This window comes from Adhaeribacter pallidiroseus, from assembly GCF_003340495.1.
Lineage (GTDB): Bacteria > Bacteroidota > Bacteroidia > Cytophagales > Hymenobacteraceae > Adhaeribacter > Adhaeribacter pallidiroseus.
Genome location: NZ_QASA01000001.1, coordinates 2,306,856 through 2,362,485 on the forward strand (window position 1 = coordinate 2,306,856; position 55,630 = coordinate 2,362,485).

The 55,630-nt window shown below is 42.9% G+C and carries 64 protein-coding genes and 1 tRNA gene (2 of these 65 only partly in view); 18 read left to right on the forward strand and 47 right to left on the reverse strand.

All coding sequences use genetic code 11. The features are described 5' to 3' along the window. Window positions 1–229: the 5' portion of a HigA family addiction module antitoxin gene (locus AHMF7616_RS09085; RefSeq protein ID WP_115372604.1), read on the reverse strand. Its footprint begins 95 nt before the window's first position; only the first 229 of its 324 coding nucleotides appear in the window; the start codon lies at window positions 227–229; the stop codon falls past the left edge of the window. A gap of 95 nt (window positions 230–324) precedes the next feature. Next, a complete protein-coding gene (locus AHMF7616_RS09090) occupies window positions 325–1,122 on the reverse strand; it encodes a hypothetical protein (protein ID WP_147275642.1) in 798 nt (265 codons plus the stop codon). 2 nt (window positions 1,123–1,124) lie between these two features. On the opposite strand from AHMF7616_RS09090, the gene AHMF7616_RS26350 reads away from it, so the two are divergent. After that, complete coding sequence (locus AHMF7616_RS26350; RefSeq protein WP_158546124.1) at window positions 1,125–1,283, forward strand: hypothetical protein; 159 nt, start codon at window positions 1,125–1,127, stop codon at window positions 1,281–1,283. Between the two features lie 15 nt (window positions 1,284–1,298). Here the strand turns inward: AHMF7616_RS26350 and AHMF7616_RS09095 are convergent, their stop codons facing one another. The 22 genes from AHMF7616_RS09095 to AHMF7616_RS09195 all read right to left on the reverse strand — a co-directional run bounded on the left by AHMF7616_RS09095 (window position 1,299) and on the right by AHMF7616_RS09195 (window position 22,587). Continuing rightward, a complete protein-coding gene (locus AHMF7616_RS09095) occupies window positions 1,299–1,793 on the reverse strand; it encodes a hypothetical protein (protein WP_115372606.1) in 495 nt (164 codons plus the stop codon). After that, window positions 1,790–2,770 carry a DUF6712 family protein gene (locus tag AHMF7616_RS09100; RefSeq protein WP_115372607.1) on the reverse strand — a complete coding sequence of 327 codons (981 nt, stop codon included), beginning with the start codon at window positions 2,768–2,770 and terminating at the stop codon, window positions 1,790–1,792. The genes AHMF7616_RS09095 and AHMF7616_RS09100 overlap by 4 nt, the downstream gene beginning before the upstream one ends. A 1-nt stretch (window position 2,771) precedes the next feature. Continuing rightward, window positions 2,772–4,064 carry a hypothetical protein gene (locus AHMF7616_RS09105; protein ID WP_115372608.1) on the reverse strand — a complete coding sequence of 431 codons (1,293 nt, stop codon included), beginning with the start codon at window positions 4,062–4,064 and terminating at the stop codon, window positions 2,772–2,774. Continuing rightward, entirely contained in the window at window positions 4,064–4,378 is a 315-nt protein-coding gene (locus AHMF7616_RS09110; RefSeq protein WP_147275643.1) for a hypothetical protein, read from the reverse strand. Before AHMF7616_RS09110 ends, AHMF7616_RS09105 begins: the two co-directional genes overlap by 1 nt. Before the next feature lie 344 nt (window positions 4,379–4,722). Then, window positions 4,723–6,198: a hypothetical protein gene (locus AHMF7616_RS09115; RefSeq protein ID WP_115372610.1), complete on the reverse strand. Its 1,476-nt coding sequence runs from the start codon at window positions 6,196–6,198 to the stop codon at window positions 4,723–4,725. After that, window positions 6,182–6,715, reverse strand: coding sequence for a hypothetical protein (locus AHMF7616_RS09120; RefSeq protein WP_115372611.1), 534 nt, complete (start codon window positions 6,713–6,715; stop codon window positions 6,182–6,184). The genes AHMF7616_RS09115 and AHMF7616_RS09120 overlap by 17 nt, the downstream gene beginning before the upstream one ends. Before the next feature lie 151 nt (window positions 6,716–6,866). Next, complete coding sequence (locus AHMF7616_RS09125) at window positions 6,867–7,181, reverse strand: hypothetical protein (RefSeq protein WP_115372612.1); 315 nt, start codon at window positions 7,179–7,181, stop codon at window positions 6,867–6,869. After that, a complete protein-coding gene (locus AHMF7616_RS09130; protein ID WP_115372613.1) occupies window positions 7,181–7,969 on the reverse strand; it encodes a hypothetical protein in 789 nt (262 codons plus the stop codon). The genes AHMF7616_RS09125 and AHMF7616_RS09130 overlap by 1 nt, the downstream gene beginning before the upstream one ends. Before the next feature lie 212 nt (window positions 7,970–8,181). Further along, the gene (locus AHMF7616_RS09135) at window positions 8,182–8,853 is read right to left on the reverse strand and encodes a hypothetical protein (protein ID WP_115372614.1); all 672 of its coding nucleotides are present in this window, start codon (window positions 8,851–8,853) and stop codon (window positions 8,182–8,184) included. Window positions 8,854–8,944: 91 nt separating this feature from the next. After that, the gene (locus AHMF7616_RS09140) at window positions 8,945–9,901 is read right to left on the reverse strand and encodes a hypothetical protein (protein ID WP_115372615.1); all 957 of its coding nucleotides are present in this window, start codon (window positions 9,899–9,901) and stop codon (window positions 8,945–8,947) included. Window positions 9,902–9,971: 70 nt separating this feature from the next. Further along, entirely contained in the window at window positions 9,972–11,327 is a 1,356-nt protein-coding gene (locus tag AHMF7616_RS09145; protein WP_147275644.1) for a S49 family peptidase, read from the reverse strand. Between the two features lie 91 nt (window positions 11,328–11,418). After that, entirely contained in the window at window positions 11,419–11,889 is a 471-nt protein-coding gene (locus AHMF7616_RS09150) for a YiiX/YebB-like N1pC/P60 family cysteine hydrolase (RefSeq protein ID WP_115372617.1), read from the reverse strand. Then, window positions 11,865–12,575, reverse strand: a complete 711-nt coding sequence (locus AHMF7616_RS09155; RefSeq protein ID WP_115372618.1) for a hypothetical protein — start codon at window positions 12,573–12,575, stop codon at window positions 11,865–11,867. The genes AHMF7616_RS09150 and AHMF7616_RS09155 overlap by 25 nt, the downstream gene beginning before the upstream one ends. A 6-nt stretch (window positions 12,576–12,581) precedes the next feature. Further along, complete coding sequence (locus AHMF7616_RS09160; protein ID WP_115372619.1) at window positions 12,582–14,966, reverse strand: hypothetical protein; 2,385 nt, start codon at window positions 14,964–14,966, stop codon at window positions 12,582–12,584. Beyond that, entirely contained in the window at window positions 14,963–16,498 is a 1,536-nt protein-coding gene (locus tag AHMF7616_RS09165; RefSeq protein WP_115372620.1) for a hypothetical protein, read from the reverse strand. The genes AHMF7616_RS09160 and AHMF7616_RS09165 overlap by 4 nt, the downstream gene beginning before the upstream one ends. Then, a complete protein-coding gene (locus AHMF7616_RS09170) occupies window positions 16,498–17,124 on the reverse strand; it encodes a hypothetical protein (protein ID WP_115372621.1) in 627 nt (208 codons plus the stop codon). The genes AHMF7616_RS09165 and AHMF7616_RS09170 overlap by 1 nt, the downstream gene beginning before the upstream one ends. Continuing rightward, window positions 17,124–17,717 (reverse strand): N-acetylmuramidase family protein, encoded by a 594-nt coding sequence (locus AHMF7616_RS09175; RefSeq protein ID WP_115372622.1) that lies wholly within the window; start codon window positions 17,715–17,717, stop codon window positions 17,124–17,126. The genes AHMF7616_RS09170 and AHMF7616_RS09175 overlap by 1 nt, the downstream gene beginning before the upstream one ends. A 284-nt stretch (window positions 17,718–18,001) precedes the next feature. Next, on the reverse strand, window positions 18,002–19,729 hold the full coding sequence (locus AHMF7616_RS09180; protein ID WP_115372623.1) for a hypothetical protein: 1,728 nt from the start codon (window positions 19,727–19,729) through the stop codon (window positions 18,002–18,004). Window positions 19,730–19,753: 24 nt separating this feature from the next. Beyond that, on the reverse strand, window positions 19,754–21,535 hold the full coding sequence (locus AHMF7616_RS09185) for a hypothetical protein (protein ID WP_115372624.1): 1,782 nt from the start codon (window positions 21,533–21,535) through the stop codon (window positions 19,754–19,756). Then, a complete protein-coding gene (locus tag AHMF7616_RS09190; RefSeq protein WP_115372625.1) occupies window positions 21,535–21,852 on the reverse strand; it encodes a hypothetical protein in 318 nt (105 codons plus the stop codon). Before AHMF7616_RS09190 ends, AHMF7616_RS09185 begins: the two co-directional genes overlap by 1 nt. Continuing rightward, the gene (locus tag AHMF7616_RS26355) at window positions 21,849–22,010 is read right to left on the reverse strand and encodes a hypothetical protein (RefSeq protein ID WP_158546125.1); all 162 of its coding nucleotides are present in this window, start codon (window positions 22,008–22,010) and stop codon (window positions 21,849–21,851) included. The genes AHMF7616_RS09190 and AHMF7616_RS26355 overlap by 4 nt, the downstream gene beginning before the upstream one ends. Before the next feature lie 67 nt (window positions 22,011–22,077). Continuing rightward, window positions 22,078–22,587 (reverse strand): hypothetical protein, encoded by a 510-nt coding sequence (locus tag AHMF7616_RS09195; protein WP_147275645.1) that lies wholly within the window; start codon window positions 22,585–22,587, stop codon window positions 22,078–22,080. Window positions 22,588–22,893: 306 nt separating this feature from the next. Here AHMF7616_RS09195 and AHMF7616_RS09200 point away from each other — a divergent pair, with 306 nt between their 5' ends. Beyond that, window positions 22,894–23,466, forward strand: coding sequence for a recombinase family protein (locus tag AHMF7616_RS09200; protein WP_115372627.1), 573 nt, complete (start codon window positions 22,894–22,896; stop codon window positions 23,464–23,466). Here the strand turns inward: AHMF7616_RS09200 and AHMF7616_RS09205 are convergent. From AHMF7616_RS09205 to AHMF7616_RS09260, 12 genes are all read right to left on the reverse strand, one after another. Next, a complete protein-coding gene (locus AHMF7616_RS09205; protein WP_115372628.1) occupies window positions 23,458–23,688 on the reverse strand; it encodes a hypothetical protein in 231 nt (76 codons plus the stop codon). The two genes, AHMF7616_RS09200 and AHMF7616_RS09205, sit on opposite strands and share 9 nt — an antisense overlap. A 181-nt stretch (window positions 23,689–23,869) precedes the next feature. Beyond that, a complete protein-coding gene (locus AHMF7616_RS09210) occupies window positions 23,870–24,097 on the reverse strand; it encodes a hypothetical protein (RefSeq protein WP_115372629.1) in 228 nt (75 codons plus the stop codon). Between the two features lie 20 nt (window positions 24,098–24,117). Then, complete coding sequence (locus tag AHMF7616_RS09215; RefSeq protein WP_115372630.1) at window positions 24,118–24,543, reverse strand: hypothetical protein; 426 nt, start codon at window positions 24,541–24,543, stop codon at window positions 24,118–24,120. 9 nt (window positions 24,544–24,552) lie between these two features. Continuing rightward, window positions 24,553–24,750 carry a hypothetical protein gene (locus AHMF7616_RS09220; protein ID WP_115372631.1) on the reverse strand — a complete coding sequence of 66 codons (198 nt, stop codon included), beginning with the start codon at window positions 24,748–24,750 and terminating at the stop codon, window positions 24,553–24,555. Beyond that, on the reverse strand, window positions 24,750–24,992 hold the full coding sequence (locus AHMF7616_RS09225) for a hypothetical protein (protein ID WP_147275646.1): 243 nt from the start codon (window positions 24,990–24,992) through the stop codon (window positions 24,750–24,752). Before AHMF7616_RS09225 ends, AHMF7616_RS09220 begins: the two co-directional genes overlap by 1 nt. Before the next feature lie 113 nt (window positions 24,993–25,105). Then, on the reverse strand, window positions 25,106–25,519 hold the full coding sequence (locus AHMF7616_RS09230) for a hypothetical protein (RefSeq protein ID WP_115372633.1): 414 nt from the start codon (window positions 25,517–25,519) through the stop codon (window positions 25,106–25,108). Beyond that, window positions 25,516–25,809: a hypothetical protein gene (locus tag AHMF7616_RS09235; RefSeq protein WP_115372634.1), complete on the reverse strand. Its 294-nt coding sequence runs from the start codon at window positions 25,807–25,809 to the stop codon at window positions 25,516–25,518. The genes AHMF7616_RS09230 and AHMF7616_RS09235 overlap by 4 nt, the downstream gene beginning before the upstream one ends. A gap of 3 nt (window positions 25,810–25,812) precedes the next feature. Continuing rightward, window positions 25,813–27,177, reverse strand: a complete 1,365-nt coding sequence (locus AHMF7616_RS09240; protein ID WP_147275647.1) for a hypothetical protein — start codon at window positions 27,175–27,177, stop codon at window positions 25,813–25,815. A 178-nt stretch (window positions 27,178–27,355) separates the two neighbouring features. After that, window positions 27,356–27,586, reverse strand: a complete 231-nt coding sequence (locus tag AHMF7616_RS09245) for a hypothetical protein (RefSeq protein WP_115372636.1) — start codon at window positions 27,584–27,586, stop codon at window positions 27,356–27,358. Further along, window positions 27,583–27,858 (reverse strand): hypothetical protein, encoded by a 276-nt coding sequence (locus AHMF7616_RS09250; RefSeq protein ID WP_115372637.1) that lies wholly within the window; start codon window positions 27,856–27,858, stop codon window positions 27,583–27,585. The genes AHMF7616_RS09245 and AHMF7616_RS09250 overlap by 4 nt, the downstream gene beginning before the upstream one ends. After that, window positions 27,858–28,223 carry a MerR family transcriptional regulator gene (locus AHMF7616_RS09255; RefSeq protein WP_115372638.1) on the reverse strand — a complete coding sequence of 122 codons (366 nt, stop codon included), beginning with the start codon at window positions 28,221–28,223 and terminating at the stop codon, window positions 27,858–27,860. The genes AHMF7616_RS09250 and AHMF7616_RS09255 overlap by 1 nt, the downstream gene beginning before the upstream one ends. Window positions 28,224–28,303: 80 nt before the next feature. Then, window positions 28,304–28,633 carry a hypothetical protein gene (locus AHMF7616_RS09260; protein WP_115372639.1) on the reverse strand — a complete coding sequence of 110 codons (330 nt, stop codon included), beginning with the start codon at window positions 28,631–28,633 and terminating at the stop codon, window positions 28,304–28,306. 121 nt (window positions 28,634–28,754) lie between these two features. Between AHMF7616_RS09260 and AHMF7616_RS09265 the strand changes: the two genes are divergently transcribed. The 11 genes from AHMF7616_RS09265 to AHMF7616_RS09305 all read left to right on the forward strand — a co-directional run bounded on the left by AHMF7616_RS09265 (window position 28,755) and on the right by AHMF7616_RS09305 (window position 36,393). After that, window positions 28,755–29,210, forward strand: coding sequence for a helix-turn-helix transcriptional regulator (locus AHMF7616_RS09265; protein WP_147275648.1), 456 nt, complete (start codon window positions 28,755–28,757; stop codon window positions 29,208–29,210). A gap of 146 nt (window positions 29,211–29,356) precedes the next feature. Continuing rightward, window positions 29,357–30,520, forward strand: a complete 1,164-nt coding sequence (locus AHMF7616_RS09270; RefSeq protein WP_115372641.1) for a hypothetical protein — start codon at window positions 29,357–29,359, stop codon at window positions 30,518–30,520. A gap of 88 nt (window positions 30,521–30,608) precedes the next feature. After that, entirely contained in the window at window positions 30,609–32,222 is a 1,614-nt protein-coding gene (locus tag AHMF7616_RS09275) for a DUF4435 domain-containing protein (protein ID WP_115372642.1), read from the forward strand. Window positions 32,223–32,308: 86 nt separating this feature from the next. Next, entirely contained in the window at window positions 32,309–32,527 is a 219-nt protein-coding gene (locus tag AHMF7616_RS09280) for a hypothetical protein (protein WP_115372643.1), read from the forward strand. 70 nt (window positions 32,528–32,597) lie between these two features. Beyond that, a complete protein-coding gene (locus AHMF7616_RS09285) occupies window positions 32,598–33,524 on the forward strand; it encodes an RNA helicase (RefSeq protein WP_115372644.1) in 927 nt (308 codons plus the stop codon). Window positions 33,525–33,539: 15 nt separating this feature from the next. Next, the gene (locus AHMF7616_RS27460; protein WP_262511716.1) at window positions 33,540–33,671 is read left to right on the forward strand and encodes a hypothetical protein; all 132 of its coding nucleotides are present in this window, start codon (window positions 33,540–33,542) and stop codon (window positions 33,669–33,671) included. Beyond that, window positions 33,658–33,792 (forward strand): hypothetical protein, encoded by a 135-nt coding sequence (locus AHMF7616_RS27465; protein WP_262511717.1) that lies wholly within the window; start codon window positions 33,658–33,660, stop codon window positions 33,790–33,792. Before AHMF7616_RS27460 ends, AHMF7616_RS27465 begins: the two co-directional genes overlap by 14 nt. A gap of 12 nt (window positions 33,793–33,804) precedes the next feature. Continuing rightward, the gene (locus tag AHMF7616_RS09290) at window positions 33,805–34,023 is read left to right on the forward strand and encodes a hypothetical protein (protein WP_115372645.1); all 219 of its coding nucleotides are present in this window, start codon (window positions 33,805–33,807) and stop codon (window positions 34,021–34,023) included. Continuing rightward, window positions 34,024–34,359, forward strand: a complete 336-nt coding sequence (locus AHMF7616_RS09295) for a type II toxin-antitoxin system PemK/MazF family toxin (protein WP_115372646.1) — start codon at window positions 34,024–34,026, stop codon at window positions 34,357–34,359. It abuts the gene before it with no gap. A gap of 46 nt (window positions 34,360–34,405) precedes the next feature. Then, window positions 34,406–34,966, forward strand: coding sequence for a hypothetical protein (locus AHMF7616_RS09300; protein WP_115372647.1), 561 nt, complete (start codon window positions 34,406–34,408; stop codon window positions 34,964–34,966). Window positions 34,967–34,998: 32 nt separating this feature from the next. After that, complete coding sequence (locus tag AHMF7616_RS09305) at window positions 34,999–36,393, forward strand: tyrosine-type recombinase/integrase (RefSeq protein WP_115372648.1); 1,395 nt, start codon at window positions 34,999–35,001, stop codon at window positions 36,391–36,393. Window positions 36,394–36,734: 341 nt separating this feature from the next. Here the strand turns inward: AHMF7616_RS09305 and AHMF7616_RS09310 are convergent, their stop codons facing one another. The 3 genes from AHMF7616_RS09310 to AHMF7616_RS09320 form a co-directional block, all read right to left on the reverse strand. Continuing rightward, complete coding sequence (locus AHMF7616_RS09310) at window positions 36,735–37,157, reverse strand: helix-turn-helix domain-containing protein (protein ID WP_115372649.1); 423 nt, start codon at window positions 37,155–37,157, stop codon at window positions 36,735–36,737. Window positions 37,158–37,189: 32 nt separating this feature from the next. Then, window positions 37,190–37,375 (reverse strand): type II toxin-antitoxin system HicA family toxin, encoded by a 186-nt coding sequence (locus AHMF7616_RS09315; protein ID WP_115372650.1) that lies wholly within the window; start codon window positions 37,373–37,375, stop codon window positions 37,190–37,192. A gap of 263 nt (window positions 37,376–37,638) precedes the next feature. Further along, window positions 37,639–39,459, reverse strand: a complete 1,821-nt coding sequence (locus AHMF7616_RS09320; protein WP_115372651.1) for a glycoside hydrolase family 15 protein — start codon at window positions 39,457–39,459, stop codon at window positions 37,639–37,641. Window positions 39,460–39,756: 297 nt separating this feature from the next. Between AHMF7616_RS09320 and AHMF7616_RS09325 the strand changes: the two genes are divergently transcribed. After that, on the forward strand, window positions 39,757–41,448 hold the full coding sequence (locus AHMF7616_RS09325) for an arylsulfatase (protein ID WP_115375522.1): 1,692 nt from the start codon (window positions 39,757–39,759) through the stop codon (window positions 41,446–41,448). A 193-nt stretch (window positions 41,449–41,641) separates the two neighbouring features. Here the strand turns inward: AHMF7616_RS09325 and AHMF7616_RS09330 are convergent, their stop codons facing one another. Together AHMF7616_RS09330 and AHMF7616_RS09335 are read right to left on the reverse strand one after the other, a co-directional pair. Continuing rightward, entirely contained in the window at window positions 41,642–41,974 is a 333-nt protein-coding gene (locus AHMF7616_RS09330) for a hypothetical protein (RefSeq protein WP_115372652.1), read from the reverse strand. Between the two features lie 238 nt (window positions 41,975–42,212). Next, window positions 42,213–42,303 (reverse strand) — tRNA-Ser (locus AHMF7616_RS09335). Between the two features lie 635 nt (window positions 42,304–42,938). On the opposite strand from AHMF7616_RS09335, the gene AHMF7616_RS09340 reads away from it, so the two are divergent. Then, window positions 42,939–46,073, forward strand: a complete 3,135-nt coding sequence (locus AHMF7616_RS09340; RefSeq protein ID WP_115372653.1) for a choice-of-anchor tandem repeat GloVer-containing protein — start codon at window positions 42,939–42,941, stop codon at window positions 46,071–46,073. Window positions 46,074–46,296: 223 nt separating this feature from the next. On the opposite strand, the gene AHMF7616_RS09345 is transcribed toward AHMF7616_RS09340, so the two are convergent. Genes AHMF7616_RS09345 through AHMF7616_RS09370 form a run of 6 tightly spaced genes read right to left on the reverse strand, consistent with a single transcriptional unit; the run spans window position 46,297 to window position 52,574 of the window. Continuing rightward, window positions 46,297–47,367 carry an asparaginase gene (locus tag AHMF7616_RS09345; RefSeq protein ID WP_115372654.1) on the reverse strand — a complete coding sequence of 357 codons (1,071 nt, stop codon included), beginning with the start codon at window positions 47,365–47,367 and terminating at the stop codon, window positions 46,297–46,299. A gap of 1 nt (window position 47,368) precedes the next feature. After that, complete coding sequence (locus AHMF7616_RS09350) at window positions 47,369–48,139, reverse strand: TatD family hydrolase (RefSeq protein WP_115372655.1); 771 nt, start codon at window positions 48,137–48,139, stop codon at window positions 47,369–47,371. 43 nt (window positions 48,140–48,182) lie between these two features. Further along, window positions 48,183–49,277, reverse strand: coding sequence for a glycosyltransferase (locus AHMF7616_RS09355; RefSeq protein WP_115372656.1), 1,095 nt, complete (start codon window positions 49,275–49,277; stop codon window positions 48,183–48,185). Next, a complete protein-coding gene (locus tag AHMF7616_RS09360; protein ID WP_115372657.1) occupies window positions 49,274–49,903 on the reverse strand; it encodes a polysaccharide deacetylase family protein in 630 nt (209 codons plus the stop codon). The genes AHMF7616_RS09355 and AHMF7616_RS09360 overlap by 4 nt, the downstream gene beginning before the upstream one ends. A gap of 10 nt (window positions 49,904–49,913) precedes the next feature. Continuing rightward, complete coding sequence (locus tag AHMF7616_RS09365; RefSeq protein WP_115372658.1) at window positions 49,914–51,056, reverse strand: glycosyltransferase family 4 protein; 1,143 nt, start codon at window positions 51,054–51,056, stop codon at window positions 49,914–49,916. Window positions 51,057–51,077: 21 nt separating this feature from the next. Further along, on the reverse strand, window positions 51,078–52,574 hold the full coding sequence (locus tag AHMF7616_RS09370) for an oligosaccharide flippase family protein (protein WP_317047638.1): 1,497 nt from the start codon (window positions 52,572–52,574) through the stop codon (window positions 51,078–51,080). A gap of 247 nt (window positions 52,575–52,821) precedes the next feature. Here AHMF7616_RS09370 and AHMF7616_RS09375 point away from each other — a divergent pair, with 247 nt between their 5' ends. The 3 genes from AHMF7616_RS09375 to AHMF7616_RS09385 form a co-directional block, all read left to right on the forward strand. Continuing rightward, window positions 52,822–53,586 (forward strand): class I SAM-dependent methyltransferase, encoded by a 765-nt coding sequence (locus AHMF7616_RS09375; protein ID WP_115372660.1) that lies wholly within the window; start codon window positions 52,822–52,824, stop codon window positions 53,584–53,586. Between the two features lie 81 nt (window positions 53,587–53,667). After that, window positions 53,668–54,819, forward strand: a complete 1,152-nt coding sequence (locus AHMF7616_RS09380; protein WP_115372661.1) for a GumC domain-containing protein — start codon at window positions 53,668–53,670, stop codon at window positions 54,817–54,819. Continuing rightward, window positions 54,816–55,630 carry the 5' portion of an O-antigen ligase family protein gene (locus AHMF7616_RS09385; protein ID WP_115372662.1) on the forward strand. The gene runs 634 nt beyond the window's last position, so 815 of the gene's 1,449 nt are visible here — the first part of the coding sequence; the start codon lies at window positions 54,816–54,818; its stop codon lies beyond the right edge, outside the window. Before AHMF7616_RS09380 ends, AHMF7616_RS09385 begins: the two co-directional genes overlap by 4 nt.

Below are 55,630 nucleotides of genomic sequence, written 5' to 3' on the forward strand. Positions count from 1 at the left end.
CGGCTTCAATGCTTAATTCTTTTTCCAACCGCAAAGCAATATTAGCCGTGATATTGCGCTTCTTTTTGGTAATCTCCAGCAAATGGGCGGGGTAAACCCCAATTCGCATGGCAAAGTTGGAAATTTTGAACCCTCGGGCATTTATTTCATCTTTCAACACTTCGCCGGGATGTACCTCTATATTTAGTTTGATCTCCTGGCCATCTGAACCAATTATCTTGTTTAGCATACCTTTTTTTTAAATTATCATACCCTAAGATACGTATTTTATTGTAATTGATTACACAAATAGTGTAATTAATTACAATAATTCTGTACTGGATTCTAACTATTTTGTTCTAATTCTTTGCGCTGGTAGAACTTCTTTCGCAAATGAAATAAGATGGTGTGCAAGGCAGTGAAGGCAGTTTTTTCCCAATCGCCAAAGGTGCCGGTTTCGGCTAAATCATCTATAACGCCAATCCACCCTAAGTTAGGACCTTGGACTGCGGCGCTACTTTTGGTTTTGGATTCTTCAAAAATTTCCCGGTAGCTGGAGTGAATCACTTTTTGGCCTTGAATGAATCGCTGCAAAACAATGATTTTGGTGAGGATATCCAGGGGGCCAAACTCCTGCGCGCGGCGTTCGGCAATTTTAGAATTGTATTTTTCGCGCCGATCGCCGTTCCACTCGGGGTCGTTCACATTTAATTTTTTGGCCTGCGGGCGGCATAAGGTGGCCACTAAAAAATTGATGGCTTGGGTATCGGGATTCTGCCGGCTGAAGGCCCGAAAATAATGGTCAGCCATGCCGTACTCGATAATGGTAAGGTTAGAAAAATCTGACTCCGGCAAAATATACTGTACCTGGTTAAAAGAAAATTCGCCAATCGCTTTTTGGTCAACTGGTTTATCCCAAACCCATAAACATTGTTCCTGGAGCCTAAATACGTCAAAGGCATCCATGCGCCGAAAAATAGCCTTCGGGATGGGAAATAAAACCTTTAACAAGGCGCTGCGCACTTCCGGATTATGGCGGTCAGCATACACAAACGGCAACAGCTCATAAACCTGCTTTTCCGTTAGCTCCTGCCACTCGGTAGGCATCTGGCAAGGTTTCCCATTCAGTTTAAAACTAAGCATTTTTGGCTGGTTCTAAAGGTGGTGGGGGTGGATTGGAATGGCCGGGAAAAGTTACCGTAATCGGAGCCTTAAAGCAGGCCAGTACCGCTACCCACAACACGAATAATACCTGGCTACCGACCAGCAACCAAACCCAAAACGGAGCCTGGCTAACGGGGTAACGTTCCGCTAAAATTTTAATTAACAGTAGGCAAAACTGGCTCACTAGCAGCCGGGTTGACGTTAAGCGCATCTTCTTTAATTTTAGAATCCAACTTTTGATTGATGGTAAAGGCTAAATCTCTATTAATCCAGCCTAACAAGCGGAAATTTTTAACGAGCGAAATCATGGTTACGGCGACCATCGGCACGAATACAATGTGCGTCAGGAGCGGCATTACGCCTCCGGCTTTGCTGAACTGGAAAGTATAAAATAGCAAAGAAGTATAGGCCAGCATGGTAAAAATAACCCGTTGGGCTTTAATTTCGCAGTAGCCTTTGGATTTGTAGGCGTACAAAATGCCCGTGCAAAAATCCAGGAGTACCAGCGACATTACCAGAAAATAAGTTTCGGCTGGACTCCAGATATGGCTATCTACAAAGCCATAAATAAGGCCGATTAGTGCCCCGATGGAGTGAATAAATACTTGGTAGTTAAGCAAGTCAAAGGTGGGGGTTGGTAGCTTTTTCATACCCAAAAAGATGCTGAATCCGTGTTATCTGGTGCCTGCCACGTTTGGTTTTTATCGGCGGGCAAGTTTTCGCCGGTTTGGTTGGTTAGATCTAACTGGCGCAATACCTCGGCCATGTAGCGGTTCGCTAGCAGTTCGGCTTTAGTAGCCAGGTTAGCAATTTGCGATTCCGAAGCGGCCAGCCGGGAACGAATACCATCGTTCTCGTTTAAGATTCTGATGCCGGTACCACTTATTACCATGGGCAAATCCGGTAGGGCTTCTTTCAAGGCAAATTGCGCCAGCGCCGGTTTAATTTTGGCGGCCAGGGTATTTAATTCCGGATTCGGAGCTGCAGACAATTGCTTTAACTCGGCTAGCAACTCGTCGCCTACTTCCGGAGCGATGTATAAAATTTCGGCTCGCTCCAGATAGGGCCGCAACGCCAGATAAGCCCGCCGGCTATTCTGAATATTAACGTACCGGTTCAACTCGGCCGTAGAAGAAATTAGCAAACTAGAAGAAATGGTATACTGCTCGGAATTTTTCCAGAAAGCAAACAGCTCGGCATCTTTTTCCAGCAATTCCAAGGCAGCATCTAAAAGCCGGTCGGCATTTTCCGCCGTGGCATTTTCGGCTTGATTGTATACCCATTGGCGAACGGGCATCATATCCTTAACATTGGCTTCCTGGGTACCCAAATTACCGGTTTGCTGGGTTAAGAAGGGTTGGGCCTCCAGCATAGTATAATAAGCCAGCGAAGCGGCTAATAATGCGTACAGCTCGGCGGTTACGCCCTCGAAAGCCACCACGCTTAAACTATCGGGAGCTGTTACCGTGATGCCGGTGGTTAGTTCGTTTAAAAATGCCGAACCAATGGCCGGTACTAAATATTTCTGCGTTGCCAGTATCACAAAGGGTTTAAGGGTGGCAAAGGTGGTATTTTTCGACAAAGTGCCGTAATACAATTTCAGGTCGGGCGTAGAATTTAATAGCATCTTATTGGTTATTATTTACGGTTTTTTGTTGGCCGGTCGGGTTCTGGTCCAGCGTAGTGAGGCTTATATCTTCAAAGCCAATAAACTGCTCGCGCGGCCACCATTTCAAAATTGGTTTGGCTACCTTGTTAAATGGTTCGAGTAAAATTTTGCGCTTATTCGGCGTGCGTAGGGCTATATGCAGTTGGTAAGAAATCCGCTTTTCGGAGCCGGAACCGCCTAACTTGCCGCCCGTATCAATTCCGGCTAGACTTGGATCGATACCATGCCCGCTTGTATGCGCTATGTTGGACTGATTATTTACATTTGTATAAGCATCGTCGGACATCTTATTTTCAATAGGCAGTATCTCCCATCCTGGTATTTGTTTGCCATTGGCATCTACCAAAAACTTGCTAACAAAGGCTTTATCCGCGTTTTCGGTGCCCGCTAACATTTCGTTCATCACTCCCATTAGCCGAGTTTCTTCTTTTTTCTTCTCGTCATTGGTTTTGAATTGGTCAAAATAATTCGCCGGTATCTTGATGTGATACTTGATGTTATAGCCGTTTTTCAGGCCGCTTTTATGGAAGTTTGGAATCAGGTTACTAACCCGCGTCCATTCCTCGGTTCCCCACCAAGGCGGTACATCGTAGTAGGGTTGGCCGGGAACTCTATCCCTGCCGTGGTACATGAAATCACCAAACTTAGTCGGGTTGATGCGGTCGAAGGCGGGCAAATTTGCTAAGTCGGATTCTTTGTAGTTGGCCCAATCCGGATGCAATAAGTACTGCTCGATGTTTTGCTGTTTGGCTAACATCTGCGCGGCCCGTACGTCCGTACAATCCCAGGATTTTAAAGTAAGGTTACTGGAAGTGTCCAGGCTAAAAGAGGTAAAAACATTGTGCGCAAACTCCAGGTTGTAGGCGGCGCTGCGCATGTAATTATCGGCATCGGTTTCCTCTAACCAATCCTCCAACTGCGGGTTAATAACCGGCTCTAAAGCAATTTCATTTTTGCCGGTAGTCGGGTTGGTTACAATTTTTCTTTCGAAGATGGATAACCGGGAACCTAGTAAAAAGTCGCGGCTGGTATAAATCAACTGCGGTTTAATGTGGTTGCCGTACACCAGGTGCAACATATTTTGGGGCTTCAGGTTATCGGCTCCCCACTTGGCTACTTTCCAGCCGCCCGAGGTGGTAATATTTTTTTCTGCGAACAGATTGTCTTTGCGGGTTCCTCCCGAAAATTCCACGACTGCTTGTGCATCGCGCAAAACATAGAAGTTTTCGCCTGCTTCAATTACTGATTCCATTAGTGTCGTATGCGTTGGCCGTTATAGTGAGTTAAAAGAGAAATTTTTAAGGCGAATGGCTGACCGGTCCTGTTATCTACCAGCATGAACAAGCCGTTATTTTTGATGTTAATGCGAAATTTGTTACCGGATTCCTTCTTGGTTCCCTCGGTCGGATGATTAGAATAATTGCCCGACTTCCGGACTCTTTCTTTAAATCCTTTTTGCCCGTTTGTTTTGATGTAGTTTAAGGAAAAGGTATGCAGCCGGCCACCGATTTCGTATTGGTCTATCTCGGCAAGTACCTGGGCCATTCTGATTCTCGTTTCTGACATTGTGTTTTTTTAGCAATGTTACTGGAAACTGGAGCTAGAGGGTAGGACGTAAGCTGCCGAAAAAGTTTTGCGGTCAAATTTTTTGTAATTGCCTTAAAATCTGCTACTTGTTTCGAAAAAGAGCTTGAAAAATGAGGTATAACGCACTGTTGACTGCGCGCCCTTTAGCGGTTTGGAAATTTCCAATCAAAAAAATCAGGGATATATGAAAGGCCCTCCCGCCGCCACCAAATAGCCCTTTGCAGCTTACTAAGGCACTTTCCATTGGAAATTTCCATTATAAAAGGAGCAACAAAAAAAGCGTGCAGGATCCTGTACGCCTTGTTATAGGGAAGTTTCTTCAGTTAGATGGTGTATACCAATCCAGCGAGGCTTGTTTGTACGCCGAACATGTGGGCATACTTGCGGTACACGATGTTATCGAAACAGTCAGCTAAGTGGGTAGCCCGTTCCTGTTCCATCAGCAATCCTTCACTCTTTTTACATTTCTTCCAATCCGGTAGAATAGGTGAGTTCTGAATGGAAATTGCCAGAAACTTGCATTTGTCCTGGTGCAGTCGGATCTTAGGTAAGCGAGAGTTGGTTTCTGCCAAGAGTTCATTGATCAGGATGTGCTTCAAGCGGTGGTCCGGATCCAGGCCTTCTACCATTAAGGTAGGTTCCCAGCCATTAGCCCTCAGGGTTTCTTGAATATGGTCATAAAAGGTTTTGTTATCACCAGCGCTTTTATTATTCCCGTTTCTATCCCCGTATATCAGCACTTCTTTACATTGGTGGCCGGCATAGTCCTCACAAAATTGTTCCGTAAGAGCTATCACGAGTGATTTATCTTCGGCTTGTTTCTTCCAAAGGGCATCCACACACCGGAACTCGCTACTGGTTTCCTGACAGACGATCATGGAAGTAAAGGCGGCATTGAAATCCCAACTGGTTTCCAGGGGCGCACTCGGTTTATAAAAGTTATTACCCATGACCCAAATGCCGGTTTCCTCATCATACTGGTAGGAATAAGTATCAAACTTCAGGTGCCGATCTTCATTAAACGCCGGATAGAAACTATTCGGGAGTTTCTTCAGGCGTTTATTCATTACCTCTACATCAAACTCGATGCTGCTCATTTCCTGTTTGAGACCGGCGAGATAGCCTGCTCCCAATACGGCCACGTTATCGTAAGCCGTACTCTCGAGAAAGAAATAATCTTCCGGATGCGATTTAGCATTCTCTTCCGTTTCAAACACCCACTGGCCACTCGGTAACCAGGGCACCGAAGTATAATCACAAAAACTTTGGTGCAGGTAGTGCGTGAATCGGTAGATGTTGCCCCGGATCATCGGGCGCAGCACCTTAAAAATCACTTCGCGCTTAAATAGGGCGCTTTCATCCACGTCGCCGCCGTCGTAATTACCACCTCTCCCACTATCCGGCCGATCCATGGAAAGTACTTCGATGGTATACCCATTGATGAAGGTAATAGCATTTTCGTACTTGCGCGGAGCTTGGTAAGGCTTCATAAAATGGGCGGGTGGGCGTTGGCAAACCACGTAATGCCCTAAACCGGTTTTCTTATCAAATTCCCGTAAGCCGCAGGCATGCCAGGCATCCATAGCGGAAGGGAGCGTTTTGGTGTAAGCCTGGTTATAAGTTAAACCAGCCAGAAAGAATTTAGCGCGGGCCAGGGCATTATAATTCAGGTAAGTGCGATGCCCGTAAACCGTAGACTTACCGGATCCTCTACCACCCACAAAACCACGTCTTTTCTGCCGGGCACTCAGAAAACGGCGCTGTTTATCATTCACGTAGACCCTACTTACCTTCTTCATCGTCTGCTTCCTGGTAATCGGTATCTATTGTTTCTTCTTTTTGATGGTCAATCAGCACTTGCGCATCGGTCGTAAAGATGATTTCGGTTGGTTTCACGAAATCTTGCGGATTCATAACCTGTTCGCTTACCGTGTACAAATCATAAATTCGAGCGGCATTTTCCTGGGCCCGGATCATGGCATTGTAATCTTTTTGCTTTTGAGCCAACTTTGCGGCCCGTATAAAGTTTTCGTAGGCGATGTAGCGCATGCCATCCTTCTCCGACTTAGTTATATCGCCGAAGAGCTCAATGGTATCGCGTACTAGGCTATAAGCATAGCCGTGCGCTACCAGGCATTCTTTGGTTAGAATGGTAATAGTGCGCAAACGGGAATAGCCATTACACAGCAGAGCATTGGCCCGGCGGTATTTGGCTAGCATTTCCGTTTGCTCCGGAGTTAATGCGGCATTGCTAAGCAGATGATCCCGGTATTTATCCAGCTTATCGCCCTTTCCTAATAGTTCTGTTTTTGCCATATAAAAAGCTTTGCTACGAAGGTGCAGCAAAGCTTGAGACAAGGGTAGGACGAGACAGTAACGTACAAAAAGGCCCAGCTACAGGGTAACCGGGCCTTTTAAGAACACCAATGAGTATACTATTAAGAAAACTACGAAAAAGCTTTTATGATCAATTTAAATGAATTTTGGGCACCGGTATGTGGTAGAACTCCGACTTTTTGCGCGCATTCACGTACCGGTCAATTTCTGCCTGGGCCTTCTTACAAGTAACTTCCATAATCACCGGATCTTGGATTTGGTGCGGCCACAGATCACAATAGAATCTAAATTCATCTATTGGCTCGGTACCTGGTCCGGCATCAATTCGCAACACGGATTTACCATCAAAGCCATTTTGAAACCAAATATTATAGTTCTTACCATTAAAAAAATCCCGGATGAATTGTTGCGACTCGAACGCCGGTTTTCTCTGTTCCTCTGCCATTAACCTACAAGTTTGATTTTGGCTTCAACTGCGTTTAGCTCTATTTCCAGTTTCGCCAATTTTTCCTGCTTGGTAACATCATCCGGTTTGGCTTCTAAGGCTTTTTTGGCTTTGCTCACGCTACTACGAAGGCGGTTACGTACCTCAATTAGGGTGGCTTTGTCCTCGGTATTTTCGGCATTGGGTACCGGTTCCGCTTCCGGAAATTTACCGTGTTCCTGAAAGTATTGCTTAGCCTGAGCGAGCTGGTTATAATGCTCCTGCTTATCCGCAATCGCTTTTACAGTTTGGGCCCTTTCTTCATCCGTAGCCAGATCAGCCAAGGTATTCGACAGCATCGCCTTTTCGTTAAAGAGGCTTTGCATTTTTTTGTCTACTTCTTCCAACGATAAGGTGCGATTCTCCTGGTCAATGGTTTGGAGAGCTGCCAGCGTACCGGCATCCACTTTTTCCGGTTCTTTCGGTGGCTCTGGATTTTGACCAGTGGCCGGGGTACCTGGTGGAAAGTTAGGAACGGGTTGCTCCAATTTTAGCGGCTCCTGGTTCAACTGGTTTGCTTCATCAATAGCCACAAAGGAAATTTGGGGGTTCTCATTAGCCTCTGCCTCAATTCGGGCAGTTGCGTAAATCTTTCCGAGTTCGTAAGCAAGCTTGGCGGTATTGGCATTATTTTCCTTGCGGCGGAGGTTACTTACTAGGGTGCGGTTTTTGGTGGCTTTCTCTAAAAGTAGGATTCCTTCTTGATAGTCTTTAGTTTCGGAATCAAGCCACAACTTGATTTTATCCATTTTTGGCGGTTTGATTGCTATACAGACAAATCTACCAGAAATTACGTGCAACGCAACAAAAAAAAATCCTTAACCTTACGGGGTTAGGGATTAAGATTTAAGTAGGGCGGCTCTTTGCCTATCGGGTCGCTAATCTGCTATTGGGGCATACTGAATCTCGTGTCAGTCCTGGTGCTAGATGCTCGTTAGGGCGAAAGAGCCGTTGGGCTTACTTAAACTACGGCCGGAGCTTCCGATTCCAGTTCTCCATCGTAAAACAACGGCGGGTGGTTGGTACCCACGGTAAACTTATAATCGCCACCGTTTTTATCATTGTATTTTTTGCCGGATTTGTAGTCAATATCAAATTTCATCGGGCGCTTTTGGGAACCACCGATCATTACTTTATCGTCCGGCGTTTTTACCGCCACGACAAATTTGCCATTCAAGGCGTTGGCCACTACTTCCGCGATTTCTTCGTTCATCCGTGGAATGTACACGCCGGTTTCCTGGCTGAAAGTTTGGCTGCCGGCTTCTCCTTCGGATTTGAATGTTATCTCGCCGGTATCTTCGGCAAAGTCCCACTTAGCCCATTTCTTGCCGGTTTTAAGCACTATATCGCCATCCAGAACTACTTTAGAGCCTGCTTTAAAGCCAGGCCAGGTTAAAATATCGCGTTTCAAAACAACGTACAGTTCGTACAAGCCGCCGGTGTTAGCGCCGCACTCATCTTCTTTGATGGATGCTACCGAAATACAAGTAGCCAGAACCATTGAAGTAGAAGAAGCTAAGCCGAGGGCTTCGCTCACGCCTAAATGGGTGAGGCCGTGGGTTTCGGTGAAAAATACCAAGCCTAATACAGTTAAGGCTACGGTGAACAAGGTTTTAAATATTTTAGGTATCATGCCTATGGATTGATTAAAGGATTTTTCGATTGTTTAAATTGTGGCTGGCCTTACGGGGCCAGCCACTAGGGGTAAAAAATTGCGGGTTATACTATTCTTGGTCGTTGGTCCAAACTAAAGCACCTACCCCAAATTCGGGAGCGCACTCGAAATCCATCAGAACGTGAATGTTTCTTTTCTCTTTCTCAATAATGATGGAGTTAACATTGGCTAAGTTGTTAGCTAACCAGAAAATGTTTACTTCCGGAGTGATGATAATCCGGTTAGAACCAGCCATAGAAGGCTCGGCAATAAAACGGATATTAGAACCTTCAATACCAGATTTCTTGAACTCGGTATTGTATGGCAGGCTACCGTGGGTAATTTGGTAATCTTCCATGTAAGCCTCTATTTTGCTAGGAGCCGCCAAGCAAATTAATGGCTGGTCACGGTATTCTTCAGCTACCAATTTCTTAACGCCTTTGAATTGCTCCAGAGCGTTCGTTTCGGTAATCGGGGCACCGGCAAAAATGTTAGCAGCAGGTACTTCGCCGGCTGTAATCATTGCTTTTAAAATGGTTAAATAACCATTCATGGTGTCAGCAGCAGCCGTTCCGGTTGGATTGTGAACGCCTTTGTAAACTGCTTTCAAACGCAGATCAGCTTGCGCTTTTTCTACAATTTTACCCATGAAGAAAGATTCAAAAGGCAAATCGTAAGGAGAGCTTTTAGCCGCAGCCTTGGCAATTTCACCCAGGTAAGATTTCCAGATACGGTCAATGTCGCTTTGCTTGAAAGTTAAATCCACTTTACAAGGGCGTACTTTACCAATCCGGGCTTTGAATTTAAACCCACCTTTGGGGTTGAAATCATCTTTGCCACCTGGTTGCAGCACTTCGCCGATTACTAATTCCGTAAGTGATATTTCATCATTACCGATTAACAATTGCGCATAAGAAAGAAAAGACATTCCATCAATTAATAACTTGGTTAGGATTGAGGAACTGTTAGACAAGCTATATGCTTTTAGCTTGTCCGGTAAGGCTGAAAAATCAATTACATCTGCCATAAAAATTTTGAATAAGGGATTGAAAAATTGTTTTAGGGTTTAGGGTTTGTTTTAGGGTGTTGTGGGCTTATTACTTTTGGGCTAATTCTGCTTTGTATTTGTCGGCTTCCAATTCCCACGGTGCTTTCGGGGCAGCATCGGCAACCGGATTGGTTAGCGTATCTTCCGCTTTCGCTCCGGGCTTGGCGGCGTTGGCTTTCCATTGTTCCAGTGTGGTAAGTTTGGCTTGTAAATCAGCTTTATCGGTGGTAAGAGCTGTTTTCTCGCCGGTTAAAGTGGCAATAGTGGCTTCTAAGCCTGCAACTTTATCCAAGGCGGCATCCCGTTCTGTTTCCAGAGCAGCAAGCGCACTTTCGGCGGCCTGGGCCTGTACATCGGTTAAATCGGCATCAGCCGTTACTTGATCAACTACCGCTTCGGTAGTGGCATCTACTTCTGTACCTTCGACAGCAGCAGATGGGGCCAGACCTAAAAGGCTCGCCAGTTTGGGAAATTTTAGCATATCAGATTTTTGAGAATTATTTGAATTTTGAGATTGTGCGGGGGTTTTAGCCAGTTTAGCGGCCCGGGAAACGGCATCTTGTAAAGAGCCTACTTTGTCTACCAAGCCTAATTTGATAGCATCTTTGCCGTTGTAAACTTTAGCCGTGAATACTTCCTCGGAAGTAATTTTTGCGCCACGACCGGCTTTCACGGTACTAATAAAAGTATCGTTGATGGAATTTAAATCGGCTTTAAAATCGGCAATGGCTTCTTCGGAAAGGGGCTCGGTGCTGTTTCCTTTTACTTTATCGGTGCTGCGATCAGCGGTGATATAAGTAACTTTCACGCCTTGCGCTTCCAGGTTTTTGCTTATATCCATGTGTTTTATCAGCGTTCCAATGGAACCGGCCCAAGCGGTCGTTCTCGAGGAAATGAAAATTTCGCTGGTTTGCGAAATGGCCCAATAAGCGGCACTGGCAGCTAGTCCATCCACGTACCCTACAATGGGTTTGGCGCTGGCACTAATAGCAGCTCCCAGAGCTTCCGTACCATCCACGGCCCCACCGGGAGAATCTACCAGCAGAACCATTGCGGAAATGCTGGCGTCGGCATTGGCTTGTTCTACCCAGGCAATAACATCTTTAGAGCCATAAGCACACATATTGCCGTTTTTCATCACCGGACCAACCAAAGGAATCACGGCTACCCGTTGTTCCTGGCTGGCGGCGCTGCGGCCGGCGGCAGCTTCAAAAGAAAGAATAGAACAACCAATCTCACCGGCCCCAATAACAGCTACCTGCATCGTAGGGCGCATGGACTTTGCTTTTTCTAAGGCGGCTACATCGGCAGAACCACTCGAAAACATTTTAGAAATAATGCTTTCGTGTTGCGCTACGTACCGTGGGTCTATGGCCCAAACTGATTGTTCTAGTAATTCGATCATTTTCTTTGCTACTTGGCCGAAAGGCACTTGCCATTCGTTAAAAAGTAAGCAAAGATGGTAGGCGGGAATGCCCGAAAGTAGGACGGGAAAGTTAAGCTGGTTTCGCGGTTAAATAGGCTTCTATCGACTGGGGGGTTGCTTCCCACCAATTCGGGATTTGGTAGACCAAGGCAATAAATTCAAAGCAATAAAGGCGTTTGGCTCCGGCTCCGGCTCGCCGGCCAAACCACTTGTTAAATAATTTGCGCCAAACGTGATTGACGCAACTCCAGTAATCGTAAGGCAAACCTTCGTAGGCGAGTACCTGGGCTAAATCACAGGATCCACTTAACAATTTTACTTCCCGCGGGAGTTGCTTACACCAGTCCGCGTAAGGTGTGCGCTGGAGGGTGGTGCCGCCTTTGGCTTCTACGATAAATACTTGATCAGCAATCACGGCCACAAAAACGGCGTGGTTCCAGTTAGAACCAAGTACTTGCCGAATGGCAAATGCTTCCAGAGAGTACTTGGTATGGCACAGCAATACGTTACCGGTTTTCAGACTACTACTATTCGGGTACATGGCATGGAGCTGGCAGTAGTTACAAAAAGTAGATAAGTGCCTTTGGGTACATTTTCAAAGACATTGGAAGTTTGCACCTGGTAGTCGCCTAATTTATACAGTACCATTTCGGCGGCGGCTCCATCGTGGGCGCTAACGGTTACGGTGGCGGTATAAGAATAAACCGGCTCAACGGCGGGCACGTAGGGCGTTAACTCATAATGGGTTTCTTCGTCAAAGGTCGGCAGAATGGCCGGGGTTCCCTCACTCACCAGAAATTGCGGATTGGGTTCTACCTGGTGCGTAAAGCTAAGCGGCGGGTAGAAATTTCCATCCGAGCCATAAATACCGTAGCTGAAGCCGTACACATCAATTAAAAGGCCGTTTACCTGCATTTTATCCAATCGCTCGCCGATCGGCTCCCCTAACTTTAAAGTGAGGTAATAGAAGTACGCCTGGTTCTCCTGGGTAATGGCATTAAATTTTTTCTGCTCCTGCTTAATAATCGAATCGTTGGCCGCTAAGTGCTGTACCACGTATTCTACTTCCACGGCTCCCCGGTTGGCGGCGGCAATACCCAAAAGAATATACCGCTTCCGGATGCCTAATTCCGGCTCGGTTACAATGACTTGCCAGTTACCGGTATAATCAGCCGGTACTATTTCAAAGGAGTTAAGGGCGTAAGCAAAAGTTAAAGAACTGGTCATAATTTCTTAGTTATAGCGTAAATGGAAAATTCCTGCGGCGGTGGTTAAATTGGTATTATTGTAGTCGCTGCGGCGTAACCGGTAATAATTAGAAAGTGCGCCGTTATTACTGGCGGCGGCATCGGTGCCTTTACTGATAATTACCCAGGCGCTTGTTTCCAGCGCCGCTTTGCCGGTTTGCTGCAACTCACAAAAATTATAGTTCGGGGTATAATCAAAAATATTGACCGTGTATGGGAGTTGAATAATAATATCGGTCGCTAAGGTGGTTACTTTGGCAATGGCCACGATTTTTAAATAAGACTCGAACTGGTTAGAATTGTATTTAAGGCGTAGCTGGTAGCTTTGGTTGTAACACAGGTTTATTACGTCCTGAATGCGATTCGGGCGGTTGCTATCGTTGGTGATCGGGTCGGTGTTGGCTCCGTAATAAGTAAAATGCCTCGCGTTGGCCGTATCCATATTCGCTATGTTGGTGAGCAAACTATCCAGGCTGGCGTTGATGTTGGCCGAACTCATGCCATTTCTAACCAGGTAAATGTAATTGCTTAGTATTTTGGTACCCAATGGCATAAAATAATTATGGATGCCACTATCCACTAAATTAAAAGTAGTCGGCTGGGCGGCACTCCAACCGAAGCCTTTCCCGAAAATAGCATCGGTTCGGGTACCAAAGTCCAAGGGTGCTAAATTCGGATTGTTAGCCATATTGAACAAGCACAGTTGCGCGCCAACGTTGGTCGGCAGCAATACCTGGTTCACTTTCCCGCCGTACAGATCGCAATAGCCTAAGTGCCTGGCATTGCCCACGAGGTTAGAAAAATCCAGCGTTACGCCGCTCGCGTGGCTCCAGGTGCTCCGAATATCCCAAACGCGGAAAAATTTTAATGTACCGGCCAGTAAAGCCGTGTTCCAATAGAGGGTATAGGTATTGCGAAAATCGTAGCCATTGGTGGCTGTCAGGTTGGTTCCTGATAAAATTAAACTACCGGTTAAGGTATCGGGAATCTGCGGCAAGGGGCCGGTTAAGCCCGAATTATTAGTTAAATCGACGTTGGTAGTCCGGGGCGAAAATTTACTAATGCCTCCGGTTAAACCCGCGCCAATGCTACCCCAGCGCAATTCCTGGTACTGAATAATATCCGGGTCCAGTACCGAGGCAAAAGTTTGGTTTAAAGGGTTACTGGTTAGCTGAACGATAACCGGGAGCCGAACCACGTTGTTTTTCGAGGTAATAATTACTTTCTTTTTCCGGCTACTGGCAAAATAAAGCAAACAGTTTGCCGCCAGTTCCAGGCACATTTCATCAAAGCCCAGCGGCGTACAATTTTGCGCCTGAAATTGCGAGGCGGTAATATTGGTTATGGTGGTGCTGGTCGTTTCACTGGCCGTTAAGCCGCCCCACTTGTTCCCATCGAGGTTGACTGTTCGGCCAAAAAAATTACTCGGCATATCGGTATTGGCCGGTTGGTCTACCCGATACAAAGGGCCGGTTTTAGCAAAAGAAGCTAAATATTCGCTGGCTCCTTCGTACCAGTAATCGGCTATGGAAGCACTATCCGGCCCCGCGCTGCCGGCTCGGATTTTATCGCCGATGCGCAAAGGTGCAAATTGCTCAAAATTCATTTTGTGCTGCCAAGTAACGCCTTTGGTAGAACCGTACATTTGCTGCGCGGTATAGGTATTGCCGTTTCTTACTTTTTGCAGCAAGCCGGTTGTAAAACTGATTTTCTGCGCATCCGGAAACACTTTATCTGTCCAGCAACCCCGGCCCGAGTTGTAATGCTTGAAAAATGCCCGTTCGTAGTAGGTTTTTTGCGGAAAATTAGCGGCGGTTTGCTGGGTAAAATTTTGGTTAGTAGTGTAGTATTTTAAATTGGTTACGCCCCAAACAATCCCGGTAAAATTATTGGCGGTGCCCAGCGTATAAGCGCCCAGGCTGAAAGTGCCCGTTTCGGCGAATCCCTGGTAGCAACCGGGAATCTGCACTAAAAATTTTCCGTTCAACCACACGTCCATCAAGGGTACAAAAGCATTACTGACGTAATCCTGGTGCTGCACCAGTCCTACTTCGTAATATTTATTACTTTCCAGATACGCGCCGGTATTGTATTGCGAAATACCCGCGTACACCCGGGCTACATTAAAATAAAGTTCGCCGGTGGTGGTAATACCAAAAAACCACCAATCATTTTGCCCGCCTACGGTGCGGTAAGTCATGGCTACTATTTGGTTAACCGCGGTTACTACGTTGGAAGTAGTAAAGCCCACAATTACCGGAAAAGTATACGACTGCACGCCGGAATGAATAACCTGCAAGCGTTCGTTTCCTGTGAATCGGTAGCCGTAGCCCCGAAAGGTGGCCGCAGCTTTTTTGGCGATGGTTATCATAATTTCGGATTGATAAAGACTTCGAAGCGTTTGGCTTCAATCATGGAAATTTCCACATCGTGGCGCACTCCCGGTATGAAAGTAAAGCCGGTCTGATCGACAATCACGGCTTGATAGGTCAAACCATTGAGCGTAACATTTAAGGTGCCATTGGTCGCTAAAAAGCCGGTTAAGGTGTCCGTGAGGTTTTTAGAATCCAGAATAAGGCGCAAGGAGGGGCCAATGCGAATATTATTCAGAACACTAGCGCCCGAACCTAGATCGGTGGCTACGCCAACGGCTGAAGCGCGTTTAGTGGTATAATAACTCCCATCAATCGAAGGCAAGGTACTGGTACCTAAATCCCGGTAACTGGTGTAATCATTGATGGTTTTTAACAAGGCCACATCACTCTCCAGGGTAGTGGCGCGGGTGCCTAAACTGGTTAGTTGCGTGTCCTGGGTCGTATTTTTGGCAATGGCCGCTTCCGCTTTGGCATCTACTCCCGCGATGGAAGTTGCCAAGGGGTTCAGGTCGTTTTTTAAAGCGTAGGGCGCTAAATTCGGCGCGGCTGGTAAATCCGTTTTTAAAAGGTAGTACTGCTTGATCGCGCCGGCAGTCAATCCATCTTTGGTAGAATCACTCGGCGCACTTAACAGCTTGAACGGGTCGTTGTTGTAAACTACGGCCTGGATGCTGCTTAATTCAATATAGGTGAGGTGCAAGAAATTTTCCCCAACTACCGGAAAAATATAGTTCTTATCGTCGTCTACCGGTTCGCCAAAAATAATTGACCAGATATTACTGGTTAAATTTACCGCTATCGAGCAAACCTGTTTTTTACCGGTCGCTGGTAATAAAATAGGTTCGGAAACAGCCGCCGCCGTTTTTTCTACTTCATTCACGGCGTAAGTCGCCTGCCCGATAGAAAGAATATTACCGGCAATTACTGGCGTACTCGGCTTTACTTTCCATTCTACGCCCTTGGGAATCGGGGGCGCAGGTGTGCCCAATAATACGCCGTTTACGGTAATAGAGCCAGCCACTACCAAGTTGCCACCACCATCTAAATAAGCTAATTCGCGCACGAAATCACCGGAGCGCCAAACAAAGCGTTCGCCGGTCACATTGCGAAATTCCAGATCACCGGTATTGCGCAAATAAATTTCGGCCCGTTGCTCCTGGTTTACTTTGCCGGTAATGGTATCATTCCATAATTGAAAATGCGGCTGGTCAATGCTCGAAGTTGCCAAACGAATCTTAATCATGCCGGTAAACAATGCCCCGGTTAAACTGGCTTTGGCCTGGGCCACCCGATCGAGCGCCAAGCCGAAAGTAGTTTTGCCGGTTGCCAGCAATCCTTTCCAAAATCCGGTGGTGTTGCTGGAGTCTACCGGCAAATATTCAAATTCGGGCAGCTCGTCTTTGGCAAGGAAAGTTTCGTTGGCATCATCTACAAAATCACGCAGCGCCTTTTCATTAATTAAACCTTCCTCGTTATCGGCAAAAACGTAGGTGTATTCTTGTTCTAAATTGTCTTTTAAAGCACTCATTATGATAAAATTCTAAATCCGTAAGAGAAACCTGATTTAATTTGGAAGGTGCCGCCTGGCTGTACGGTGGCTAAAATGCGGCCTTTCCCATCGACAATAGTTACCGGTGCGCCGGAAGTGTTAGGCTCCTGGGCACCTACTTCCATTCCGTAGTAGAAAAATGCTTTTTGCAGGGCTTCGCCCGAAAACAAGAAAGTAGTGCCGCTTTTATTAGCGCCACTTTTACCGGTTTCCAGGCTTGATGAAATAGTAAGCGGAAATTCCGGAGATCCCACTACTTTCCAGTTGCCGTTGTTGTCGCAGTAAACCACGAGGCAGAATTTTATCTGGCCGAGGGCATTGGTCCATTGGGCCATTTGCGGGGTGTCATTCGGCATGAAAACCTCCAGCTTGGTTTTATAATAGGGGCCGTGGTCATTTTCGGCGCTATCTTCTTTAAACTCGGCCGCATCTTCCGGAAATTCTAACTGGCTCATGCTGGTTCCTTCTTCCAGCACAATGTCCGCGCCAAGCAAATACTCCTGGTGCTCGGGCACCGCGAGTACTTGATCAGCCGGAATGACAAAAAGTTGGCTGAGCCCGCCCAAATGCGAACCGCACAACTCGTAAGAGAGATTCGGTAGCATTAGGCTTCTAATTTAAATTTGGCGTAGGCTTTGGCTAATTTGATGTGGTATTGGTGCTTGGCGTAAGAAACGCCGTTGTACATGCGGGCTACATCATCCCAATCGGCCATCGTGATCGCGGCCATTAAGCCGGGAACCAGCTTGCAATACCGGAACATGGCCACGAGCTGGTTATATTCGCTCTCGTACATGGCATTGACAAAATCCTGTAAAGAGGCGTACCCTAGCTTTTGCCAGTGATAACCCATTACTTGACCCATGCCCCAACTCGCCGATGCTAAGGCCGCTTTGCTATCCAGTTGAATGGCCTGAGCCATCCGGAACCATTCCTTTTGACTGCGAACGGTAGCGGTTGCGCCGGTTGAATAACCACCGGCTAATTTGTTGGAAATTACCGGATGGGTAGTCGAGTACATGCCGTTGGTAAAGTTGTGAAACTTGTGGCGCTCAAATAAAATTTTCGGGCGGCCCGAGCCATCCGGAACGTAGCCACTGCCCGCGCTTTCTACTTCCACCATGGCCCGTACTCCGGCAAGTGGTAAATTAAATTGTTTGGCTAAGGTGCGGAGTTGGTCAAGAGTAATTGTTTTCATGTGCTTCTAGGATTATGCTACAAAGGTGTAGCATCCCAGAGGCGAAGGGTAGGACGAGCCAAAGCCATACATGCCCGATAGACAATTCATATCGGGCACATATTCTTTCAGTCTGTATATGTCGGTACAAGCTAGTACAAGCTAGTACAAGTGGAGAGGGCTGGAAATTTCCGGTATTATCGGAAATGTGCAATAAATCTGAAAAATGTTAAATTTTGGCACAAACCGGGAAATTCCTGGGACAAACCGGGAAATTTAATTTTAAAATTTTTGATTTTTTTTCTTTAAACTTTCCAGAGTTCGACCGTGGCTTTCTTCCTGATCGGGAGCACTACATTAATTTTTCGAACCAGGTAGCGCAAGCCGTTTATATCTTTTTTCCGGTTCATGTTCAGGTTCGCTAAATCCACCGCATCGAGCGCCACCAAGCCGGTAACTACGCGGCTCTGGCTTTTAAAATTGAGCCAGCTTTCGTGAAAGTTTTTACCCAGGCCACTAGCACCCCCAACGGCTAAAGAATAATTGCCCAGGGTAACATTTTGCAGGTTGGTCGTATCTATTGATACCAGCGGATAATTAAATTGGTAGCTGCTCGGGTTGGCTTCGTTGGGTTGCATGCCGCGCCAGAATCCCAGGCGCAAAGTTTGGCTTTTTTGATTGTTGCCACTTTCCGGAGAAAAGCCGGGTTCATCTATCACCGGTACTTTTACTTTTACCACGTTTCCTTCGCCCTGGTTAACGGTTTCCATTAAATAGAGCGTATGGCCTACCGTAATTTCTTCGCCGCCTCCCGCCACTTTTAAAGGCGAATAATTGCGCGAATAAAATTGCCAGCCGTTGCCGTACTGCCAGTATTCATTTTTATCAATCACTAGCCGGATTTGCTGCGGCTCTGCCGGCATGGGTAGTTGCAGCATGGTAGCTACGGGTTCTTTGACTAACTCGGCCGGCAGGTCTTTTACAAACTTAGCTGTTTCCGAATCGGCGGCTTCCAGATTATCTTTGAGGGTATAACCCGCTACATCGTTTATCTGAATTTCAAAATTGGGATCCACTTTAGTACTCCAGTCGTCATACTCGGTACTTTCGATCACATCATCCAATTTTTGAATAATAAGGGTATTGTTTAAAGTGGCCTGAATGCTTAAACTGAAACTAGCCGCAATCTTTTTTAAGAAATCAATTAAAGTTAAATCCGGTAAGGCTTGCCCGATTTTAAATTTATTGCGGAATCCGTTGGCTCCTTTGGCTCCTAAGAGCTCGTACCGGGAGAAATAATCATCTAGTAAATTATTGCTGATAATAACCAGTTTCGAGAGTTCTTCATTAAAAAAAGCGTCTACTACCGGAACGCCGTTTTCGCGGAATGCTTCTAAGATCACGTACCGCACATAAGGCATGGGGCTTAAACTGGTATTGTTAAAACTAGCCTGAAAGTCGGTGCCAAATAAGTTCTGCTGAAAGCCAGAGCCGCGCTGATAATCATAATCAAAGTGGTTTACCCAATACTGGTAAGGGGTGCCGCTTTGGGAGCCAATGGCGCTGTTATTGAGGTAAGGGGCGAACACGTAATCAAACTGGTTGGCATTGTTTACTACCTGGTTCATGTGCGCCGTTATTTCCTGGGTAGTGGTTCCCATTACTCGTTCGCCGCCAAAGGAAAATTCGCTGAGTTTTTTCTTCAAAAAGTTAGCGAGGGCACTTAATCCTACGGTAGCATCGGCTTGAATTTTTCCATTAACAATTTTGCGCAATTTGAGAGTGCCACGCAATAATTCCCCATCCGATTCTATTTCAATCGGGTATTCGCCGCGTACATCGTAAGTGCTATCCAGCACGTCCGGAAAGTTGAAAGTAATCCGGTTGGGTTCCAATGGAATCGTAAAAGGTAGCGAGTAGCTACCTTTTATTACTTCCGAATTAGTTTCAAATATGGGATTATTAATTTCGAGGGCAATGCTGGTGCCTGGGAGCAAATGAATCTCCCGGGAGCCGATGTACAGTCTTAACATATCTAGCGAGTGCCTTTAGGCCGTTTAGTTTAAATGCGAATAGGTGAAAGGCGTATAAGCATAATCATACTCGAAAAAATAACCGGTGGGCCTGCGGCTATCCGGTTCAAAAGTGTAGCTTCTTTTCTGCAAAATGATGGGTAGCAAGTCCTCGCCTTTTATTTCGTAACGCCGTTTGGAAAAAACAAAGCCTTGCAGGTATTCTTGTTCTTCCGGAGTATGGAGCCCGCTAGATTGCTTAATTCTTCTTTGCATATCCTGCGCAAAAACCGATTGCAAATCATTGCCCGAAATTGAAATTTCGTCTTTTCCATCGATGGCCAATTCCTGCGGGCCAGTGGTGCGCAAAGTTTCCCAAACCCCAAAAGCATTTTCGTACAAGAAAAATTTCTCGTAACGCCGGAAGCTTCGGTCAATTTTAAAAGTTCGGGTTTCGCTGATCGCTTCCTGGTTGCTGTTTAAAAGCCGAATTTCAATGCGCTTCACGTGCGCCGGTACTGCTTCTAGCTTTACCGGAATACTGATTAAAGTATTAATAGGCGAGCTGGTATCTAAAGCAAAATTTTCCTTGTAAGTAGTAGTTACTACGCCAATATACTTGCGCTCGATTATAAAATCGTTGGTGTTACTTTGGTTTAACCAATACAAAAATTCCGGCTGGTCCGGGCCAATGGTTTTTGTTTTCGGCAGCCAAGTGAGGAAAGATTTTTTTTCCTGTAAATAGCCGAAAAAATTAAGGCGCGTCCAATCCTGCAAAGGCAAACCACCTTTGACTACCGTATAAACCGGCGACTTGGTATATGCACCTATTACTTTGGTTACGGGGTCAACAAAGGCGGTTTGGAAGGAATAATTTAAGATTCCTTGTTTCACGCGTCTGGTAGCAATAGAAGCCGCCTGGAGGTAAGGTAAATCCAGAGCTTTGTTCAAAAAGCTATGCAGCAATAAGTTTAAATCAAAATTGGCCGAATCATTGGTTAAAAACCTTCGGCGCGCAATTACCGGCTGGAAGTCGCCTTTGTAGTGTTCACTTTCTACCGATAATTCCAATACTACTTCACTGTTTTCGACTATCTCGGGTGCTGCGCCAATTACTTCTAATATGGGATTTAAGGAGAAATATAAGCCCGTACTCGTAACCGGAACAACCGGTGGTTCCTCCGTTTCTTCCTCCGGAGGCGCTACGCCAAGGGTTTTATTGCCGGAGCCGATGCAATCATGGTTCGCTTTATGGCGAACATAAATTGTATAGGCGCGCGCTTCCAAGCCGGCAAAAGTGGGCGAATCCTGCCAGTTATTAATAGAGGTAAAAGGAATCACGCAAGCAAACTCGTGCGGCTCGGAACTAGTAGTGGTGATCGTGATAGAACCATCCGCGTAATTAGTGGCGCTGCATGGAACGGTGGTAGCCGTAACCGAACCAGGCGACAGATCACAGACTGGACCAACGCCCCCGGTAGTCGTAAAATAGTCAAAGGGTCCTTCCCGGTAAATGCCCAGGGTAAAGTCCTGCGCCATGACAATCGGCTGAAATTCGTACTCGGCCGCGGGATTGGCCGGGAACTGAAAAACGCCTTGAAATTGTACGCTATTGGCGCCGAAATTACAAGTCGTATAATCCGATTGCGACTGCGGCGGGTATACCCACGGCAACGTCCAATCCAAGGTATTTTTGACTCTTACTCGGAACGCCACATAAAAAGGGCAATGAGTTCCGGTGCCATCGTAAGTAAAGGAGCCTTTCAGCCTTATTTGGGTTAAGGTTTTCTGATCGGAACCAAGATTAGAAACGGTTGCTGCGGCCATTATACAGTTGTCCAGTTAGCAGGGTTATAACAAATATTGATGGGCTTATCTAGGGAAAATTCCATGCGCCAGCCGTAATCCGAATCAATAAACAAGGTACTCACGGGGTCTAATTGCACCTGGCTCAAATTAATGAAAAAACGATGTTCCTTGCGGTCTTTGCGCATTCTGGATAAGATATCCAAAGCGATATTCTCGGTTTTTTCCCAAATTTCATCTAACTCGGTTTCCGAGGCATCCGGCGCGTTCCACAGAATAATTAAGGCTCCGTAGCGATTGCCGGTGATCTGGTTGGCTTCGTTGTCCGTAAACTTCATTTGGGGGTTTCCAGCCACAAACAAGGGTAGGATAAATCACTGCGGGTTTTACCCATAATATCGGCGGCGGTGCCGTGGGTAAAATCCTTTAATTGAAAATGCTCTTGCGAGAGCTTCCGGAAGTAATCGACGTACTCGGCAAATCGGTTTGTTACCATGGACATTTAAGAAATAAAGAGAATGAGGGAAAAGGTCGATTTTTAAGAATTAAATCGACAATAGGAATTAGGCGTAAGCCATACCGGTAAATCCGGCTGGCTGATGGGCAACCATTTGATTTACTTTGTAGATGCGGTCTTTATAATCTCTCCAGCATTTACGGGCTACTTCCAGATCGTAGCTTTCCGTGTCAATCTGGTACAAATTCATAAACATCGTGATCGCGGCCAGCTCGTTGCCGGTGCGGGCCACTTGGCCTTTCACAAAAAATAAAAGTTGCTGCTGGAAGTATTTTTCAAAGAAATCAGACAACGCTTTCATGTTGTCCTCGGTCATGGCGTAGTGCTTTAACGCCTTAGGGAGTTGTAAGGAAATTTCCGCTACGTTGCCGCTTTTTTCTTTTTTGGTTTTTAATTGACGGTAAGGCAGTTTATCTACGGCCATTACTATTGTTTTTCCAAGAAAAGTATTCTGGTGTATTCTAATAAAATTCTCTCCTGGTAATCCGAACTCTTGTAGTAAAAACTCCTTTACGTGTTTGCGTACGGGTATTGAGATTAAAGTAGACTTAGACATTAGTAGTTTAGTAGTAGAAGTAGGGCGATAGTAAAATTCTAGGATTGTATATCGCCTAAATCAAATGTTCAGCCAGATTGTGCCAAATTTGATTAGCAGCAGCTACATTCTTGAAAGTTGATGCTCTTACTTTTTAAAGTGAAACGCATCTATAATTTAAAGAATATATTTTAGCACTTCCCGGCTCAAAAAGGTCTACCATTCGGAGCCGACCTACTTTCACCCAAAAACCGGTAAAAACTAGGCTCAACAACTTGGCTCAACATTGATATTTTTTAATTAAATTTGAGCCTGAATTAATGAGCTATGAGTTTAATTTTCGGTTATGCCCGGGTGTCCTCAATCGACCAAAATTTAGATACCCAAATAGAAGCTCTGGAGAAAGCCGGTTGCCAAGAAATCTTTACCGATAAAGTTTCGGGCGTGGCCACATCGCGGCCAGCTCTCGATAAGATGCTCGACTTACTCCGGCCGGGAGACACTATAATCGTGGCCCGATTAACCCGATTAGGAAGGAGCCGCGATCACCTTATAAAACTAGTTACTGAATTTGGGGAAAAGGGCATTCATTTCAAGGCACTCGATTTGAACATCGATACCACTACGCCCATGGGCATGTTAGTTTTTACCATTTTTGCGGCCCTGGCCGAATACGACCGGCAAACTATCAAAGAACGAACCAAGGCAGGAATTGAGTTAGCCAAAGCCAAAGGCAAGCACTTAGGCCGGAGAAAAGGCGTTGACATTGTTTCCTACGTAAAAGTAAAAACAGCCTACGAAAAGGGTATGTCCATTGCCGATACCGCGCGAATGACCGGCGTCAGTTTAGCCAGCGTGAAACGTTACCGCAACATGATTAAGAAGAGCAATCTAACTTAATAGCACGCCAGCCATCAAAAAAATAACGCCTACAGCCACGGCCACTAAAAACAAGATCCCTTCAACATAAGGGTCGGGGTTCTGCTTCACTTCTTCAATGGCTTTCGAAATATAACTTGCTCCGGGTAAGGTGAGCTTCAAATTCAGCAGCCGGAATATGTGCTTGGAATTTGTCTGGATGAAAATTAGGGCTATAACTGTAATTAATACTACTGACTGCATTGGCGTAATCTCTTTTCTCCAATTGCTCCCTAAATAGTGCCAAAGTAATGCATTTAATTTGACACGGATTAATTTCCATATATTTCACCAGAATCAGCAATCTGGGGCTGCTAGGTACAACGCCGTACTGAATTTTGTTTAATTCTGCCATAGCCTATAAAATGGGTAAAACTATTTATTGTTAGGCGTTACGCCGTCGAAAATTCACTTCATTTTGGATACAAGCCTGCAATTTACGCAGCAAGGTTCTAACGGCAGGTTCTAATAATGGCTGTTCTGCCAAAACTTTGCTGATGGCCTGAGTATCGAATAACAACTGGTGCTCGGTTTCATCCCGAAAGTTAACCGAACGTTGGGCATACTTGGCTGCCAGTTCCTCCGGAGTTTTTGCTTGGTGGGCTCTTGCCATTAATTTTTAATTACAGTCAATTATTCAAAGAGTTTTTGCGGATTTTCCTCGAAATGTTGGTACAAAGTTTTACCATTTTTAAGAACAACGTAGGGCAAAAATATTTCCGGAACAGTGGCTAACTGTGCCTCCACAATCGCCATTTGCGCTTCTATCCAATCCTTAATGATGCGCCAGGCAACCCGGATTGATTGTTCTTTATTGCAAAATTTATTTGGTACCTGGCTATCGTTTTGCATGGCTTTTAAAACTCCTTGCCAATTACAAGGGAGGGCATAAAAGATCATATTACCTCGAATTTCTAAGCTGAAAGTAATTGAAATAAGCAGACCGTTTTCGTCATTATCCATCACAATTTTCCTGGCGCCTTTTTCGGTTAAGGTTTTAGTAATTTGACCAATCGTTACAGCAGGATCCACTTTAGTAGTATAATTTAAGATGGGCATAAAATGTGCTTATTGTACGCCGGCAGCGTTGTTTCTATTCTTTCTAATTTCTTCTTCCAATCGGTAATATTCCTGTTTTAAGACGTAAACCCGCAACCGAATTTGTTCCAAATTCTCGTTGTAATGCGGGTCAATAAAGTAATTCAACTCGGCTGCTTCATCCGTTAAGTTGGTGATCTCGTCCCGAATTTCATTTAAACTACGCATTATTTAAGGTTATTTAACTCCAGCCGCTTGAGCCGAAATAAGGCTTGCAAGCTGATTCGCTCCATCTGGTCGTAATACTCGGCTTCATATATGAGTATTTCGTGCACCTGCCAGAGAAATTCCGTTTCGGTTGCCTCGGTGAGCAAATCAATCATTTCTTGGTAACTGTAAAGCGGTTTGCTTCTTTGGGGTTGGTACATGATGTCTACTACAATTCCCACAAAATTTTTCGGCAATGTCAACTTGATTGTGGCTGATAGCATTGCATTTAAGGCACCAGAAACCACCGGTTTCCAGCAGTTTGAAAGTAAGTCCTTGGCCCAATAGATCGCAACGTTCCTTATCTTTTTCACTTTTAACTGGTCCGAAGATTAGAGAATAATTGGTTTGAGGCACGTTCTTTTTCGCCATAAAAAATCTGATTGTTTTTTAGTAAATAATCAAAGTTTAACGACTTCCGGTGCAAATCACCTAACAACTTCCGCAATAAGGAATTATCCGTTGGAATCGGTATACAAAGGAGAATGGCAAAAATTTCCTGACAGGAAAACGTAAAATTGAAATCCAACTTGCGCTTAAAGTTTGCTCGGATAACCGCCGACTGGAGCCGGTTTTTTACGTTGAACAAATAGCTGGTAGCGAGTAGTTCGGCCAGCGTAAGTTTATCTTTTCCCGGCTCGGGCCGATATTCCAGCCAGTTACAAATACTAACTGCCAAGTACTCGGCTCCTTGCCGCGATATATTAATTTGTTCCTTAAAGTGCTTCATTGCCATTCTCCTTTTTCGTATTTAAACAGTATGGTATCGGTTAGATTGCAATAGATCGTGGCACGAACTACGCCACCTTTATGTTTTTTGGTCTGGTAGGTTTTTACCATTTTTTTGAGGCGGTATAAACCGAGTTCTTTGTTGGCCGGAGCACTGGGCGAACTGCTGCTGAAATCGCGGCTGTACCGCTTTCCGGTGTCTCCGTCTACAAACACTAAAAAGGCTTTCGTTAAAGCGGTCTCCCTAAATTTTAGGGCTTTTGCCGATGGGGTGTATTTGGCTGGTTGCATAATCTAGCGGAATTGAGGTAAAAAATTTAAAGCGTTATTTTTTGGTAAAGTAATGCGGGTCAGGTTGCAGAACCGGTCTTGTGCCGGTAAGCCGTACGACTTCAACTTGCCCAGGTAATATTGAAAAATGCCGAGTTTGTCCAGATTTTGCAGGTGTTTGGCAACGGGCTTACCCAGGGTGAAATTCCTAATCTGCTGATAGCCGTTCTGAATAATTTTATCGGCTTTGGCCTGCCTCGCTTTTTCGCGGTTTTCTTTGTGCCAGCCAAAAATTCGATGAAATCCGTATTCGTTCGTTCGGTCAAAATAACCTTTGCCCGCTACGGCCAGCGAATAAGGCTTAGGCACATACTCCAGCGGTCGGCGTTTGTAGTAATTGTGGGCTATGGTAATGCAAGACAATAGATTAGCCTGATATTGCCACCATTCATCAGCCGTTTTCTGCCAACGGAAACAGTTATAAATATTGAGATAAATGGAGTTGAGGGCGGCTTTTTCCTCGGCCACGGTAAAAGTGTAAGGCAAGTAGATCGTTTTACAGGCTGCTCGCCAGAACGATAGTAGAAAATCCATCTGCCACTGCGGAACAGGGCGTTGTGGGGCCAATGGAACCGCCGCCGCGCCGCGCCCCGGTGTGCGTAGCTGCGCTGGCTTTTCGTGCGATGGAACAGCTTTTAAACCCGCTGCTGCCGAAATCTGGGGGTCTTGCGGCCCTGGTGCGCTGGAAAAAAGTGGGCCTGGGCCGTCGGCTTTAGCCACGGCAGGCGGTGGCTCCGCCACTCCGCTTATTTCCACATAGCTAGTTTTGGTTTCTTCTATATCTGATAGCTCTGGAGATAAAGTATGCGGTAAATTGTTCGACAGAGGGGCAAAACCAGTTGATTTTTGAGCGATTTTTAAAGCATTGGTTTGGCTGGTGGCATAAAGGATTTCCGGATTAATGGCCAGCTCGTAAGAGGCATTGGAACCTTTAAATTTGTAGCCGGTGATTAATTTGATTTGGCAATGTTTTAACTTTTTGAAATGGGTGTATACCGTTTTTTCGCAAGCCGTTATTAACGCCGCGAAATCCGGATTGTTGGTTTTAAAAATGGGCAATTGCCCCGATTCGTGTAAACTTTCCTGTATTAATTTGGATTGTAGAACTAAATCGTATACTTTTACGTATTCTATAATCAGGCGGGTACCGGTCGCTGCTACTGGCTGTTTTATTAATTTTGGCTGGTGCTTATACCTCTGTTTATAAAACTCCCCTGTTTTCGGATTTTTTTTGGTGCGAAAACGTTCCGATATTGGTTGTCTGGCATTTAGTTCTTCAACGGTTAAATGCCAAGCTAGTAACGCTTGTTTTAAATCTATTAATTTCATAGGCATTCCTTGGTAAGAAAAAAAGTGATTTAATGGGTTTAAATTTTTCGGTCGCAACAGTTTTCCTTGGCGGGCTTGGTGTTGCGAGAATGAAAAAAGGCTGCGGAGCCGGTTGATTTGCTAGAATGTGTCGTTCTATCAAAATAAACCGGCTCCATTTTTTGCAGACCCTGGTATTTTAAAAAAGCGACATTTGCGTTCTTTCCAATAAGAACTCCAACCGCTTTTCCTGTTTTTCTAACCGCTCGTTTAGCCGCGAAATAGAATCTTCGATTTCCCGCCGCATCTTAAAATGATAATCTTTCGGGTACTTCTTTTTCTCGCGTTCCAACTCCGCAATAGAATCAGTCAGCGATTTGATATGGCCGCGAACCGTTATTAATTCTGCCTGGATTTCCTTAGGTGTCATAGCTTTCTAGTTTCGAGATCAGGAGAAATCCAAGATGGATCGAAAGGCGGATCACAGGTAAGCGCTAAGGTGGCAAGATCGGCGTGGCCATTGAGCACGAGGTACAATTTGCCCCCGTTGGCTTGCAGCTGCGCGAGATGTTCCGGAGTAAATTGCCAGCAGATGATAATGTGCCGGCCATCCTGGTAAGCTGGTATCGTGCAGGCAATTGTCTCTTGTTTCCATTTATAAAAGAAGGAATTGCGTTGGGGAAAGTCGATGGCCTGAAACATTAGCTGACCAGCTTTAAAGGGTTATTAGGCAGATTATTCTTGCGCTTGATGGCAGCGCTTTCCAAACCTATCCTACCGAAAGCAATTAGATCGCTTTTCGCAATGCGGGGGAAGCCGGGCGCAAACTCCGAAGTAGGCAGCTTTACCAGCTTGCCGTTATTATCGAGCTTGCCTTTATTGATCCACTTTTTGACCGTGCTCCGGTCGTGGCCAGTAAATTCGGCGGCACCATCGAGAGTGAAATACTTCTCCTCCTCGCCTACATCCGGCACTTTTAACAAGCGGTTGAGCTCCGCAATTATGGCTTTGCCAAATAGCTCTAAATCTCCCTTGGTCGCTATTTCGAGTAGATCCTCCGGCTTCATAGTAATAGATCAAATTCTAATAAATATTTAAATTATTATATAGGAAGTTTTTATATATACATGGGAGTATATACCTTTGCTTAAATGCTAATCTTGGTTTGTTTGCCTAATAGATCAATGCGTTTATCGTACTTCCGCTCTAAATCGTACACCGTTGGCCTTATTGGTGGTTTTTGTCTAAATAAATCAGGAATGGTACAGCCATACATAGCTGCAAAGAATTGTAGCTCTTCATCAGTTAGTACATCTTTTCTAAGGGTTTTGTAAAATGCACGCTCTTGGAATCCGAATGTTTTTTCAAATTCTGCTTTCATAAGCTTTTTTTGATCATCGTTTAGCTTCTCATACCTAATTCCTATGTTGAACTTAGGTCCTTCAAGAGCAGCTTTTTTTCGGGCTGTTTTAGGCATTTCTTTAGGCTTTTATGTACCTTTCATTGTTTATCTTATACAATACTAACAAATGTGTTGTGCTGTTGCAAATATATTATGAAAATATGTTGCAATATGGTATAACGTATTGATTATCAGTTTGAAAATTTTCACAAAATATATGTTGTTAGGGCAGAAGGTAAAAAATGCGATTAATGAAGCTGGATTAACTACTGAAGATGTGGCCTACAAAATTGATATGTCATCTAATAATTTATATAGGCTTTATAAGAAGGATTCCTTTGAGATTAAATACCTTATAAAGATTGCTGAGATTGTTAAGAAGCCTTTAAGCTATTTTATATCTGAATTAGATCAGGAAGAGAGAGGTCAATATAATTTGGCACAAGGCGGCATAGGAAACCAGGCTGGCAATAATAATAAGCAAAAAATAATGCCTATCCATGGTAAGGAGGCATTTATAGAAAGTTCTGACATTAATTTAAATAAACTTCAACATGAACTGGAGTTATGCCAACGTGAAAATTCACATTTGAAAAATCAAATTTCTTTGCAAGAGGATCTGATCGAAGTATTAAAGAAGAACCAGAAGTGAAATTCGTAATTAATACCTACGGCTTTTTCAATAGAAATATATTGAAACTGGTTTTAGGTAAGCATTTCTAAAATTGGTACACGAACTATTTGCCGAATGGCTTAAGGAATAACTATTCTAAACAAATAATTTTTTATAGATATTTTATGATGCAGGGAGATTATAATCCTTTAGAAACTGCTACAGAAACTATTACTAAAGAATTGTATGGTGATTTTAAAAAATGGGCGCTTTCAGTAGTGGGCCCTATCCAAAAGGTTATAAATCATTTAAAAAAAATTAGGTATTATAATCTATTCGATCTATTAAGCGACATTTCGAATAATTCTATTAGAAATGGTCAACTAGTTGAAATTGAATGCAAGTTCTCTTCTTTTGGGCCATTTTTAAAGCAATTGTACATAAGCCCTATATCTGGAAGTAATACATTAAATAGGCTTGGCCCAACTATTGAATCGGATAATTTTGTGTTTAGCTTATTTGCGCAAACTACCACGCATTTAACCCCAGTAGGATTGTACCCGGCAATCTCAAATACGGCCTCCCAGGTTCAGCTTTACCCCTCCAATGCTGAAGCTTTAGGTTTTTTCGGCCCATTTCCAGGCGTCAATAATATGGTACCTTCCTTTAATGCCCTAATAAAACCTGAATTTTTAAACGATGCCCATAAGCCTTGCAAGTTAACGGGTAGAATCAGGTTTGTAAATCAACATAACTTTATTCAGGCAGGTTTCAAGTTAGAAGAATACGAAGCTATTAGGAGCATGAATAATATTTGGTTTTTAGATGCTACAAAGGACGAAAGCGAATGTAGCTTGATTGAAAACGAAGTTAAACAGCTTTGGGGTGGCCTATATTCAGCTGGCCATCTTGAAATAGAAGGCTCACTTCCGCTTACTACTTTAGTGGATAATTACATCAATAAGTTAGGCCCACTTGTAAAGAATATAGAAGTAGTTCAAAATACAGCTGGAAATAAGGAAGTAAACCTTTTTGGAATAGGTTTCAGAATGGTTCAGCACATTAATAAAAGTGGGCTTTATGCTCTTCACTACGACATTGATATTGGAACCAATTACTCTAAACAGAAAGAAGAATTTGATAACTTAATTAATGCCGTTCATTCATCAATAATAGAAGCATGTCAAAAGGAATCAGCTAAAGTATTAAATCCTAATGATTTAGATTTCAATTACTCCAATAGTAGCGAAAGTTTTAGAATACTTGAGTCAATGGGTGCTAAAAATATAAAAGATCCTTTAGCTATAGCAATTAGAAAATGGACGCAAGGTAAGACTACTAAAAATTAAATTATTAACCTTTTAACTTTATAGTTAAAAACTTATATCCTTTTAATAGAGGAGTAGTCTTAATTCATTTATATAGTTTAATACTTATATGAATTTAATTATACCTAATAAACTAGACAATATTAATACAAACAATATAGAAATTGTTAAAAGCTTAGTACTAATCGGAGCTAATGGAACTGGTAAAACGAGATTTGGAACATGGATTGAACAAAAGAACTCTACAATTACACACCGTATTTCAGCACAGAGATCTTTATCAATGCCTAAAGCATCAAGTCCGACCCTTAAGCAAATAGCAGAATATTCATTTAGATATGGCCATTTTCAAGAATCAAGCAATTTAGATTGGCATGAAGCATATGGAAGAAATATATTTAGGTGGCAAAACAACCCTAATACAAGTCTCCTAAATGACTATGAACAACTTATGGTTCTTCTTCAAACTGAAGAATTTGAAGAATCTACTGCTTTCAGGGTAAAATCGAAAACAAATTCTGAAATACCACCAGTTACCAAATTAGATAAAATTCAAAATATTTGGGAACAAATACTTCCACATCGAAAACTGTTTTTTAAATCTGGTACAGTTGAAGCAGCTTTAACGGAATCTGATGCTTCAAATTACAATGCATCAGAGATGAGTGATGGAGAAAGGGTAATTTTTTACCTCATAGGTCAAGCTATATGTGCACCAGTTAATTCCATCATAATTATTGATGAACCCGAAACTCACTTACATAAATCAATTGTAAATGCCCTCTGGGATAAAATAGAATTAGAACGTCCTGATTGCATTTTTGTATATCTCACACATGATATTGATTTTGCGATAGGAAGAACAGATAGTAAAAGAATCTGGCTTAGATCTTACCAAAATGAAAATTTATGGAATTATGAGATACTAGAGGATCAAGATTCGATTCCCGAAGGTGTTTACCTTGAGATTTTAGGTAGTAGAAAGCCGATATTATTTATAGAGGGTACTAATAAATTTAGTGTTGATATAAAATTGTATCCTCAAATATATCCTGAATATACAATTAAACCACTAGGTGGATGCCAAAAGGTTTTAGAAGCTACTAAGGCATTTAATGACCTACAAAGTTTTCACCATATAACTGCTAAGGGAATAATTGATAGAGATCGCCGGACTGATGAAGAAGTAGCTAGATTAAATGAGAATATCTATGTAGCTGATGTTACCGAGGTTGAAAATCTTCTGTTAAAAGAACCTGTCATTAAAACAGTTGCAAAAAAGATGGATAAAACTCCAGAAATGGTTTTTGACCAAACTAAGCAAAAGGTAATTGAACTATTTAGCAGAGATTTAGAGAATCAGACTTTACTTCATACTCAGCATACCATTAAGAAAACTCTGGAACAAAGACTTAATACCAGCAGTGCTACCATTACAGAGCTCAAAGACAAATTTGCAAACATACCTCAGTTTTTAGAGCCAGAAACTATTTACAATGAAAAGAAAGCCCACTTTCAAACCTTGATAGACAATAATGATTATAATGGCATATTAAAAATTTACAATAATAAAGGCTTATTACCAGAATGTAGAGTAATACAAAATTGCGACTTGAAAGATAAAGAAGCTTACCTGAATGCAGTTATATCATTATTAAAGAAAAACGAAGAAGATGGTATTGCTATTCGCAACTGTATTCGGGAAAGTGTAGGATTAACGTAATTTAAGATTGGAATTAGGCAGCGATTGCTTAATAATTTGATGTGCCTGATGTTAGGGAAAGATGAAGACTTTATAATTGTATTACAATGGATGACAATCGCATGTATGAGGTAATGGTGGAAATGCTGGCCGAGCAGCGCATTACTAATCAAAAATTAGCCTCGCTGGAAGAGGCGCAAATTAAACATAGCTTGGAACTTCAAATGCTGAATCGGTCTATGTTAAAGATTTCGGACCAGCTAAATCACTTCGCTGAACACGAAACACGCATCCGACACATTGATAACATACTTAAAATTGCCTAAGCAAGCGATTGTCGCTATTTCATTCTAGCTAGTTGCTATTGAAATTTATATATTTTAATAAATTAAAATTATGGCAAAGGAAAAGGAAGAACCTACTGCTAATCAAAAGCATGAATCGGAAGATAAAAAAACACCTGATAAAAAGCCCACTTGTGGTCTAATTATGCCAATAAGTGCCATTGGCAATTTACTTGAAAATCATTGGAGGGAGGTCAAGAACATATTAGTCAGCACAATTAGTGAATTAGGATTTGAAGCAAAATTAGTCAGTGAAGATCAAGACATAGGTGTCATTCATAACCGAATCGTTAACAATATTTATAATAGCGATATAGTAGTTTGCGACATAAGTGAAAAGAATCCTAACGTTATGTTTGAATTGGGATTACGATTAGCATTTGATAAACCAACCATCTTGATTAAAGACGAGGCTACAAGTTATCCTTTTGACATAGGCTTAATTGAACATATTCCATACCCAAGGGATTTAAGGTATTACGGCGTGGAAAAATTTAAAGCTGATATTAGGGAAAAGTTGCCAGCAACATACGAAAAATCTAAATCTGGTGAAGGTTATACAACATTTTTAGGACACTTCAAAAACATTAAACCAGCTAAGCTACAAGATAAAGAGGTAACAGGAATAGAATTTGTTATGAGACAATTACAAGACATCCAATCTCAAATTAGGAATATATCATTGAGCAATTCTTCAAATGATTATTATAAAAAGTTAATAACCTATAATCAAAAATTGAATAAATTAAAAATTAACTCTTCAAGGGCTACTGATGATGAAGTACGATTTAGAGCAACAGTTAGAGATGAGTTTTTCAAATTTTTTGCTGAAAATAATATTCCTGTAGATAATGTAAAACAAGATGAAGTATTCTATTCAGTGTTGAACTATATATTTGACAATATAAAATATACAGATTACGATATTGCAGATATAGTTGATGTTGTTCAAAGATTACAAAGGGATGTTTATAGATAGTTTTTTAAATATATTGTGCAAGTAAAACGCTACCTGGATAAAACCAAGGCAAATAAGTTAGGTATGGCCCCTATTTACCTGGTGGTTCATTGGGATGGTAATAGAACCAAGCTATTTCCTAATGAAAAAACCCATGTGGATGCCTGATGAAATTATTGCCAATCTCAAGATCTGTGAATCGGAAAAGGCTGGTTTACAGGAGCAATTAAGATTAAAAGACCAATTATTGGCCATGAAGGATGAGTTAATAAATCAGTTAAGAAAGTAAGAAAGTAAGAAAATGAGAACAGTAGAAATATCAGTAAAGGATCAGGATTTCTCCAGGTTGCAAAGCATTTTGAAGCAACTAGATTTTATTGAAGCAATAAAGGAAAAAGAAAAAACGCCTATTTCGGAAACTGCTTTGCTATCCGAGCAAGCTTTAGCTGAAGATTGGGATAGTGAAGAAGACAGCCGGTATGAACAATTATATAAAAATACAGCTCAAGGCACTACCTAAATGAAGTACAAACAAGGCGATATTGTCTGGATTAATTTTCCTTTTACGGATGGTAGTCAATCTAAACCTCGGCCAGCCTTAATTCTATCAAATACCCGAGTTAATGACACCGGTGATTATATCTTGGTACAGATAACTTCCAAGGTAAGAAATGATGGATTATCGCTGGCTATTTCAGTTAATGACTATCGGCTATCGCCACTGCTATTAACTAGCTATGTCCGAATCCACCGAATTTTTACCTCCAATGAAGCCCTTATTTCGAGTAAAATATCAGCCGTAACGGATAGATTCACACAAAAAGTGATAAATCAGCTAATACTCCTACTGCAATAGGCTGGATTACTAAAGGAAATAAATAACCTGTTAAAATATAAAATAAATGAGCATAACGAAAATAAAGCAAATTGAAGATTTAAAAGTATCACTTAATGATATCAAAGCTTCGTTAGCTGAAGCGGTAAAAAATTCTAAAGAAAAATTTTCTAAATCTGTAGGTCAAGAATATGAAGACTTTTTTAAAGGAAAGGGATTTATAGTTGATTCATTATCAAATTTTAGCGGAAAAATTGCAAGCTATGGTACTTATTCAATTACCTTAAAATTTCCAAATTCTGATTTTACTTCTTATAAATTAGATTTACCTGAACCTAATCAGGCAGCTTACCTTATCAAAATATTTTCCAAAAACATTCCTACAGGAAATACTAGTAGGATTATCCCACAAGAACCTGATCAAAGGCTTAATGCAGAAATTCAGTTTTTACAAGAACAAATATTTATTGCCAAGAAGGAAAAGGAAAATGCATCTTCTGAAAAGTATTATTTCCAAGTAACCAATGATGTTAGTAGCCGACAAATGATGTATTCAGGCCCACCAAAAAGCTATAAAAAGGATTTTGAAAGCTTCACAGACTTACTTCAGGAATTAATAAAGGATTAGTAAAACAAAAAAATTTAGAGTTCCTGAAGTTAATGCAAGTAAAACGCTACATCATAACTAGCAAAGTAAATAAGTTGGGTATGGCTCCCATCTACCTAACGGCTAGTTGGGATGGCAAGCGCTTGAAGTTATTTCCGGAAGAAAAAGTACACCTGGAGGCTTGGGATAATAAACTGAAAAAAGTTAAACCAAAGCAAACCTATACCACTCGGATTAATGGTAAGCTGGAAGCTGTTGAAATTGCCTTAACGGAGTTGTATGATAATGCCCGAAAAGCCAATAAAGCATTAACCGAAGCAGAAGTTAAAACGGAATTTGACAAGGCTGCCGGTTTTACCGTCATATCTGCCCAAGAGTTATCTGCTAGTGCCAAGAAAATTTTACAGCACCTTTCACCAAAAAAGGAAGCCGAACCCGAATTGGAATCACCCTTTCTCCAGCTCATGGATAGCTGGATTAATCACAAAAAATTAGAGAGGGATTCTAAAGGCAACCGGTTAGAAGCAAGCACCATCACCGCCTTAAAAGCTAGCCGTGATCGCTTAATAGATTTTGAAGCTACTACCAAATTTAAGCTTACTCTGGCTAAAATGGATAACCTATTTTTTCAGGCATTTTTAAATTATATGCTAGAAAATTTGGGCCAAAGTATAAACACGGTTGGCAAACACATCAAGCGATTGACTGAATTTTTAGAGTGGTGCGAAGATCAGGATTTGGAAGTTAACCGGAAGTACCGCAAAATGTCGGTAACCGAGGAATACCAAGAGGTTGAATCGCTAACCGAAGAGGAAGTTCACCTGATTTACAATCTGGATTTTAGAACCCAACAAGCCGTTGATTTTGTCAAGCAATGTTTTCGGGAAGAATATAAGAAAGAAATTAACCGGCTCATGCTGGCCCAGCGCATTAAAGTTTTGGAAGAAATGCAGGATGTTTTCTTGTTCCTCTGCTATTCCGGAATGCGAATTTCTGATGCTTTTACTTTTACGCCGAAGGATATCCATAATGGAATTATCAAAATTAAAGCGGGTAAAACCAAGAAGCATAATATCTGGTGCTACATTCCTTACTACGACGATGCTATTTTTAAGCCGGTGGAGATTGTAACCAAGTACCAAGGCAAATACAACACCTGCCTACCGGTAAATAAAGGCATTAATTCCTATTTAAAATATATTGGTAAGTTCGCCGGCATAACCAGGTTAGAGCTTACTACTAAGATTGGCCGCAAAACGTTTGCCACCTTAAAGCTCTACCAAGGGGTGCCTGATCGGATGGTTATGCAGGCCACCGGCCACAAAACCGAGAAAGCATTTGTGCGCTACATCGGCGTTAACACCATTAAGCTGCTGGAAAATTTTCAAAAGAGATCCCAAATTTCGGTGCCAGTTTCGGTGCCACTTTTGGAAGAACAGAATAATTAAGGCACCTTAAAGAGAAAAGGCAATTTCTAAAAAAGTGCCTTTACGAATGTTTCTGTAAGGTTTGGTAAGGGCGCACGAAGCAGTTAAGAATCCCGTCCGGACCGCAAAAAAGTCCTTAGATTAATTTCTAAGGGCTTTTTTATTTTTATGGGTGCTACTTAACTTATACCATAAAAGGATTGTAATTTGCTTCATTGATTAATCTTTTTAAATCAACTAAAAAACTTTATTAGGTTAATTTACAAAGATTCTTTTGCGAATTTTACTTAGGTTATCTACAGATAACTTAAAATAAAACCCGAACAAATGATGCTGAGTTTGATTCTAGTTCATTAGTATAATTATGCCGCTGAAGATACACTTATATTTACGTTCTTTAAAGCCGTAGCTAATTTATGAATAGCTTCTTCAATTTTCCGTACCTGGTCCGCGGAAGGATGTTTTAAACCTGATGCATATTGCCGCACTAAGCTAGAATTTAGACCGGCCAGCTCAGCAATTTTAGACTGCTTCAAAAAGTTGAATTCCTGAAAAAAGGCTTGCACATCGTACGTAAATTCAAATTTTAATTCTTTTACGTTAAATTGGTTCCAGGCCGCATCAGCAGCTCCTTCGTGCTGAATATAATCTTCAATTAATAAGATCAGGTTAGTCACAACCTCTTTGGTAGTTTCTCCCACCGTTAAAGGCATAAAGTCGCCAATGTCCTCTATGCGTGCCCAGAGCTCACTTTCATTCTTTTCGATAATTACCGTTATTTTCATCTTGGGGTGGTTTTTAGTAAAAGACTGCCAAGCTACTTTAACTCAGCTTGCTTCAGAATTGCATTAAGAGTACCAATTTTTAGATCTTGTTTTCCGTGGTCGGGTATTGGAATAGTCTCTAATTTCGTTGGATGCTTGAAAATCCGGTGGCTTCCTGTTTGTCTAACCTGGTACCAGCCATTCTTCTCGAGCAGCTTAATTAAATCCTTGGCTTTCATATTTTGAATGTAACAGAATCGTTACCTATTTGCAAAAATAATTTCATTCGCCGTAAATGAAATTAAATGTATCTGTTACATTATCTAGGTTAATCTCTTGATCAAAATCTTTTCTTTGACTAATATTAGTATAATGGTTATCTGTTTAAATGAAAGACAGCAGTTATAAATTTAAAAATTTTACCAGATAGATTTTAAAATTAAATTTAAGCAGATCATTAGCAGTCTTCTAGCAAAAAAACAATCTTATAATTTAAAAATACCTAAGAATAAATCCGATCCAACTGCTTGTTTAACTCCATGGCGGCACTGATTAAAGCCAGGTGCGTAAAGGCTTGCGGGAAATTGCCTAAGTGTTCGCCTTTTTTGCCTAGTTCCTCACTAAATAAGCCTAAGTGGTTCGCGTAACCCAGCATTTTCTCAAAATTTTCGACGGCCCGGTCTACTTGGCCGCTTTTGGCTAAAGCCTCGATGTACCAAAACGAGCACATGTTAAAGGTACCTTCTTCCCCATCCAGGCCATCTACTTTTTCAAAAGAATTTTGGTAGCGGTAGATTAATACATCTAATCGCAGCCGATCATCAATTACGGCCAGAGTAGAGACCCAGCGGGGCTCCAGCGGCGAAATAAAATGGACTAAAGGCATGAGCAAAACGCTGGCATCTACTACCTGGGCTCCTTTGTACTGCACCCAAGCTTTTATCTCGTCGTTCCAGAAATTATGATAAATGTCTAAGTAAATCGCATTTCTTCCCTCAGTCCATTCGGTTACCGGAAAAGGAAAAGAGCGTGATTCGGCAATTTTAATGGCCCGATCCAGGGCCACCCAGCACATTAAACGCGTATGTAAAAATTCTTTTTTCTCGTTCCGGATTTCCCAAATACCGTGATCGGGTAATTGCCACTGCTGGATAACCGCTTCAACCATTTGCGTTACGATATTCCAAAACGCATAAGTGATTGGTTTGTACGACTTATTATAAATATAGATGGTATCAATCAGCTCGCCGTAAATATCGATCTGCAACTGGCTCATGGCACCATTACCAATCCGAACCGGTTTAGAGTTTTTGTAACCTGCTAAGTGCGGCAGTTCTTTTTCTTCTAAATCGGTCGTACCATCCACCCCATAAATTAATTGCAGCTTATTTCCCTGGCATTGTTTAAAGATCCAGGTTAAAAAGTTAGTAGCTTCCTCATTCAGGCCCAACCGCAGAAACGCATACATGGTAAAGGCCGCATCACGGATCCAGGTGTACCGGTAATCCCAGTTGCGGTTGCCACCAATAGTTTCGGGCAAACCAAAAGTAGCGGCGGCTATTACCGAACCAAACTGACTGGAGGTTAATAATTTTAAAGTGATAGCAGACCGATGTATCAATTCGCTCCAACGGCCTTTATAGCTGGATTTGCTCAGCCAGTTGCGCCAAAAACCTAAAGCTTGTTGGTAAGTATCCTGCGTGTATTGCGCTATATCGGTAATACTACTTGCTTTACCAGCACTAACCGATTCCAGCACAAAATGTACTATCTCCGTTTCTTTTACCGTAAATTCAGCGTAGCCATCGGCACCAGTTACTTGCAAAGGCACATCGGCCAAAAGGCGTAACTGAATAGCTGAATCTGGTGCGGTGGTGAAAGTTATTTGATTATTGTTGAGGGTACAAGTATGGGTGGCGGCTGCATAATAGAACCGGGGAGCACAATGCAGCCGAAACGTGAGGTTACCGCGTACTGCTTTTACTTTTCTAACAATGGTACTCCCTTCCAGGTCCTGGTCACCCGGAAGTGGCATATAATCCATAATTTCGGCTATACCGTTATCGGAGAAAAAACGAGTCAGCAGGATGGCTGTTCCGGGTAAGTATAATTGTTTGTTCGTAAAATCACCCATTAATGGCTCAATGGAAAAATAGCCCCCTTGGTTAGCATCCAGCAAAGAAGCAAATACCGTCGGCGAATCAAACCGGGGAAAAGCCATAAAATCTATAGATCCCTTGGTAGAAACCAGAGCCACCGTTTTTAAATTGCCAATAATGCCGTAATTTTCGATAGGTTCATTCGGCCGGTTTTGATGTTGCATAAGCTTTTGTTTACAAAAATAAGGCAGTTGCCCGTTTAGGCTATTTGCTCCGGAAATAATACGCGTACATTAAAAATTGATTTACCAGACGCATTCCATTCACCAACACTCGTAATTTTTAAATTTTAAAAATTTTCGGATTACCTATTAATGCCCTGCCATACAAGTAAACAAACAAAAGTGATATTGTTTGTTTTATTTACAGGGAAAAGCAAAGCCGGGATAAAACAGCAGGCGTTCACTTTTTTGGCACCAGAAACATTTATTGATAATTACGCACCTCCTAAAAGATTACGTATGAACAAATTTTTAAATTTTAACGTGTTACTGGCTTTCATGTGTTTGGAATTATTTTGGGGTTGCAAAAGGCCCCAAACTGAAACGGTGTTTACGACAGATACACGTCCGAATATTATTCTTATTTTGGCCGACGACTTGGGATACTCGGATTTAGGTTGCTATGGTAGCGAAATTAACACCCCCAATCTTGATTATTTAGCCGCAAATGGGGTTAGATTTTCGCGGTTTTACAATACATCGCGGTGTTGCCCCACCCGGGCCGCCTTATTAACAGGTTTGTATAACCACCAAGCCGGCATTGGCGAAATGACTGAAGATCGTTCTCTTCCGGGTTACCGGGGTTATCTTACCGAAACTACAGTTACTTTGGCCGAAGTATTAAAAGAAGCTGGTTACCATACCGGCATGGTAGGAAAATGGCACGTCTCTAATACCGTAGTGCAACCAGAGGCAAAAGCGCAATTGGCCTGGTTGAATCACCAAAAACAATTTCCCTTGTTTTCACCAGTAGCGCAGTATCCTACCAACCGGGGGTTTGAGAAATATTACGGCAATATCTGGGGAGTGGTGGACTTCTTCGACCCTTTCAGTCTGGTAAATAATACTTCCCCGGTTGCATCCGTACCCAAAAATTACTACCATACCAATGCCTTGAGTGACTCGGCTGTTGCGTACATCCAGCAATTTAGTAAAGCAAACCAGCCATTTTTCCTGTACGTTGCCGAAACGGCTCCGCATTGGCCCTTGCATGCTTTGCCGGAAGATATTCAGAAATACAAAGATACTTACCAACTCGGGTGGGATGTAATTCGCGAAAAACGGTATCAAAAATTAATTAAACTAGGTTTAATTAATCCGGCCCTTTGTCCGTTATCTCCCCGGATTGACAATCAACTTAACTGGAAAGATAACCCGGACCAAGCCTGGGATGCCCGGGCAATGGCGGTACATGCCGCCATGATCGATCGCATGGATCAGGGAATAGGCAAAATGATTGCAGCTCTACGAGTTGCTAATGAATTAAACAATACCCTTCTTGTTTTCTTAAGTGATAACGGAGCTAGCCCAGAAGATGCTGCCGGTTACGGTCCTGGATTTGACCGGCCTAGTGAAACCAGATCCGGTGAAAGAATTGTTTACCCGGTGGATAAAAAAGTATTGCCGGGTCCCCAAAATACCTTTGCTTCTATTGGGCCCCGCTGGGCAAATGTTGCCAATACGCCGTTTCGGTACGCCAAAGCCCAGTCTTACGAAGGTGGTATCCGCACTCCCATGATTGCTTTTTGGCCAAAAGGGATAAAGAACAAGCCAGGAACCATCGTGCAACAAGAAGCACACGTTATGGATTTTATGGCAACTTTCACGCAACTGGCTCAAGCGCCTTATCCGGCTATCTATAAAGGCCGGCCAATAACTCCCATGCAGGGTATCAGTTTAGTAGCAGCCATAACAGGTGCCAAAGGTGAGATGCACGAGGCTTTATTCAACGAGCATTTTGGCGCCAGGTACGTCCGTCATCAGGGCTGGAAATTAGTTTCCCGAAATAAAGAAGAATGGCATCTATATAAAATAAACTCCGACGAAACAGAAACCAACAACCTGGCTGCACAATACCCCCATAAAGTAAAAGAATTAAACGAAATGTGGCAAAATTGGGCAACCAAGAATAAGGTGCTATCTAAACCTTAATCGTACACTTACAGTTTTTAAAGTACTGTGGCAGCAGTTTACCTATTTGTTTGCGTTCTTCCTGAATGAATGATTGCTGACTAAAAAAAGAAACAGCTGTGATAGCTGAATGAAGCCTGTTTTTAAAATTATCGGAGCCCGAGACTTTAAAATTTAAAAAAACCCTGGTGAGGAGGGCTTTTTAAATAAAGTTTTAAGCATTCGTTTCGGAACTGCTTGGTGTAACAGGTTCCTTTTTAGCAACGGAAGCTTTTGGTACCACCGTTGCTTTAACTTTATTAACCACCGCTTTGGCCGTCTCTTCCATGGTAGTTGCTAAGGTTGGTTGTTCTTCTGTTTTAATAGCTTTGCTTTTACGGGCTTTTTTTGGTTTTTCTGTTTTATCGGCAATTAATTTGGTTATTAATCCCGTGACAAAACCCAAAGCCAACTCCGTTCCGTGAACTTTAATCGCTCTTTTTAATTGCTTGGTTAGTTGTTTGGTGAGTTTCTTTCTTGATTTTCCCTTTTTTTTCTTCTTTGACATAAAATTTAATTAAGTGTGAATGGATGTAAGTTAAATAGATTGATAGTTAAAGTAAGTAAAACATTTTACAGGTAACAATAAGGTTATAACCAATTTTCAGCTTGCGGCCCTGAACCTCTCCTATTATATAGAGGAACCAACTTTCTTAGAAAGCTACTCTCGATAAGTTCATTTGTGTTCCAATCTTTAAAGCTAAAAAGCCTGTAAGACAACTTCTTACAGGCTTTTTAGCTTTTTCTGGCAGAGAGGAAGGGATTCGAACCCTCGATACCCTTTTGAGGTATACACACTTTCCAGGCGTGCTCCTTCAACCACTCGGACACCTCTCTGTTTACGGGAGTGCAAAAAAACAGATAATTATTTACCCACGCAAATTTACGGCTTACTTTCTCTTTACATTTAGCTGGCCTCTATCAGGCACATGTAAAATTAAAAATTTTTAACGCGGTTTCACGTTTCTGCTCTTCCAAAAGCAAGCCTCTGGCCAAAACGTAGATATAGCGGTGGGTTTTATCCTGAAAATACTTAAAAATAAGTATTTTTAATACCAAATATCTTTATACCTTGCATCTGTTAACAGCCTGTTCTACAAGGCTTTGTTGTCCTGTTAATCTTGTTGAATTAGTTTTTGGGTACTTATTTCAGATTCCTTTCTTTATTAAAATCCAGAACCATATTCTGGTAATTTTTAAATTTTAAACCTCTTTAGGCTGAGTTTTTTAGATTTTCTCAGCAGAATGTAATTATTGGACTTGCCCGTTCTCCATTTTATGAAATGAAAATTCGGCAGCATTACCGGCACTAATCATTGTTCCTGGCCGGAGCTAATAAAAAATTTTTTCATTTCGTTCGGATGTAATCAGCATAAAAATCAGGAATCAGATAAACGCACAGTTCGAGCACCTAATTTTTGGGAACGTTTTAATACTCCTTTTCTTCACCATATCTCCTAAATAAATTAACTATGAAGTCAACCTTACTGTTAACCAAATTTTTTCCATTTGCCCACCCGGGTCCCAGTATTGCCCGATTTTCGGCTTTATACCGGAAGCTGGGCAACTTTCCCTTAATTTATTATTGCTCAATTTTAGCAATGGGGCTTATATTAAGTGGGACACCTTTACGCGCCCAAGACGAATTGCTCGGACTTACTTCCGTGGGCGGTTCACAAGGAGCCGGCACTGCTTTTGGCATCAAAAGCAATGGCTCGGGCTTTAACGTTCAAAAAACCTTTGTGGAATCAGGTTACTATCCTTATGGTAATTTAATCAAAGGGTCTGATGGCAATTACTACGGCATGACCTACCAGGGAGGCCATAAGAATTATGGCTCTATTTTTAAAATGACGCCCGGCGGTTCCGTTACTATCCTGGTAAGTTTAGATTATTACATAACCGGAGGCAATCCCCGGGGCAGTTTATTACAAGGTGCAGATGGCAATTTTTATGGTATGACTTACCAGGGCGGGGCTAGTGGCTATGGTACTATTTTTAAAGTTACGCCGGCTGGTACTTTTACGCTGTTGCGGAATTTTAATGGGGAATTGGACGGACGTAATCCGGAAGGCAGTTTGGTGCAAAGTACCGACGGCAACCTATATGGCCTAACGCGCTATGGCGGTAGTAAAAAGTACGGCACTATTTTTAAAATTTCGCCATCGGGCACCTTCACGGTTTTAAAAAGCTTTGATTATACCACCTCCGGAGGTTACCCCCGAGGTAGTTTAGTTAGAGCAACAGATGGTAATTTTTACGGTATGACTTACCAGGGCGGTACCAGTTCGTACGGCACTATTTTCCGGATAACTCCGGCTGGGGTTTTCACCGTACGTCGGAATTTAGATTATAGCCTGACGGGCGGTTATCCCCAAGGTAGTTTAATACAGGCCACCAACGGCTCTTTGTACGGCATGACCTACCAGGGCGGTAGCAATGGATACGGCACCATTTTCCGGTTAACTTTAGCCGGGGCTTTTTCCGTGATCCGGAACCTAAGTTCCGCTTTAGACGGTAGTTACCCACTGGGCGATTTAATTCAAGGTTCCGATAACAATCTCTATGGCTTAACGAGTAATGGCGGATCTTTTAACTCCGGTACTATTTTTAAAATAACAACGGGTGGCGCTTATACGGTCCTGCATCACCTGGATAATATTAATGATGGCCGAAGTCCGCAGGGGAGTCTGGTGCAAGGCACCGGGAATAACTTTTACGGCATGACTCTGGAAGGCGGACCAGGTAAATTAGGAACTGTATTTCGTGTTTCTTCTGCCGGAGCTTTTTCAGTACTCACGTCTTTTCCGGAAGCAGGCAAAGGGCAAACGCCGCAAGGCAGCCTGATTCAAGCGCGAAACGGCAGCTTTTACGGATTTACCTCGTCGGGTGGGGTGTATAACCAGGGTACCGTCTTTAAATTGTGCGATGGCGTGTACTCTACCGTTTATTCTTTTAACGCGGCCGTTAGTGGCAGCAACCCACAAGGCGATTTGGTACAAGGCGCGGATAATAACTTTTACGGCATGACCCAGGATGGTGGTACGGCTAGTTACGGCACCATATTTAAATTAACGCCGGGTGGTACCCTTACGGTTTTACGTCATTTAGTTAATGCTACGGATGGCGGTAGACCGAAAGGAAATTTAATCCAGCACAACAATAACTTTTTCGGCATGACTACTATTGGCGGTGCTAATAATAACGGTACCATTTTTAGAATATCGCCTTCCGGTGCGTTCCAGATTTTAAAAAATCTGGATAATGCAACCACGGGTAGCAATCCGCAGGGCAGCTTAGTATTAGGCCAGGACGGCAATTTTTACGGCATGACTTCCCGGGGTGGCTCGAACAATTACGGTACTGTTTTTAAAATCACGCCTGCAGGAACCCTCACCGTTTTACGTAACCTGGATTCTACCAACGATGGACGGTACCCGGAAGGCAGTTTAATTCAAGCCACCGACGGCAACTTTTACGGCTTAACCAACAGTGGTGGATTGTTTGGCTACGGTACTCTTTTCAAAATAACTACTGGTGGCGTTTACACCGTTTTGCATCATTTTGATTTTTACAATGATGGCGGCCGGGCGGTAGGGAGCTTAGTACAAGGGAGTGGTAACAATTTATACGGCTTAACCCCGGATGGTGGGTATTTTGATGCGGGAACAATCTTTAAGATTACCACTACCGGTACTTTTTCTATTTTACGCCAACTAGAGCAAACTACCGATGGCGGCTTACCTACCGGAGAATTAATTGTGAGAAAAGCTAACCCTATCGCTAATGCGCAAACTGTTACCACCACCGAAGAAACGGCTAAAGCAATCACGCTAGTGGGTTCAGCCAGTGGTACGCCGCTAATTTACAGCATTGTTACTCCTCCCCAAAACGGCACCTTATCCGGCGGTACCGGAGCCAATCGCACCTATACCCCCAAAGCCAACTTCTCCGGCCAGGATTCATTTACTTTTAAGGTAATCTGGGGATGCCAGGAATCGGCGATTAAAACCGTATCTATAACTGTTACTAACCTGAACGATGCCCCCGTGCTGGCTGCCATTGGTGATAAAAACGCCGCGGTGGGTTCAAAGCTAAGTTTTACCGCCACAGCTACCGATGCGGATGCCGGCCAGACGAAAACATTTTCTTTAATCGGGGCACCGGCCGGAGCCAGCATCAATGCTAGTTCCGGAACCTTCACCTGGACTCCTACGGCGGAGGGTAGTTATTTTTTTAAAATTAAAGTTACCGACAACGGTACTCCGCAGCTCTCTGATGAAGAAATTATTACTGTCACGGTATCCGCCAGCCTAGTGCGTTTGGCCAGCCAGCAGGCAAAATCACCGGAACCGGAAAAAGTTAATACGGTAGAGCTATACCCCAACCCGGCCGTTCAGACAATTACCGTTAATTTACCCGAACCGGTAAGTACCTTGTCTACGATTATCAGCAATGCGGCGGGTAGTAGCGTACTGGTAAATAAACACCAACTGGTTACTCCCCAGCAAGTGCAGGTAAATGTAGAGCAACTACCGGCTGGTTTATATTTGTTTAAGGTCGATTTAAATCACAAACTGGAAACGCTGAAATTTATAAAACAATAATCATCCGCTCCATTATTTCTAAACTTGGTTCGACCACTCTGCCCCTTGGTAAAGTGGTCGAATTATTATTGGTAAAACAAAGGTTTTAAATTCAGGTTCAGGCTGGATTTTTTAAATTTTACAAGCTTGACCCGGTTGTTAGTAATGCCTTAGGTAAACCAAAAAGTAGCGGCCGGAAAGAATCTTTCCGGCCGTTACTTTTTAATCCCATTCAAAAATTTTTTTAATCTATAGTCATTTCGCCGCGTAAATCGGTTTGTAATAGCCGGCGGGTTTCTTCGGGTGGTAAATTTTGGCCCAGCACAAACATGAGCTTGGTGACGGCAGCTTCGCTGGTAATATCACTCACCCCGATAATGCCCATTTCTTCCAGATACTTACTATTCTGGTATTTCCCCTGGAAAACCCGTCCGCCATCGCACTGCGAAACATTTACGATAAACGTACCGCGGCTAATGGCTGCTTCCATAGCGTCTAAAAACCAACGGGCCGTCGGGGCATTACCCGAGCCATAACTCTCCAGCACTACGCCTTGCAAATTTTCGGTCAGTACCAGATTGCGAATAACATGTTCCGATAACCCCGGAAACAAGCGCAGCCGAACTACCCGATTATCTAATTTTTGATGGGCTTTAAACGGTCCGTTAGGTAGCGGCAGAATGTTCTTGACGTGGTATTCAATTTCAACCCCCGCTTGAGCCAATACCGGATAATTAGTTGATTTAAAAGCATTAAAGTGACTACTCTCTACTTTTTTAGACCGGTTTCCCCGCAACAATAAATCACCAAAATAAATACAAACTTCCGGCACAATACAAATACCCCGGCTGGTGGAAGTAGCAATCTCCAAAGCCGTGATTAAATTTTCGCGGGCATCGGTGCGCATTTTACCAATGGGCACTTGCGCACCCGTAAAAATAACCGGCTTTTGTAAATTTTCGAGCAGAAACGAAAGGGCCGAGGCCGTATAAGCCATGGTATCGGTACCGTGCAGGATCACAAATCCATCGAAGTCATCGTAATTTTGCTGGATTATGTACGACAGCACAATCCAATCGGCATCGGTAACGTCCGAGGAATCGATGGGTCGGGCAAAACTAATCAGGGACAAGTCAATATTTAGTTGCCGGAGTTCCGGCATTTTATCCATTATTTCGTTAAACTTAAAAGGCACCAAGTGGCGGCCGGTTTTATCAAATACCATCCCGATGGTGCCACCCGTATAAATAACCAACACCGAACCAACTGGTTCGAGGGTAACGGCCGTATTTAAATGAACTCTGCGTAATTTCATGTTATAAATTAAATAAATTACGGGTATTACGGGTTGTTGCTTCCGCTACTTGCGCCAAGTCAATTTGCTTAATATCTGCCACTCGTTGTGCAATAAGCGGCAGATAAGCCGGTTCGTTGCGCTTGCTGCGGTGAGGCACCGGAGCCAGGTACGGGCAATCGGTTTCTAATAAAAGATGATCCAGCGACACCTCCGGTACTAAGCGATCTAATCCGCCGTTCTTAAAAGTACTTACCCCGCCAATACCCAGGTAAAATTTTAAATTTAGGGCCCGTTGCGCTTGCTCCGGCGTGCCCGAAAAACAATGGAACACGCCAGTTAAGGTGCCATCTTGGGCAGCGGCTACTAACTCGTACGTTTCCTCAAAAGAATCACGGGTATGCAGCACGATAGGCAATTTGTATTGTTTCGCCCATTCTAGTTGAATAATTAAAGCTTCTTTTTGCTGGGGCAAAAAAGTTCTGTCCCAATACAAATCCAGACCGGTTTCGCCTATAGCAATAAAGGGCCGTTTGGTAAGCCACTCCTCTACCAGGTATAATTCTTTCTGAAAATCTTTCTTCACCGAACACGGGTGCAATCCCATCATGGGACGGCATATGCCCGGATAATCAGCTTCGGTTTGTAAAAGGCTATCGAGGGAGGTATGATCCACGTTCGGCATCAAGATTTGGCTTACACCAACTTCCTGAGCTTTCCGGATTACTGCTCCCCTATCGGGTTTAAACTCTGCGGCATAGATGTGCGCGTGTGAATCAATGTACTCGGGCATGCTTAAGCTTGGGTAAGTTTTTAAACCGCGAATTTACCCAAGCTTACGCATATTTACGTTGTTTCCAGGCAATTTTAACCGGTAAGAGGTAGTAAATAATAGAAGCAATGCCCAGGAACATCATAAAGAACTCATATACCAGTAATTGCCAGACATTAAATTTAAGGTTTACCCGCCGGGCACATAACCAGATAAAAACAGATTGCCAGGTAATTTTAGCTACTAAAATGCCCCAGTAAAACAAAGGGGTGGTTTCCTGGAAAAAAGGAATCCAAACGGGATAAAAACAAGAATATAAAATAAATACCGCCGACATATAATAGGGAATGTGGCTAATTCCCTCCATCCACCGCCGCCTTTGTCGCAGTAAATGGCCCATATCTACAGCTGGCGTGGAGAGTGCCAACACCGACTGATCAAAAATATTTACCGTATGAAAATGTCTTTTCACAACTTCCTGGTACAATTTGGCATCTTCGGTAATGGAAAACGGAATGTTTTCGTAACCGCCGGTGGCTTCGTAAGCTTCGCGGGTAATAAGCATATTGTTACCCATGGTAAAAACCGGTAAATCCAAGTCCGTTACTACCTGAAATAATCCCAGCGCATAAATCCAATCAATGGATTGCATTTTATCGAACAGCCGGGGGCCATTTACCGTGGTAATGCCCGTAACAATGCCAATATAAGGCCGCACGTGCGCCATCATAATCTGAATCCAAGTAGGTGGCACCTGAATGTCGGCATCGGTAATGAAGAAATAATTACTGGTGGCCATGTGGGCCAGGTGCGCTAACACATTGCCTTTGCCCCGGGCCATTCCCAGATTTTGAGTAATGGTAACGCATTTAAACTGCGGTTTGTCGTGGATAAACTGCCGCACTACCCGGTACGTGTTATCCGTAGAAGCATCGTCGCCAATGAGTACTTCAATTTTATCGCGCGGATAATCCAGCTGCTCAATGGCTTTTAAGCACCGGATGATGGTTTGTTCCTCGTTACGGGCTGCGATTAAAATGCTTACTTTCGGAAATACGAGCAACTGCTTGCGGTATCGCCGGCGATTTAACACCCACAAGCCCAGTATCACCAAGGAAACACTAAATAATATAGCAAAATAAATAACCTTCAGCATCATAATACTTTAAAGCTGTAACCTTGTTCAGCAAAATAGTGCAGATAACGTGGTAGCACGTACTGCAGGTTAGGAAACGCCTTCACGGAATCATGAAATACCACCACGGAACCGGATGTGGTTTTTTTCAAAGCCTGCTGCAAAATTTTTTCCGGCGCAAGAGTAATATCGAAATCATACGTAAGTATATCCCACATGATGACGCGATAAGTAGATTTAATTTTTAAAAATTGTTTTTGTTTGATTCTGCCGTAGGGAGGCCGGAATAATTTAACGCTGGTATTTTCCTGAATCTGATCTATTTGTTCCTGACACAAAGCAATATTCTGCACGTAAGTTTCGGTGGGCGTAGCCCAGCCCCGCAAATGATTATGGGTATGATTACCTAAGTAATGGCCTTGCCGCACTATTAGTTGGGCAATTTCCGGAAAACGACTAATGTTTTCGCCGACACAAAAAAAAATAGCTTTGGCTTGAAAATCTGCGAGTTGTTTTAACACAAACTCCGTTACCACCGGAATAGGTCCGTCATCAAAGGTAAGATAAATATTTTTTTCTGTATTTGGTTTACGCCAGGTATAATCCGGAAATAAATACCGCAACAAAGCTGGGGTTTTAAAAATACGCATGGCAGAAACGCTAAGAAGATAAAGGTAGATTTTGCACGGCCTCTTCCAGGCTTTGGTAAACCAATCCGGCTGATTTTTCCCAGGAATAACGTTGGTAATTTAAATGCCCTAATCGGGTGTAGTAATCTCTTTTTTCCGGATAATGATAAATTTGCACCATTGCCTGGCCTATTTCGTTCGGCGAATAAGGATCTACGAGCAAGGCGCTACCCGCCGCTACTTCGGGCATCGAGCTAATATTACTGGTAATTACCGGACAATTACATTTTTGGGCTTCCAGTATGGGTAAGCCGAATCCTTCGAAAAAAGAAGCAAAAACCAGCGCCAAAGCAGAACCATATAATTCCCGGATAACCGCATCCGAAACCCGACCGGTAAAAACCACATCTGCTTTATGCGTCATGGCGTTATAAGCTTTTAAAATGGCCCCGGCTTTCCAGGCTTTTCGGCCCGCAATAACCAATTTTACTTCGCTGCGCGTTAGATTTTTAAAATTATCGAATGCCCTAAACACATTTACCAGATTTTTACGCAGCTGCACCGCACCCACACAAACGAAATACATTTCGCCGGCGCAATATTTTTGCCGCAGCGCTATTTGCTGGGCATAAGGGGTGGGCTTAAAAAAGTTGGAAACGGCGCAAGGTGCCACCCGAATTTTGTCCGGTTCCACTTGTAAACTTTTAATTAAATCGGATTTCGTGAATTCAGATACCGTCAGCAATCGCCTGGAAGCTTCGGCAATACGCGGAATAAATTTTTGGTAATACCGCAGATCCAAGTATTTTTTCTCGACCGGAAAATGCAAATACGCCAAATCATGCAGCACGGTAACCCGGGGCACATTTGTGCGCAAGGTAGTCATGTTGTCTAATGATAAAAATACATCGGGCTGCAATTGTTGCAAAACCCGGGGCAACCTGATCTCAAACCAAAGATAATACAACACCAGATGCCGGGTGGGCGGATAAATAACAATCGGGGTTACGTTGGAGGCGTAAATAAACTGTTGGTGATAAGGCCGGTCGAACAAAAAATAAAAGTCGTGTTCCGGGTGTTGTATTACTAAGTGCCGTAAAATTTCGTGCGAAAACTTACCGATCCCCTCTAATTTATCGGCTAACAAAAAACGGGTATTCACAACTATTTTCATGCAAGAGGGCAAGGATATACTTTAATTTTTAGAAGAGAATAAATTGGCTTTAAGGTCGGCAATACGAACCACTTGGGTTATCAGTAATAATCCTAATAACGCCAGTCCCGCCAGGATAGTGTTTAGCCACCAGTTACCGGAAAGTAAAGATAACCCGTAAAAAATGGCGACTAAGGCGGCTGTACTTAAAGCTAATTTTAAAATTAACCAAATTGGCACCGCAATACCGATTTTAGGTTGCAGCAACCATAAATACCCTCCGGAAACCAGGGCGGCACTAATAAACGTGTTACAGGAGGCGGCCAAGGAACCATAAACCGGAATGAAAATAAAATTTAACATTACGTTTACTACAATGCTAACGGCTACCAATTTACTTACGGTTACTTCCCAGTTACTGGACGTTAGAACAGTGGAGTAAATGGCAAAAAAGCCATGCACCAACACATTGGCAAACAAAATTTTCAGATTTAAAAGCATTACCTGCATTTCGGCAGCCGAAGAGTTACTGAATTGCCAAAAAAGCTTTTCGCCGTAAAAAAACACAAATACGCTCACAAAAATCAAAGGTACGCTCACCATTACCTGCCCAAAATGCAATAACTTTTGCTGCTCTTGAGGTTCGCGCTGGTGGCGGGCAAATTTGGCAAAAAAAATGGGCAAAACCGTCCAAACGTACATCATCACGGCATCTACCCACCGGTAAGCTCCCGCATAAATGCCCGCTTCCTGGCTCGTGGCTAAGCGTTCCAGCATCACCATGTCTATTTTCTCGTTTATACCATACACCAGGTTGATTACTGCAAAAGGAAAGCTGAGTTTGACAAGTTGCATAAATTGCCGGGGTTGCCATTTGGCCGGAAAAGCGCCAAAGGTGCGCCGGAATATAAAATACAAAATCCCGAATGCCAGCAGCACCGAAGCCAGCCGGGCATACACAAAGGTTTCTAACGTTATGCCGTAGTACAAAAGAACCCCCACCAGAAACAACAGCAGAAAGCGCTCCAGTACCGACATTACTGAATCGAGATTAAACAGCTGGTGCGCCTGCAAAACGCCTCGTAAAAACAAGGTGAACTGGGTAAACGTAAATACAAATCCGATTAAAACAAGATAATACAACTCCGGGAGCCGGTAACCGATAAGCCACCCGGCTAACACCATTATAAAAGGAAATACGAAAGAAATAAGGGTTTTAAAAGGTAAAATTATGGGTAAATGGACCTTCATAAAAGAAGGAGTAGCGGCCGTCTGCTTGGTAAAGTAATGGTAAATGCCTAAATCACTGAGCGCTGTAAACAAAAAAGTAAAAGAAAAAAGAGCAGCAAATGTACCAAAAGCTTTATGCCCAATTTGGTTTTGCACTTTGTTTTCTAAAACCAGCCACAGCGGTTTTACGAGCAAATTAAGCAATACAACAAAGCTAATATTACCGAATAAATTTTTGATAAAGATGGAAGTAAGTGGTTGACGTAGGTTAAGTAACGCGGGCCGGTTTTTTAAATTTAATGGAGGCAGATAAGTAACAGGACAAAATTAAATTGATAAAAACCAAAGTTTAAGTACTTGATGATAAAATTATTAACGATCGAACAACGAACAACTAAAAACGACCAACTACCTAATACTACTACCGAAAACAAATATACGCATCCGGCTGCGGTTAACAAGAATTAACTCCCGCGACATTGGTAGCCTTAGCTCCCTGCCTAATTTGCATTTAAAGGTTTTTATGTGGTTTTTTGTATAAACAAAATTAATAATCATGAATTATATCCCCGAAAAATACTGGTCGAAAGTAGCCCAGGAGATTGCCCGAAGAAACAACGGGAATGTAATTGCCGGGGATGATGAACCTTACTATGCGTATAAGCGGCAACAGTTTCTGAAGGTTTTTAACAAAATAAATTTTCGGGGTAAATCGGTATTGGAGTTGGGCAGCGGACCGGGCGGAAATTTACGGGAAGTAGCCCAGCACCAACCTGCCCGTTTGGTGGGGGTGGATTTATCCCGGGACATGTTGCAGCTAGCGGCTCAAAATTTAAAAAACTTCCCCGTAGAACTCGTAAAAACCAATGGTTCCGGTATTCCTTTGCCCGACAACTCCATCGATGTGGTTTATTCGGTAACGGTACTCCAGCACAATACCGATTTTAAGATGTTTCGTTTGTACCTGGAAGAAATGGGCCGGGTAGCCCGCGAAAAAGTTATTCTGTTTGAACGAACCGAAAAAGTAGAACAAGGCGACGACCTAAATATGGGACGACCCGTAAGCACTTACGCCCAAATTTTAAAAAAACAAGGATATCAGTTAGTAACTACTCAATATTTACCCATTCACGTTAGTTATTATGTATGCGGAACGATCCGTAAATTATTTAATTCTAAAAACCGGATCGAAGGCGAACCTTTAAGTAAGTTTTCCTTATTTTTAGAAAAAGCAACTTTACCGGTAACCCGGCTCCTCGATCCTTTCCTGATCTTGAAAAAGGAAGTTACGAAAATGGAATTTCAAAAAACAAGCGTTTAATTTCTAGTGAATTATGCATTAATAGTTAAATTTTAAAATTAATGTTTTTTGATGTAAAATATAAAGCCTGTAGGAGAATGAATGGCGGCCCCGGAATATAGTTTAGTTCGTTTTTTACCCTTGCTGCAGAAATGGCGTTGGCCCCTGGGTAGTGTTACGGTAGCTGGTTTTTTAGTTAGCGTAGTAACCTCTTTATTACTGCCGAATATTTACCGTTCCACGGCTATCTTCTATCCCACTAATTTACCGGCGCTGGAAACTACCCTGAATCCGGAATTTACCAACCAGGAGCAGTTAGGCCTCAGCATGAGTTCCGATGATGCCGACCGCCTGATTAGTTTAGGTCAATCCGAGCCAGTGCTGCGTCATATTATTCAAAAATTTAATTTTGCACAGCATTACGGCTATTTAAACCTGGAAAATACCGACCTGGTCCGACAGAAAGTGCTGGAAGAATTATTATATAATTACCGCATTGCTCAAAATAACCGATCGGCGGTAGAAGTTTCTTTCGACGATAAAGACAGAAACTTTGCAGCCCGGGTGGCTAATGCCATCATGCAACAAATAGACACGGTAAACCAGCAACTAACCCGATTAAACCAGCAAAAATTAGTGCAGCGATTTGCCCAACGGCAAAAAGTTGTTAAAGCGGAATTACAAAAAATTCAGGACTCCTTATTTACCACCCGGCAGCAATATGGCATTTTTGGTTCTATTTCTCCCCAAACGCAAGATCGTCCGGAAAGCTACTTTTTGGCGCAGCGACTGGTGCAAACCGAAACAGACCTGCAACAAGCCCAGGCTACTTTAAAAAGCTACCAGGCCCAATTACCCTCTTCGCATACCAGCATAGTTTCCTTAAAGGCCGAAATAAAAGGATTACAAGCGGCCTTACTAGCCCTTAAAAATAAAAGCGGCGGCAGCAGCATTAACCTGGAATCTTACCTTGCCGGAACCGATAAAGTTACTCGCCTGGAAACGGCTTTTAACCTGTTGCAGGAAGAATATCAGAAAGCCCACCAAAATTACGAAGATGCCCGGCTTACCCTCAGCAATTATCCCACATCTTTGTACGTGGTGCAATCCGCTACTCCGGCCCTTAAAAAGGTGCGCCCCATTCGCTGGTTAATTGTGCTGGGATCTACTTTTCTCACTTTTACCCTGTCGGTGGTAGTAATCAGTATTCTGGAACGTAAGTGGTTGGTTCGCCGGGAAAAATACTACGCATGATTTTACCTGGGTATACATCTGGTATTTCGGCTATAAAAATTTACCTAGCTTTTAGTGTTCTTTTTTTGGTTAGTCTTTCGCTGGCTATTTACTACCAGAACCTGTACTATCTAATTTTGCCCGTTGTGGTGGTTGTTACGGCCATTCTGCTTATCGATTATACTATTCTGTATTATTTACTGCTATTAGCTATTCCTTTCTCCACCGAGGTAGACTTACCCAATGGCTTTGGTACGGATCTTTTTTCGGAACCACTCATTGTTTTACTAGCTTGTTGTACCCTGGGATCCTGGCTGCTGAGCGAAAAACCGGAAAGGCGCTTTTACCAGCATCCCTTAATTATATTGTTACTTATAATTTTTTGCTGGTCCGTAGCTACCACGTTGGTATCGCAAAATTACCTGCGATCGATAAAGTACTTACTGGCGAAAAGCTGGTATTTACTGGTTTTTGTTTTTTTAACGGGCCGCTTGCTTCGCCATACAACAACCTTGCGGCAATTTCTTTATATTTTTATTGCTGCATTAGGGGTGGTGGTAAGTATCACATTATTCCGGCATGCGCTCGTGGGGTTTTCTTTTGCGTTAGTTAATAAAATGGTTGCTCCCTTTCTCCGGAACCATGTAATGTACGGGGTACTAGCGGCGGCGGCTTTACCTTATGCCGTATATATTACCTGGCAGCAAAAAAATAAATTTTTAAAAATTTTACTGGGCACGGTTAGTTTGTTATTGCTAGCCGGCGTAATAGCTTCCTACACCCGGGCTTCTTGGTTGAGTTTACCTTTGGCAATAGTTTATGGTTTCCTCAT

Coding starts and splice junctions, on each gene's coding strand:
- AHMF7616_RS09090 (WP_147275642.1), bottom strand. CDS start 1,122: ATGCTTAGTTTTAAACTGAATGGGAAACCTTGCCAGATGCCTACCGAG.
- AHMF7616_RS09095 (WP_115372606.1), bottom strand. CDS start 1,793: ATGAAAAAGCTACCAACCCCCACCTTTGACTTGCTTAACTACCAAGTA.
- AHMF7616_RS09100 (WP_115372607.1), bottom strand. CDS start 2,770: ATGCTATTAAATTCTACGCCCGACCTGAAATTGTATTACGGCACTTTG.
- AHMF7616_RS09105 (WP_115372608.1), bottom strand. CDS start 4,064: ATGGAATCAGTAATTGAAGCAGGCGAAAACTTCTATGTTTTGCGCGAT.
- AHMF7616_RS09110 (WP_147275643.1), bottom strand. CDS start 4,378: ATGTCAGAAACGAGAATCAGAATGGCCCAGGTACTTGCCGAGATAGAC.
- AHMF7616_RS09115 (WP_115372610.1), bottom strand. CDS start 6,198: ATGAAGAAGGTAAGTAGGGTCTACGTGAATGATAAACAGCGCCGTTTT.
- AHMF7616_RS09120 (WP_115372611.1), bottom strand. CDS start 6,715: ATGGCAAAAACAGAACTATTAGGAAAGGGCGATAAGCTGGATAAATAC.
- AHMF7616_RS09125 (WP_115372612.1), bottom strand. CDS start 7,181: ATGGCAGAGGAACAGAGAAAACCGGCGTTCGAGTCGCAACAATTCATC.
- AHMF7616_RS09130 (WP_115372613.1), bottom strand. CDS start 7,969: ATGGATAAAATCAAGTTGTGGCTTGATTCCGAAACTAAAGACTATCAA.
- AHMF7616_RS09135 (WP_115372614.1), bottom strand. CDS start 8,853: ATGATACCTAAAATATTTAAAACCTTGTTCACCGTAGCCTTAACTGTA.
- AHMF7616_RS09140 (WP_115372615.1), bottom strand. CDS start 9,901: ATGGCAGATGTAATTGATTTTTCAGCCTTACCGGACAAGCTAAAAGCA.
- AHMF7616_RS09145 (WP_147275644.1), bottom strand. CDS start 11,327: ATGATCGAATTACTAGAACAATCAGTTTGGGCCATAGACCCACGGTAC.
- AHMF7616_RS09150 (WP_115372617.1), bottom strand. CDS start 11,889: ATGTACCCGAATAGTAGTAGTCTGAAAACCGGTAACGTATTGCTGTGC.
- AHMF7616_RS09155 (WP_115372618.1), bottom strand. CDS start 12,575: ATGACCAGTTCTTTAACTTTTGCTTACGCCCTTAACTCCTTTGAAATA.
- AHMF7616_RS09160 (WP_115372619.1), bottom strand. CDS start 14,966: ATGATAACCATCGCCAAAAAAGCTGCGGCCACCTTTCGGGGCTACGGC.
- AHMF7616_RS09165 (WP_115372620.1), bottom strand. CDS start 16,498: ATGAGTGCTTTAAAAGACAATTTAGAACAAGAATACACCTACGTTTTT.
- AHMF7616_RS09170 (WP_115372621.1), bottom strand. CDS start 17,124: ATGCTACCGAATCTCTCTTACGAGTTGTGCGGTTCGCATTTGGGCGGG.
- AHMF7616_RS09175 (WP_115372622.1), bottom strand. CDS start 17,717: ATGAAAACAATTACTCTTGACCAACTCCGCACCTTAGCCAAACAATTT.
- AHMF7616_RS09180 (WP_115372623.1), bottom strand. CDS start 19,729: ATGTTAAGACTGTACATCGGCTCCCGGGAGATTCATTTGCTCCCAGGC.
- AHMF7616_RS09185 (WP_115372624.1), bottom strand. CDS start 21,535: ATGGCCGCAGCAACCGTTTCTAATCTTGGTTCCGATCAGAAAACCTTA.
- AHMF7616_RS09190 (WP_115372625.1), bottom strand. CDS start 21,852: ATGAAGTTTACGGACAACGAAGCCAACCAGATCACCGGCAATCGCTAC.
- AHMF7616_RS26355 (WP_158546125.1), bottom strand. CDS start 22,010: ATGGTAACAAACCGATTTGCCGAGTACGTCGATTACTTCCGGAAGCTC.
- AHMF7616_RS09195 (WP_147275645.1), bottom strand. CDS start 22,587: ATGTCTAAGTCTACTTTAATCTCAATACCCGTACGCAAACACGTAAAG.
- AHMF7616_RS09200 (WP_115372627.1), top strand. CDS start 22,894: ATGAGTTTAATTTTCGGTTATGCCCGGGTGTCCTCAATCGACCAAAAT.
- AHMF7616_RS09205 (WP_115372628.1), bottom strand. CDS start 23,688: ATGCAGTCAGTAGTATTAATTACAGTTATAGCCCTAATTTTCATCCAG.
- AHMF7616_RS09210 (WP_115372629.1), bottom strand. CDS start 24,097: ATGGCAAGAGCCCACCAAGCAAAAACTCCGGAGGAACTGGCAGCCAAG.
- AHMF7616_RS09215 (WP_115372630.1), bottom strand. CDS start 24,543: ATGCCCATCTTAAATTATACTACTAAAGTGGATCCTGCTGTAACGATT.
- AHMF7616_RS09220 (WP_115372631.1), bottom strand. CDS start 24,750: ATGCGTAGTTTAAATGAAATTCGGGACGAGATCACCAACTTAACGGAT.
- AHMF7616_RS09230 (WP_115372633.1), bottom strand. CDS start 25,519: ATGAAGCACTTTAAGGAACAAATTAATATATCGCGGCAAGGAGCCGAG.
- AHMF7616_RS09235 (WP_115372634.1), bottom strand. CDS start 25,809: ATGCAACCAGCCAAATACACCCCATCGGCAAAAGCCCTAAAATTTAGG.
- AHMF7616_RS09240 (WP_147275647.1), bottom strand. CDS start 27,177: ATGAAATTAATAGATTTAAAACAAGCGTTACTAGCTTGGCATTTAACC.
- AHMF7616_RS09245 (WP_115372636.1), bottom strand. CDS start 27,586: ATGACACCTAAGGAAATCCAGGCAGAATTAATAACGGTTCGCGGCCAT.
- AHMF7616_RS09250 (WP_115372637.1), bottom strand. CDS start 27,858: ATGTTTCAGGCCATCGACTTTCCCCAACGCAATTCCTTCTTTTATAAA.
- AHMF7616_RS09255 (WP_115372638.1), bottom strand. CDS start 28,223: ATGAAGCCGGAGGATCTACTCGAAATAGCGACCAAGGGAGATTTAGAG.
- AHMF7616_RS09260 (WP_115372639.1), bottom strand. CDS start 28,633: ATGCCTAAAACAGCCCGAAAAAAAGCTGCTCTTGAAGGACCTAAGTTC.
- AHMF7616_RS09270 (WP_115372641.1), top strand. CDS start 29,357: ATGATGCAGGGAGATTATAATCCTTTAGAAACTGCTACAGAAACTATT.
- AHMF7616_RS09275 (WP_115372642.1), top strand. CDS start 30,609: ATGAATTTAATTATACCTAATAAACTAGACAATATTAATACAAACAAT.
- AHMF7616_RS09280 (WP_115372643.1), top strand. CDS start 32,309: ATGGATGACAATCGCATGTATGAGGTAATGGTGGAAATGCTGGCCGAG.
- AHMF7616_RS09285 (WP_115372644.1), top strand. CDS start 32,598: ATGGCAAAGGAAAAGGAAGAACCTACTGCTAATCAAAAGCATGAATCG.
- AHMF7616_RS27465 (WP_262511717.1), top strand. CDS start 33,658: ATGTGGATGCCTGATGAAATTATTGCCAATCTCAAGATCTGTGAATCG.
- AHMF7616_RS09290 (WP_115372645.1), top strand. CDS start 33,805: ATGAGAACAGTAGAAATATCAGTAAAGGATCAGGATTTCTCCAGGTTG.
- AHMF7616_RS09295 (WP_115372646.1), top strand. CDS start 34,024: ATGAAGTACAAACAAGGCGATATTGTCTGGATTAATTTTCCTTTTACG.
- AHMF7616_RS09300 (WP_115372647.1), top strand. CDS start 34,406: ATGAGCATAACGAAAATAAAGCAAATTGAAGATTTAAAAGTATCACTT.
- AHMF7616_RS09305 (WP_115372648.1), top strand. CDS start 34,999: ATGCAAGTAAAACGCTACATCATAACTAGCAAAGTAAATAAGTTGGGT.
- AHMF7616_RS09310 (WP_115372649.1), bottom strand. CDS start 37,157: ATGAAAATAACGGTAATTATCGAAAAGAATGAAAGTGAGCTCTGGGCA.
- AHMF7616_RS09315 (WP_115372650.1), bottom strand. CDS start 37,375: ATGAAAGCCAAGGATTTAATTAAGCTGCTCGAGAAGAATGGCTGGTAC.
- AHMF7616_RS09320 (WP_115372651.1), bottom strand. CDS start 39,459: ATGCAACATCAAAACCGGCCGAATGAACCTATCGAAAATTACGGCATT.
- AHMF7616_RS09325 (WP_115375522.1), top strand. CDS start 39,757: ATGAACAAATTTTTAAATTTTAACGTGTTACTGGCTTTCATGTGTTTG.
- AHMF7616_RS09330 (WP_115372652.1), bottom strand. CDS start 41,974: ATGTCAAAGAAGAAAAAAAAGGGAAAATCAAGAAAGAAACTCACCAAA.
- AHMF7616_RS09340 (WP_115372653.1), top strand. CDS start 42,939: ATGAAGTCAACCTTACTGTTAACCAAATTTTTTCCATTTGCCCACCCG.
- AHMF7616_RS09345 (WP_115372654.1), bottom strand. CDS start 47,367: ATGAAATTACGCAGAGTTCATTTAAATACGGCCGTTACCCTCGAACCA.
- AHMF7616_RS09350 (WP_115372655.1), bottom strand. CDS start 48,139: ATGCCCGAGTACATTGATTCACACGCGCACATCTATGCCGCAGAGTTT.
- AHMF7616_RS09355 (WP_115372656.1), bottom strand. CDS start 49,277: ATGATGCTGAAGGTTATTTATTTTGCTATATTATTTAGTGTTTCCTTG.
- AHMF7616_RS09360 (WP_115372657.1), bottom strand. CDS start 49,903: ATGCGTATTTTTAAAACCCCAGCTTTGTTGCGGTATTTATTTCCGGAT.
- AHMF7616_RS09365 (WP_115372658.1), bottom strand. CDS start 51,056: ATGAAAATAGTTGTGAATACCCGTTTTTTGTTAGCCGATAAATTAGAG.
- AHMF7616_RS09375 (WP_115372660.1), top strand. CDS start 52,822: ATGAATTATATCCCCGAAAAATACTGGTCGAAAGTAGCCCAGGAGATT.
- AHMF7616_RS09380 (WP_115372661.1), top strand. CDS start 53,668: ATGGCGGCCCCGGAATATAGTTTAGTTCGTTTTTTACCCTTGCTGCAG.